The organism is Niameybacter sp., from assembly GCF_036655075.1.
Classification (GTDB): domain Bacteria; phylum Bacillota; class Clostridia; order Lachnospirales; family Cellulosilyticaceae; genus Holtiella.
This window is the reverse complement of record NZ_JAVVQU010000002.1, coordinates 90,127-147,797: the sequence shown is the minus strand read 5'-3', so window position 1 is coordinate 147,797 and position 57,671 is coordinate 90,127. Positions and strand designations below refer to the sequence as shown.

At 38.0% G+C, this 57,671-nt stretch carries 52 protein-coding genes and 1 pseudogene (1 of these 53 running past the window's edge); 48 read left to right on the top strand and 5 right to left on the bottom strand.

Going from position 1 to position 57,671, the window contains the following annotated elements; genetic code table 11:
- Together RRY75_RS01560 and RRY75_RS01555 are read left to right on the top strand one after the other, a co-directional pair.
- A protein-coding gene (locus RRY75_RS01560; RefSeq protein ID WP_332527656.1) for an MYG1 family protein crosses the window boundary here: on the top strand, positions 1-138 show its 3' portion. Its footprint begins 783 nt before the window's first position; only the last 138 of its 921 coding nucleotides appear in the window; its start codon lies off the left edge, out of view; the stop codon is at positions 136-138.
- 73 nt (positions 139-211) lie between these two features.
- A complete protein-coding gene (locus tag RRY75_RS01555; RefSeq protein WP_332527657.1) occupies positions 212-979 on the top strand; it encodes a sulfite exporter TauE/SafE family protein in 768 nt (255 codons plus the stop codon).
- A 185-nt stretch (positions 980-1,164) separates the two neighbouring features.
- Here the strand turns inward: RRY75_RS01555 and RRY75_RS01550 are convergent, their stop codons facing one another.
- Positions 1,165-1,677, bottom strand: a complete 513-nt coding sequence (locus tag RRY75_RS01550; RefSeq protein ID WP_332494379.1) for a hypothetical protein — start codon at positions 1,675-1,677, stop codon at positions 1,165-1,167.
- A gap of 414 nt (positions 1,678-2,091) precedes the next feature.
- Here RRY75_RS01550 and RRY75_RS01545 point away from each other — a divergent pair, with 414 nt between their 5' ends.
- From RRY75_RS01545 to RRY75_RS01470, 16 genes are all read left to right on the top strand, one after another.
- Positions 2,092-2,790 (top strand): S-layer homology domain-containing protein, encoded by a 699-nt coding sequence (locus RRY75_RS01545; RefSeq protein WP_332494381.1) that lies wholly within the window; start codon positions 2,092-2,094, stop codon positions 2,788-2,790.
- Positions 2,791-3,002: 212 nt separating this feature from the next.
- Positions 3,003-4,340 carry a TldD/PmbA family protein gene (locus RRY75_RS01540; protein ID WP_332527658.1) on the top strand — a complete coding sequence of 446 codons (1,338 nt, stop codon included), beginning with the start codon at positions 3,003-3,005 and terminating at the stop codon, positions 4,338-4,340.
- A gap of 12 nt (positions 4,341-4,352) precedes the next feature.
- A complete protein-coding gene (locus RRY75_RS01535; protein WP_332527659.1) occupies positions 4,353-5,570 on the top strand; it encodes a metallopeptidase TldD-related protein in 1,218 nt (405 codons plus the stop codon).
- 149 nt (positions 5,571-5,719) lie between these two features.
- Positions 5,720-8,668: an insulinase family protein gene (locus RRY75_RS01530; RefSeq protein ID WP_332715464.1), complete on the top strand. Its 2,949-nt coding sequence runs from the start codon at positions 5,720-5,722 to the stop codon at positions 8,666-8,668.
- Positions 8,669-9,168: 500 nt separating this feature from the next.
- Positions 9,169-9,522: a hypothetical protein gene (locus RRY75_RS01525; protein ID WP_332527661.1), complete on the top strand. Its 354-nt coding sequence runs from the start codon at positions 9,169-9,171 to the stop codon at positions 9,520-9,522.
- 54 nt (positions 9,523-9,576) lie between these two features.
- Complete coding sequence (ytaF, locus tag RRY75_RS01520) at positions 9,577-10,200, top strand: sporulation membrane protein YtaF (RefSeq protein WP_332490540.1); 624 nt, start codon at positions 9,577-9,579, stop codon at positions 10,198-10,200.
- A gap of 139 nt (positions 10,201-10,339) precedes the next feature.
- Positions 10,340-13,078 carry a calcium-translocating P-type ATPase, PMCA-type gene (locus RRY75_RS01515; protein ID WP_332490541.1) on the top strand — a complete coding sequence of 913 codons (2,739 nt, stop codon included), beginning with the start codon at positions 10,340-10,342 and terminating at the stop codon, positions 13,076-13,078.
- Between the two features lie 283 nt (positions 13,079-13,361).
- A complete protein-coding gene (gene mgtE, locus RRY75_RS01510) occupies positions 13,362-14,705 on the top strand; it encodes a magnesium transporter (protein WP_332527662.1) in 1,344 nt (447 codons plus the stop codon).
- Between the two features lie 34 nt (positions 14,706-14,739).
- On the top strand, positions 14,740-15,186 hold the full coding sequence (rnhA, locus tag RRY75_RS01505; RefSeq protein ID WP_332490543.1) for a ribonuclease HI: 447 nt from the start codon (positions 14,740-14,742) through the stop codon (positions 15,184-15,186).
- 236 nt (positions 15,187-15,422) lie between these two features.
- Positions 15,423-15,797 carry a hypothetical protein gene (locus RRY75_RS01500; RefSeq protein WP_332490544.1) on the top strand — a complete coding sequence of 125 codons (375 nt, stop codon included), beginning with the start codon at positions 15,423-15,425 and terminating at the stop codon, positions 15,795-15,797.
- Between the two features lie 88 nt (positions 15,798-15,885).
- On the top strand, positions 15,886-16,707 hold the full coding sequence (locus RRY75_RS01495; protein WP_332490545.1) for an Mrp/NBP35 family ATP-binding protein: 822 nt from the start codon (positions 15,886-15,888) through the stop codon (positions 16,705-16,707).
- 44 nt (positions 16,708-16,751) lie between these two features.
- A complete protein-coding gene (gene aspD, locus RRY75_RS01490; protein WP_332490546.1) occupies positions 16,752-18,368 on the top strand; it encodes an aspartate 4-decarboxylase in 1,617 nt (538 codons plus the stop codon).
- A 243-nt stretch (positions 18,369-18,611) separates the two neighbouring features.
- Positions 18,612-19,778, top strand: coding sequence for an alanyl-tRNA editing protein (locus RRY75_RS01485; protein ID WP_332527663.1), 1,167 nt, complete (start codon positions 18,612-18,614; stop codon positions 19,776-19,778).
- A 76-nt stretch (positions 19,779-19,854) separates the two neighbouring features.
- Positions 19,855-20,538: a TIGR00266 family protein gene (locus RRY75_RS01480; protein ID WP_332490548.1), complete on the top strand. Its 684-nt coding sequence runs from the start codon at positions 19,855-19,857 to the stop codon at positions 20,536-20,538.
- 89 nt (positions 20,539-20,627) lie between these two features.
- Positions 20,628-22,061: a L,D-transpeptidase gene (locus RRY75_RS01475; RefSeq protein ID WP_332528230.1), complete on the top strand. Its 1,434-nt coding sequence runs from the start codon at positions 20,628-20,630 to the stop codon at positions 22,059-22,061.
- A 55-nt stretch (positions 22,062-22,116) separates the two neighbouring features.
- Positions 22,117-23,319, top strand: coding sequence for an MFS transporter (locus tag RRY75_RS01470; protein WP_332527664.1), 1,203 nt, complete (start codon positions 22,117-22,119; stop codon positions 23,317-23,319).
- 58 nt (positions 23,320-23,377) lie between these two features.
- Here RRY75_RS01470 and RRY75_RS01465 read toward each other — a convergent pair whose 3' ends face one another.
- A complete protein-coding gene (locus RRY75_RS01465) occupies positions 23,378-25,132 on the bottom strand; it encodes an Rqc2 family fibronectin-binding protein (protein WP_332490551.1) in 1,755 nt (584 codons plus the stop codon).
- 106 nt (positions 25,133-25,238) lie between these two features.
- Here RRY75_RS01465 and RRY75_RS01460 point away from each other — a divergent pair, with 106 nt between their 5' ends.
- The 15 genes from RRY75_RS01460 to RRY75_RS01390 all read left to right on the top strand — a co-directional run bounded on the left by RRY75_RS01460 (position 25,239) and on the right by RRY75_RS01390 (position 39,366).
- On the top strand, positions 25,239-26,117 hold the full coding sequence (locus RRY75_RS01460) for a YicC/YloC family endoribonuclease (RefSeq protein ID WP_332490552.1): 879 nt from the start codon (positions 25,239-25,241) through the stop codon (positions 26,115-26,117).
- 60 nt (positions 26,118-26,177) lie between these two features.
- Entirely contained in the window at positions 26,178-26,780 is a 603-nt protein-coding gene (gmk, locus tag RRY75_RS01455) for a guanylate kinase (RefSeq protein WP_332490553.1), read from the top strand.
- 13 nt (positions 26,781-26,793) lie between these two features.
- Entirely contained in the window at positions 26,794-27,093 is a 300-nt protein-coding gene (rpoZ, locus tag RRY75_RS01450; RefSeq protein ID WP_332490554.1) for a DNA-directed RNA polymerase subunit omega, read from the top strand.
- A 48-nt stretch (positions 27,094-27,141) separates the two neighbouring features.
- Positions 27,142-29,394 (top strand): replication restart helicase PriA, encoded by a 2,253-nt coding sequence (gene priA, locus RRY75_RS01445; protein WP_332490555.1) that lies wholly within the window; start codon positions 27,142-27,144, stop codon positions 29,392-29,394.
- A 15-nt stretch (positions 29,395-29,409) separates the two neighbouring features.
- Positions 29,410-29,880 (top strand): peptide deformylase, encoded by a 471-nt coding sequence (gene def, locus RRY75_RS01440; protein ID WP_332490556.1) that lies wholly within the window; start codon positions 29,410-29,412, stop codon positions 29,878-29,880.
- A 9-nt stretch (positions 29,881-29,889) separates the two neighbouring features.
- A complete protein-coding gene (gene fmt / locus RRY75_RS01435) occupies positions 29,890-30,825 on the top strand; it encodes a methionyl-tRNA formyltransferase (protein WP_332490557.1) in 936 nt (311 codons plus the stop codon).
- Between the two features lie 16 nt (positions 30,826-30,841).
- Entirely contained in the window at positions 30,842-31,534 is a 693-nt protein-coding gene (locus RRY75_RS01430) for a zinc metallopeptidase (protein WP_332527133.1), read from the top strand.
- A gap of 67 nt (positions 31,535-31,601) precedes the next feature.
- The gene (gene rsmB, locus RRY75_RS01425; protein WP_332490559.1) at positions 31,602-32,912 is read left to right on the top strand and encodes a 16S rRNA (cytosine(967)-C(5))-methyltransferase RsmB; all 1,311 of its coding nucleotides are present in this window, start codon (positions 31,602-31,604) and stop codon (positions 32,910-32,912) included.
- 11 nt (positions 32,913-32,923) lie between these two features.
- Positions 32,924-33,961: a 23S rRNA (adenine(2503)-C(2))-methyltransferase RlmN gene (gene rlmN / locus RRY75_RS01420; RefSeq protein ID WP_332527134.1), complete on the top strand. Its 1,038-nt coding sequence runs from the start codon at positions 32,924-32,926 to the stop codon at positions 33,959-33,961.
- A 1-nt stretch (position 33,962) separates the two neighbouring features.
- On the top strand, positions 33,963-34,727 hold the full coding sequence (locus RRY75_RS01415) for a Stp1/IreP family PP2C-type Ser/Thr phosphatase (RefSeq protein WP_332490561.1): 765 nt from the start codon (positions 33,963-33,965) through the stop codon (positions 34,725-34,727).
- A complete protein-coding gene (gene pknB / locus RRY75_RS01410; RefSeq protein WP_332490562.1) occupies positions 34,721-36,847 on the top strand; it encodes a Stk1 family PASTA domain-containing Ser/Thr kinase in 2,127 nt (708 codons plus the stop codon). Before RRY75_RS01415 ends, pknB begins: the two co-directional genes overlap by 7 nt.
- A gap of 2 nt (positions 36,848-36,849) precedes the next feature.
- Positions 36,850-37,746: a ribosome small subunit-dependent GTPase A gene (rsgA, locus tag RRY75_RS01405; protein WP_332490563.1), complete on the top strand. Its 897-nt coding sequence runs from the start codon at positions 36,850-36,852 to the stop codon at positions 37,744-37,746.
- Between the two features lies 1 nt (position 37,747).
- Positions 37,748-38,404, top strand: coding sequence for a ribulose-phosphate 3-epimerase (rpe, locus tag RRY75_RS01400; RefSeq protein ID WP_332527135.1), 657 nt, complete (start codon positions 37,748-37,750; stop codon positions 38,402-38,404).
- A gap of 8 nt (positions 38,405-38,412) precedes the next feature.
- Positions 38,413-39,045, top strand: a complete 633-nt coding sequence (locus RRY75_RS01395) for a thiamine diphosphokinase (protein ID WP_332490566.1) — start codon at positions 38,413-38,415, stop codon at positions 39,043-39,045.
- 180 nt (positions 39,046-39,225) lie between these two features.
- A complete protein-coding gene (locus RRY75_RS01390; protein ID WP_332490568.1) occupies positions 39,226-39,366 on the top strand; it encodes a hypothetical protein in 141 nt (46 codons plus the stop codon).
- Positions 39,367-39,553: 187 nt separating this feature from the next.
- Here the strand turns inward: RRY75_RS01390 and rpmB are convergent, their stop codons facing one another.
- The gene (rpmB, locus tag RRY75_RS01385; protein WP_053983996.1) at positions 39,554-39,739 is read right to left on the bottom strand and encodes a 50S ribosomal protein L28; all 186 of its coding nucleotides are present in this window, start codon (positions 39,737-39,739) and stop codon (positions 39,554-39,556) included.
- A gap of 232 nt (positions 39,740-39,971) precedes the next feature.
- Between rpmB and RRY75_RS01380 the strand changes: the two genes are divergently transcribed.
- From RRY75_RS01380 to RRY75_RS01355, 6 genes are all read left to right on the top strand, one after another.
- On the top strand, positions 39,972-40,331 hold the full coding sequence (locus tag RRY75_RS01380) for an Asp23/Gls24 family envelope stress response protein (RefSeq protein WP_053983995.1): 360 nt from the start codon (positions 39,972-39,974) through the stop codon (positions 40,329-40,331).
- 32 nt (positions 40,332-40,363) lie between these two features.
- The gene (locus tag RRY75_RS01375) at positions 40,364-41,998 is read left to right on the top strand and encodes a DAK2 domain-containing protein (RefSeq protein WP_332527136.1); all 1,635 of its coding nucleotides are present in this window, start codon (positions 40,364-40,366) and stop codon (positions 41,996-41,998) included.
- A 101-nt stretch (positions 41,999-42,099) separates the two neighbouring features.
- Entirely contained in the window at positions 42,100-44,157 is a 2,058-nt protein-coding gene (gene recG / locus RRY75_RS01370; RefSeq protein ID WP_332490574.1) for an ATP-dependent DNA helicase RecG, read from the top strand.
- A 73-nt stretch (positions 44,158-44,230) separates the two neighbouring features.
- Positions 44,231-44,782 carry a 16S rRNA (guanine(966)-N(2))-methyltransferase RsmD gene (gene rsmD, locus RRY75_RS01365; protein WP_332490576.1) on the top strand — a complete coding sequence of 184 codons (552 nt, stop codon included), beginning with the start codon at positions 44,231-44,233 and terminating at the stop codon, positions 44,780-44,782.
- A 1-nt stretch (position 44,783) separates the two neighbouring features.
- Positions 44,784-45,275: a pantetheine-phosphate adenylyltransferase gene (coaD, locus tag RRY75_RS01360; RefSeq protein WP_332490578.1), complete on the top strand. Its 492-nt coding sequence runs from the start codon at positions 44,784-44,786 to the stop codon at positions 45,273-45,275.
- Positions 45,276-45,836, top strand: a complete 561-nt coding sequence (locus RRY75_RS01355; RefSeq protein ID WP_332490580.1) for a hypothetical protein — start codon at positions 45,276-45,278, stop codon at positions 45,834-45,836.
- A 44-nt stretch (positions 45,837-45,880) separates the two neighbouring features.
- Here the strand turns inward: RRY75_RS01355 and RRY75_RS01350 are convergent, their stop codons facing one another.
- Together RRY75_RS01350 and RRY75_RS01345 are read right to left on the bottom strand one after the other, a co-directional pair.
- Positions 45,881-46,963, bottom strand: a complete 1,083-nt coding sequence (locus RRY75_RS01350) for a hypothetical protein (RefSeq protein ID WP_332490581.1) — start codon at positions 46,961-46,963, stop codon at positions 45,881-45,883.
- 246 nt (positions 46,964-47,209) lie between these two features.
- Complete coding sequence (locus RRY75_RS01345) at positions 47,210-48,451, bottom strand: tRNA(Met) cytidine acetate ligase (protein ID WP_332490583.1); 1,242 nt, start codon at positions 48,449-48,451, stop codon at positions 47,210-47,212.
- Between the two features lie 180 nt (positions 48,452-48,631).
- Here RRY75_RS01345 and pta point away from each other — a divergent pair, with 180 nt between their 5' ends.
- The 9 genes and pseudogenes from pta to RRY75_RS01300 form a co-directional block, all read left to right on the top strand.
- Complete coding sequence (pta, locus tag RRY75_RS01340) at positions 48,632-49,627, top strand: phosphate acetyltransferase (protein ID WP_332490585.1); 996 nt, start codon at positions 48,632-48,634, stop codon at positions 49,625-49,627.
- Positions 49,628-49,662: 35 nt separating this feature from the next.
- On the top strand, positions 49,663-50,859 hold the full coding sequence (locus RRY75_RS01335) for an acetate kinase (protein WP_332490587.1): 1,197 nt from the start codon (positions 49,663-49,665) through the stop codon (positions 50,857-50,859).
- 65 nt (positions 50,860-50,924) lie between these two features.
- The gene (locus RRY75_RS01330; RefSeq protein WP_332490589.1) at positions 50,925-51,434 is read left to right on the top strand and encodes a YceD family protein; all 510 of its coding nucleotides are present in this window, start codon (positions 50,925-50,927) and stop codon (positions 51,432-51,434) included.
- Positions 51,435-51,453: 19 nt separating this feature from the next.
- Complete coding sequence (rpmF, locus tag RRY75_RS01325) at positions 51,454-51,630, top strand: 50S ribosomal protein L32 (RefSeq protein ID WP_053983984.1); 177 nt, start codon at positions 51,454-51,456, stop codon at positions 51,628-51,630.
- 78 nt (positions 51,631-51,708) lie between these two features.
- On the top strand, positions 51,709-52,698 hold the full coding sequence (gene plsX, locus RRY75_RS01320; protein ID WP_332490590.1) for a phosphate acyltransferase PlsX: 990 nt from the start codon (positions 51,709-51,711) through the stop codon (positions 52,696-52,698).
- 66 nt (positions 52,699-52,764) lie between these two features.
- A complete protein-coding gene (gene acpP, locus RRY75_RS01315; protein ID WP_332490592.1) occupies positions 52,765-53,001 on the top strand; it encodes an acyl carrier protein in 237 nt (78 codons plus the stop codon).
- Between the two features lie 121 nt (positions 53,002-53,122).
- The gene (rnc, locus tag RRY75_RS01310) at positions 53,123-53,842 is read left to right on the top strand and encodes a ribonuclease III (RefSeq protein ID WP_332490594.1); all 720 of its coding nucleotides are present in this window, start codon (positions 53,123-53,125) and stop codon (positions 53,840-53,842) included.
- Between the two features lie 14 nt (positions 53,843-53,856).
- The gene (smc, locus tag RRY75_RS01305; protein WP_332528359.1) at positions 53,857-57,447 is read left to right on the top strand and encodes a chromosome segregation protein SMC; all 3,591 of its coding nucleotides are present in this window, start codon (positions 53,857-53,859) and stop codon (positions 57,445-57,447) included.
- A 12-nt stretch (positions 57,448-57,459) separates the two neighbouring features.
- Positions 57,460-57,671: pseudogene (locus RRY75_RS01300) on the top strand (hypothetical protein); the annotation flags it as partial.

The following is a 57,671-nucleotide window of genomic DNA, read 5'->3' as shown; positions in this document are numbered from 1 at the left end:
GCCCTTTCAGAGTTAACAGGTATAGAGGACTGTATCTTCTGCCATCCAAATCTATTTATATGTGGAAATGAGACCGAAGAAGGTGCATTGAAGATGGCAGCACTTGCTGTGGAAGAAGCTAAAAGTCAGGGGAAGTGAGATTAAGGACGCTACTAAAAAAGTACGATAGGCAAGTAGTGAGTAACAAGATTGGATTTTAGGGGGGATTTTAATGGAATTTTTTAAAGTGTTAATGATTATATGCCCACTTGTCTTTTTGGCAGGTGTCATTGATGCCATTGTAGGTGGAGGGGGGCTTATTTCGCTCCCAGCCTATATGGCTGCAGGCTTGCCACCTCACTTGGCTACAGGGACGAATAAGTGTTCATCTACTTTTGGAACGCTGCTTTCCACAGTGAGATTTATGAAGAACAAAAAAATTCACTACATAGCAGCATTGACTTCCGCAGGGGCAGCATTAGTGGGTTCGCCATTGGGTGCTACCTTGAATATGATTTTGGATGAGCGTTATTTAAGCTATACGCTTTTAGTGCTTTTACCCATTATTGCCGTTTTTCTTATCTGTAAGAAAGACTTTGGAGACCAAGAGGGTAGGGTAGAAGAAAATAAAGTAAGAATGATTGTCCTTTCTCTCCTTTCAGGCTTTCTCATTGGGATGTATGATGGGTTCTTTGGACCTGGGACAGGAACTTTCCTTATCCTTGTGTACACAGGCGTTATTGGGTTTGACCTAGTAACCGCCTCTGGGAATGCAAAAGTGGTTAACCTGGCATCAAATGTGGCAGCCTTTGTGACTTTTGCCTTAAATGGAAAAATCTTATGGAGTATAGGGATTCCTGCTGCACTGTTTGGGATTGCGGGGAACTGGGTTGGGGCAGGACTTGCCATCAAAGGTGGGAAGAAACTTATTCGCCCTATGTTTATGGTGGTGCTATTGTTGCTTATGATTAAAATAGGGTATGATTTGTTTTTAGGTTAAGGATAGGGAAAAGTAAAAGGGGGATGTTGCATATCACATGATGCAACATCCCCCTTTTGGGTGTAGGAATAACTACTTGTTTCAATATTCATTTGCAAATCCTCCATTAACTATAAATAATCCCTATTAAACAACTATCTATTGTTTGGTTGAAAATATATTTATATTGATTAGTAAACTGGACTTTATAGTTCAATCGCTACCTTATACTCAGTGTCTATTAAAATATAGGTACAGTCATGCTCTTTGCACAATCGCAAGTTTTCAACATTTTCTTCTATCATTGATTCTACTGTACAGTATGAATCATCAAGTCGCATTTCAATAGAACTAGCATATTGTTTAACATCTGAAAAGTGGTTTTCGATATACTCTTTAGTCATAACAAGACAATAATACTTAATTTCTTTTAAATATTCATTATCGAAATCATTTTTCCAATCAAAAGGAATATAGCATCCTTCAACTACAAGGTTTTGGCGATTTTCGATTGCTGTTTTGATAATTTCTTTAACAATAGCCCAAAGATAAGGAACCAATTCCTCGTCGTCATCTGGCGTTAATTCTGTATTACCACTTCTAATAAGTCCCATTTTTAAATGGTCAATAGATAAATATGTAAATTTGTATTTTTCTAATATCTTTTGTGCCAATACAGTTTTCCCAGTGTGTGAAGCACCTGCAATTAAAATAATCATTTTATCATCCTCTTTCCAAATCCTAATTTGTAATACCTACTAATCCATTCTATTTTTTAGATTTCATTAGCATCTTTTGTAAAAGAATTTTCTATGCCTCCAAAGTTTGACTGACCGGAATACCACATAAAATATCTAGTCGATAAGTAGAGCTTTATTATAACAAAATCTCTCAACAAAGTATCAGATAATTTCAGCTTTTATGTAGGAATCTTTAATAGCATCACCAACAGGGATAAGTCTAATAAAGTAAGACAAAATATGAAGAGGGTATAGGGGTGTAGACTAATGGAAAATCAAGGGATAGTAATCTGGAAATAACTTGTAATTACTCCTAAATCATGGACATTTTGTAAAGGGGTAGGGTATACTTGCTCTATAAATGAAGATGTAAATTGAGGAGGGGATTTGAAAATGAATTTTAAATATAAAAAAATAATGGCAGCTTGTTTAGTGAGTTTATTTGCAGTTGCACAAGTACCTGTATATGCCTATGTCAATGAATGTGAAGATGAGGAAAATCTTTATGTACCACAACCCACACAACCTGAGGGCGACCGTCCACAAATTGAGTGGCCGAATTTCCCAACTTTCCCAGTGATACCAGAAATACCTTGTGAAGTTGAGCACCTTCCCTATATTGTAGGTTATGAGGATGGCACGTTTAGAGCTGAGCGTGCTGTAACCCGTGAAGAATTTGGGACAATGATTGCACGTCTTTTATTAGAAGGTAAAAGTACAGACATTCTTTCTTCTTTTGATGATATTCGCCCAAATCGTTATAGCAATGCCTATATAGGTTACTTAGAGAGTGTTGGGATTGTAACAGGTTATGAAGATGGTTCTTTTAGACCTTTTGATGCCATTACAACACAAGAAGCTACAGTGATGATTGAAAAAGTGCAAAAAATTCGTAAATCTAATTATGCAAACAGTTTTAATGCAGACCAAACGATTACCCGTGCAGAAGCGGTGACCACTTTAAATCGTGTATTTGAAAGAAATTGTAGTGATGTCAAGATTCCAAATTTATTCAGTGACTTAGAAAGCAATCACTGGGCGTATGAGGAAATTTTATTTGCAGCAGTAGAACATACTCACACTATTAAATAAGGATTCAGTAAAACATACCCTCTACCAAGCGTTCGGTAGAGGGTGTGTTTTGGGTTAAAAAGATTTTTTAGAATATGAAAGGTGGTAGACTTTAAAATGAGAGATTCATAAGTAAATAGATAAATAATGTGTAAAATTTGTATGTATTATGTACAAGTTTACAAGTTTAACTTATAATATAATATATCCAATAATTTCCAAGGGGGTCATTCATGTTTAGTTTTCCTAAGAATCTTTACACAGATGTACGTATTGAAGATGTATTTGAAGCGCAAACTCGGCTGCAAAATGATACGTTAAAAGAAAATAAGCAACGTCATTATCGGGGGGCTTTTATTCGTATTTTTGATGGGCAAAAATGGTATTATAGTGCTACGACGCAGTTAGATCAAATTGATGAAGAGATTGAACAATTAGCTAGGATGGCAACACCTCATCCGAACATTGAGGCGCATCCTATTGTGCAAAGGTTGGAAGTTCATCAAGAAAAACGGATGAATGATGAGGCAAGAACCATTAGGAAGATTACAAAGGTGGAACAAGCAGACCTACTACGTGACTATGCCCAAACGGTTAAGCAGTTTGTAGCAGTTAAAGAATATACTGTACGCTATTTAGGACGCTCAGTAGTCAAATCTTTTTATTCTAGTAAAGGGGCTAACCTTTGCTATGACAAAGAAACCAGTGGACTTATTGTAGGCTATACTTTGAATGTGGAAGGCAAACGCTTTGACAACGCGTATCAATCTTCAGGGGCTACATTTGAGGCTTTAAACCATCTTCATAAGGAAGTGGGCGAAAGTATTGAAAAAGATTGTAAGTTTATTCAAGAGGCAGTGCCTGTTGAGCCTGGGAAGTATACAGTGATTTTTGCACCTGTAGCCACAGGGGTATTTGCCCATGAAAGTTTTGGGCACAAAAGTGAAGCGGATTTGATGCTAGGCAGTGAAACCATGAAGGCGGAGTGGTGCATAGGCAAAACTGTTGGTGTAGACACTTTAAATATCATTGACCGAGGAGATTTAGAGGGGGCAGGCTATACGCCTTTTGACGATGAGGGAAATAGAGCCAGGGTCAACTATCTCATTCGAGATGGTAAGCTAGTAGGTAGGCTACATACAGCATCTACAGCAGATGTTTTAGAAGAAGGGGTAACAGGTAATGGGCGTGCTAAGGACTTTGAGTTTGAGCCTATTGTAAGAATGACGAGTACTTATATAGATAAGGGGACACTTACAAAAGCGGAACTCTTCGCAGGGGTAGAAGATGGGATTTATGTAGAGGATATTGCTCATGGATCAGGTATGAGTGTCTTTACCATTGCACCTAAGCGTGCCTATAGAATTAGAGGGGGACAAATTGCAGAGCCTTTAACAGTTGCTGTTGTGACAGGGAATGTGATGGAGACACTTTACCTCATTGATGGGATTTCAAATGAAGTGGAATACTTTAGTTTTACAAGTGGTGGGTGTGGCAAGATGGAGCAGTATCCATTACCTGTAGGGTTTGGTGGACCCTATATAAGAGTGCAAAATTTAGACGTACAATAAGGGGAGATAGATATGGTTAAAGAAATTTACACCACAATCGTGAAACAAGTTTCACTCAACATTGTGGATACTAAATTAGAGTCTGTAAGAAAGAAAAATATTCAAAAAACGGGCTATAGAGTCTATGAAGATGGGTACATAGGGGTTGCAGGAGGAATCGGTACACCTGACTTAGCAGCTTTAGAACAAGAGGCTGTGAGTAACTTAAGTTTGAAAATACCGTATGAAGAAGAAGTGAGTAAGGCACAGAAAGTCTATAGAGACCGTAGAGAAATAGAGTTTGATGAAGTGGATTTCATCCAAGAAGTGGAAGGACTTTTAAGTTACTTACGCGAGACTTACCCTAACTTTAGTTTTTCTAATAAGATTAATATGGAAGAAATGTGTGTCAAACTTGAAAATGATCAAGAAGTTTCCTTGTGTGATAGAGACTTGATGATTACAGTGATGCTCTTAGTAAGAGAGAAAAGTTCGGTCAATGTCTTTGATACAGGGGTTGTCCAAATAGACCGTGAATGGAATATAAAGAAGATTAGGGCAGAAGTGGCACGTGTTGTAGGCTCTTATACCACAGAGGTTGAGTTGCCTCATGAAGGAAAACTTCCCGTTATTTTAGACCTGCAGTTGGTAGAGCCTAAGTTAAGACAAGAGTTAAACGGAGAAAGTGTAGGTAGGGGAAGCTCACTATTTAAGGATTGTATGGGAGAACAAAAGTTCCACCCAGATTTTACTTATGGTCAAAATATGAAAGAGGGCTATATGGCGCCTTTCTTTGATGCAGAAGGGTATATGAATACAGACTATACTTACAACTTTATTGAGAATGGAAAGATTATAGCACCTTACACAGATAAGAAGACAGCACGCCTCTATGGTTTGCAACATACAGGCAGTAGCACTTGCGAGTACGATGGCACACCCACTTTAAATATTCCAGATAGCTATGTTAAACCTTCAGAACGAACATTGAAAGAGCTTTTAAATGGGGAGTTAGGCGTATTAGTCGTTATGGCTGGGGGTGGAGACTATACACCGGAGGGACACTTTGGTTATCCTGTTCAACATGCTATTTTGACAGATGGTGAGAAGATGCTTGGGCGTTTGCCGCTCATTAATATTGCAAGTAATCTCTATGAAATGTTTGGGAAAGATTATAGAGGCTGTACAAAAGATGTAGTCAAAGACAATATGAGATGTCTTGTAATGGATATGCAAGTAAGTTTAGCTTAAGGCTTGGGCTGTTCATTTAAAGCTCCTAAAGGTGAGTAAGGATCACTTTTAGGAGCTTTTGAAGAATACTTTTAAAACTTTGTCACCTAGGCTATAATGTATACAGACTAACCTTTTAAAAGGATAGTAAAGAGAAAGGATTTACCTTTATGTTATTACAACAAAATACCCTAATACATGGGTTTCAACTTATAGAAGAAGAATGGATTGAAGAAATAAGTAGTACAGCAAGAGTTTTTGAACATAGGGCGAGTGGCGCCAAGCTTGTTCAGCTAGAAAATGACGATGTGCATCAGGTGTTTACTGCATCATTTAAGACTTTGCCAGCTAACGATACAGGCGTGGCTCATATTGTGGAGCATACTGTTTGCTGTGCCTCTTTGCATTATCCTTTAAAAGATACGTTTATGGAGCTGGATAAAGGTTCTCTCAATACGAGCTTAAATGCGTGTACCTATAAAGATATGACCATGTACTATTGTGCAAGTCAAAATGAAAAAGACTTTGGGAATTTAATCGAAGTGTACTTAGATTTGATTTTCCATCCACTTATTCATGAACGTCCTTATTTGTTTAAACAAGAAGGCTGGCATTATAGCTTAGAAACGCCAGAAGAGCCAATCACTTATAGTGGGATTGTGTACAACGAGATGAACGGGGAATATATGGAGCCTTCAGCAAGACTTGAAAGCTTAATCCATCAAAACCTTTTCCCAGATACCTGTTACCGCTATGACTCAGGGGGGAATCCAGAGGCTATTGTACAGCTCACAGAAGCCGAGTTTTTAGCCTTTTATGACAAGTTTTATAAGCCACATCATGGCACTTTATTCTTATATGGTAAGGGTGATTTAGAAGCCAGACTCAAACAGTTAGATGGTGTCCTTAAAGACTTTGCAAAAACAGATGAAGTCTTTGAAATACCTTTGCAAAAACCTTTTAAAAAGATGAAAACGTGTCACGCCTACTATCCAGTGGCAAGAGGTGAAGAGGAGGAAGAGGGGACTAAGGATGAAGCCCTTTTAGCTTTAAGCTTTGTAGTCGGAGACATTCACGATGTACCCCTTCGCTTAGGCTTTGAAATGCTAGAGCATATGTTATTAAAAAGTCCAGCTTCTCCATTATATGAAGTGCTCCTTGGTCAGCATAGTATTGGGAAAAGTATTGAAGAGGGGGGCTATGACACAGGTAAGCGTCAACCGACTTTTTCTATTGTACTCAATGGAAGTCACAAGTCTCATCAGGGGACATTTAAGAAACGTGTTTTAAAAGTACTCGAACGTTTGGCAAAAGAAGGAATGGGCAAAGACTTAATCGATGCCGCTTTTAATACGATTACTTTTAGCTTAAAAGAAGGCGATACACCATGGGAAGCTAAAGGTGTGATTTTAAGCGAAGAAGTACAAATGGGCGTTTTATATGACGGACATCCTTTTAGTCATTTAAAATATGAAGAAGCGTTGGCAACCATTGAAGCAAAAATGCACCATGGTTACTTTGAGCATCTCATTCAGACATGCTTTTTAGATAATCCTCATAGTCTTTGTGCCCTTTTAGAACCGGATGAAGAGACCTACCAGTTAGAAGAGGAAAGGAAAGAAGCAATCCTTGCAGCTTATAAGGCATCCTTAAGTGAGGAGGCTTTAACCAAACTTATTCTAACCAATGAGGCACTAGAGCAGTTGCAAGAACAGCCTAATCTCCAAGAAGACTTAGAGCGTCTGCCACATCTTAGTTTAAGTGATTTGCCCAATAGACCGAAGTATCCTCAGTTTACAACGAAGCAAGAAGAGGATGTCACTTGGCAGTGGCATAACTTAAATACGCAAGAGATTGCCTATATACATCTTTTGTTTGATACAAAGTGTGTGGCACAAGAGGATTTAACTTATCTTGGATTACTTGGTAATCTCCTGACTTATGTAGGTACAAAGCACTACAGCTATCACGCCTTAGAAAATGCCATCAATCAACAAACAGGGGGACTTAACTGTAGTATTCAAGCTTATGCAGCATGTGAAAATACCCATATTTTCCATCCTTATCTTAAAGTTTCTTTGAAGGTATTGGTGAACAAGCTTCAGACTTTACCAAGTTTGTTGGAAGAAATTACTTGTCATACAGTATTTGGAGATGCAACGAAAGTCCATGAACTGATTGACTTGATGATTTATGAGATGGAACGTAGCTTTAAAAGTACGCCAGAGTATCGTTCAACGCGTACAGTGTATACCTACTGTTCTCAGGCAGCCGTTTATGAAGACTATGTTTCTGGCATGGTGTACTACGACTTCTTAAAAGATTTAAAAACTAACTTATTAGAAAAAGGTCCAGAGGCTTTTGAACAGTTGGTGAAGAAGCTAGAGGTTCTATATGCTCAAGTCATGCAAAAACAAGGACTTTTTATAAGCGTAACAGCACCAGCACATGAGCATACCCACGTGGAAGCATGCTTAAAGACTTTCTTAGAGGTGCTACCAAGTAGAAAACAGCCGGCAGCAATGTATAAGTTTACCCCAACGCTTCAAAGTGAAGCTTTTTCTATGGCTACAGGTGTACAAGCGATTACGATGGGTGGCAACTTTAAGGATTTAGGCTTTAGTTTTAACGGGAGCTTATATGTACTTAACCATATTGTAGATAGTACTTATCTGTGGGATAAAGTACGTTTACAAGGTGGGGCATACGGCGCGCAGCTGACGCTAGGCCGAGATGGCAACTTAGTCTTTTGTTCTTACTGTGACCCAGAACTTGGAGCAACATTAGATGCCTTTAGTGGAAGCACGCCTTTTGTACAAAGCTTGGAGCTGACACCAAAAGAGTTAGAACGCTGTATTATTGGAACAGTAGGAGGTTTAACTCAGCCACTGACCATGGAACAAAAAAGTGAACAGGTCCTAATCTATGGCATTACCCAAGTGACTCAGGAACTTATTGAGAAAGAGTGGGAACAAGTGCTGCACACAACGGTGGAAGAGCTTAGAAGTTTAGCGCCCCTACTTGAAGCCGTTTGCAAACAGAAGGCACTTTGTGTCATAGGCAGCCGCACTAAGATTATGGAAGAAGCTAATCGTTTCCAACATATTCGCAGTCTATAAGGTCTAGATCTAAGAAACAAAGAAGAGGGAAAGACTTAAGTAGGCGCAGGCTATCTATAAAGGAAAAGAAGCGGCAAAAGATAAGGGATTGCATAAAAGAAATAGAAGATGAGTGAGATAAAATAAGTAGTAGGATACATGAAGTTAATGAGACAAGAGATAAGACATAAAAGAGACGAAAGATACAAAACAACAGTAAAATACACAAAGATAAACAGATAAGAGGAGTTACAACAACAAGATGCCTTAAATATTAATTTAGTTACCTCTACCCATTATGTGCCTCAGATTATAGAAGCCCTTAAGCTGGCAAAATCCAAGGGGCTTCATTTACCCGTTGTCTATAATAGCAGTGGTTACGAGCAAGTAGAGACTTTAAAACTTTTAGAAGGCTATGTAGATGTTTACTTACCAGATTTTAAATATTTCAAAGATAAATATGCTAAAAAGTATTCTTTTGCCCCAGGTTATGAGACTATACCCAAGCTGCTTTAAAGGAAATGGTACGTCAAGTGGGCTCCCCACAGTTTGATGCGGATGGCATCTTGCAAAAGGGTGTCATTGTGAGGCACTTAATGCTCCCAGGACTATTGTTTGACTTCAAAAAAGTCATCGACTACTTATATACAACTTACGGGCATACCCTCTATATCAGCTTGATGAACCAGTATACCCCACTTGCTCATGTGGCAAAGTATCCCGAACTTAACCGCCCGCTTTCTCAAGTGCACTATGACTATTTGGTGGATTATGCTGTGGAATTGGGTGTGGAAAATGGTTTTATTCAAGAAGGAGAAACCAATAAGGAGAGCTTCATTCCGCCTTTTAATGAAGAAGGAGTAGAACCTTTTTAAGGGAATTTCATATAAATAGATAGGGAGAAGTAAAATAAGGTGGTTAAATAAGTTATGATCGAAGTCATTTTATTAGTTATGGCCTTATCTATAGATGCCTTTGTGGCAAGTACTGCCTATGGCGTAGATGGCATTAAAATTCCTTTGAAGTCTGCTTTTGCTTTAAGCGGGATAAGTTCTTTGATTTTACTTTTGTCTATGGCAGGGGGTGCACTTATAAGTGGATGGCTTCCACCACAAGTCACAGGTATTGTATGCTTTGTGTTGTTGCTATTACTGGGAATGTCTAGGTTTTGTGAAGGGTTAATCAAAGACGTGTTAAGTCGTCATGCCAATCATGTCCAAGGCATTACCTTTAAATGCTGGGATTACCACTTCATTTTAGACATCTATATGGATAATACGAAAGCTGACTGTGACCAGTCTAAAGTATTAAGTGTAAAGGAAGCCATTTCGTTAGGGATTGTTTTATCACTAGATGGCATTGCAGCAGGGTTTGGAAGCGGATTGGTGGAAACACCTTATATGGAGACGCTGATTGTATCCATGCTTGTGAGTATGGTAGCTATTTTACTAGGCTGTGCCCTAGGGTGTCGCCTTGCAAATCTTAAGAACTTACAAATTTCTTGGTTGAGTGGCATTACCCTTATTGTGTTGGCCTTTTTAAAATTATTTTAAACCTCAAAGTGTTGTAGCGCCTAAGTGGCGATACAGCACTTTTTTTAGTTGAGGTCAAAATTCGGTGTCATATTTAGGACAAGCTAGGCATAGAATGAAAATACCTAACACTTAAAGAAAGTAGGGAGGAGAAAATACAGTGGAAAACAAGTTTTATAGGCAACCTAAGGACAAAGTACTTAAGCAGCTCAAAGTATTAGAAGAAAGGGGACTTACCGAAAAAGAAGCCCAAAATAGGATTCAAACCTATGGGAAAAATGAATTTACCAAGCTCAAACAAAGTAGTTTGCTTCAAGAAGTGAAGGAAATTTTAAGCCAGCAACTCATTATTATTTTATTGATTGCAGCAGGTATTAGCTTACTAATTCGTGAATATCATGATGCGATTGGAATTTGTATGGCTATTTTAATAGGAAGTGCCATTGGTTTAATTACAGAAAATAAATCCAAGAAGGCAGCAGAAGCTTTAGCACAGATGACGGATGACATTCAAGTGAAGGTGATGAGAGATGACGTGAAGAAAGTCATTCATAAAAGTGAAGTTGTCATAGGGGATATTGTCTTTTTAGAAACAGGCGATATGGTGCCAGCGGATGGCCGTATTTTAAAGGCTTTAGAGTTTAAAGTGAGAGAGGACATGCTTACAGGTGAATCGGATGATGTAACTAAGCAAGATTGCATCGTAGAATCGGATTACTTAGCAGACCAAAAGAATATGCTTTTTGGAGGGACCTTGATTGCTCAAGGAACAGGTGTTATGGCAGTAACAGCTACAGGGGACTTCACTGAAATGGGCCATATTGCTAAGGAACTTGGGGAGAGGGATACAGATACCCCCCTTCAAATTAAGCTAGACAACTTAGGAAAACGTATTTCACAAGTGTCTTCAGCCATTGCAGCCATGCTCTTTGTCTATATGTTTGTACAAATTTTGCAAGAAGCACCGACTAAGATGGACTTTACAAGTGGGGAGGCATTAAGAGGGTCTCTAAAAGGCTTAGCCCTCTGCTTCCCAGAGATTAAAACAGCTTTTGTTGTATGTGTTGCGCTTATTGTTGCTGCTGTACCAGAAGGGCTGACAACAATGATTAATATTACCTTGGCCATTACCATGAAGCAGATGGCAAAAATTAATGCCCTCGTGCGTAAAAAAGAAGCGTGCGAAACCATAGGAAGTGTGAGTGTTATTTGTAGTGATAAAACGGGAACATTGACTCAAAATCGTATGCAAGTGGAGCGTGTTTACCTAGAAGGTCACTATGTGGATGCTGAGGATTTGCCACAGTATAAAGACTTTATTCATAACTGCCTTGTCAATAGTACAGCAGATGTAGAATATAGTGGACAAGAACCTAAATATATGGGAAGTGCTACAGAATGTGCCTTGCTACGTCTTTGCAAAAACTTTAACTATCAAACAGCTAGAGAAATGAGCGACTTAATCCGACAAGTCCCTTTCAACTCACAAAATAAGTATATGCTCACGATGATTCATACACCTAGCAAATATAAGGTGTACGCCAAAGGGGCACCGGAAATGATTTTAGACCAATGTGCTTATGAAAGAAGAGGCAAAGAGTTAATTCCACTGACAAGCAGACGTAAAGAAGAGATTTTAAAAGAGATGGCAATCTTGCAAAAAGAGGCTATGCGTGTACTGGCCTTTGGCTTTTTAGAAAGTGCTACGATACAAGACTTTGCACGGCGTGAAAATTGGGATAAAACCTTAATCTTTCAAGGTTTTGTAGGCATTTGTGATCCGCTTCGCGAGGGGGTGCAAGAATCCATTGAAATTGCCAAAGATGGTGGAATAGAAACGAAGATGTTGACAGGGGATAATATCCAAACGGCCATTGCTATTGGTAAGCAACTGGGTATTGTAGGTGGCCCTTGCAACTTACGTGCAGTAGAATCGAGTTATATTGATGCCTTAAGTGATGAGGAACTGTGCAAGCAAATTAAGACGATTGGGATTGTAGCTCGGTCAAAACCTACAACTAAGATGCGTATTGTCCAAGCCCTACAAGAAAACGGAGAAGTCGTAGCCGTAACAGGAGATGGCATCAACGATGCACCTGCACTGACAAAAGCAGATGTTGGGGTAGCCATGGGGATTGCAGGGACAGAGGTCAGTAAAAATGCAGCGGATATTATCTTGACAGATGATAGCTTTAGTACCATTGTTCAAGCCATTAAGTGGGGACGTGGGATTTATAACAACTTCCAAAGGTTTATTCAGTTTCAATTAACCGTTAATATTATTGCTTTTATGATGGCTATTGTCAGTCAGTTGATGGGACAGGATATGCCGTTTACGACCATTCACCTTTTATGGATTAACATTATTATGGATGGGCCACCAGCCTTAGTACTTGGTTTAGAACCTATTCGGGAAACAGTTATGAAACGTAAACCTATTGATCGTAAGGCAAGTATTATCAACCGCTTTATGATCGTGACTATTGCACTCAACAGTCTATACATAGCAGGTGTGCTGTATGCTCAAATTAAATGGAATTTATTGGGAGCTGACCCAGCACGTGTAGTTGGACATGCTAGTGAAATCCAAACAGTAACATTCAGTTTGTTTGCTTTCTTAGTGTTATTCAACGCCTTTAACTGTAGAGAGTTTGGGATCGCTAGTATTTTCCCGAACTTCTTAAAGAATAAAGTGGCGTTACAAGTGATTGCAGCTACAGGCGCAGTACAAATTCTTATTACTCAATTTGTAGGTCAATTTTTCAATGCAGTACCACTCACACAACATATGTGGGGAAAAATTCTTCTAGTTGGATGTACAGTCATTGTATTTAATGAAGTATTGAAATTGATGATGCGATTAGGGAGTAAGGTTTTTAAGGAATCTATTGACAGATAAATAAGGGTTAGGTATGATGAATAGAGAAGAGTGACATTTACAACTTGTCTACGCTTTATAGTGCTACAAGCTTATAGTGCTAAAACGTTGTGAAGTCCAGCAAGTTAAGGCTTTTTGCGTGTGGCAAAAAGTCTTTTTTTACTGTTCAAATAAAAGGAGGTGGTATGAGTGGATTCGCATAATCCAAGTAACGAACAGTCGGAACGAAGTAGTCAGCAAGACGGGGAAGCGGCCAGTCATACCCCGGTAGGAACTGGTGCCCCCTAGAGAAAGGGGACAGACGATGAAAACAAACATGAATCAAGAAGAACTTAGAAAGTTCTTACTTCACGCGCCACAAAATAAAATTATAGAGTATATTGAAAATGTCCATCCTGTAGATATCCTTGATATTTTAAGAGAAGATGCGGAAAACGGGCGAGATATTTTAAGTAGATTGCCTGAAACCTATATAGCAGATATTATAGATGAGGCAGATCCAGAAGAAAAATATAGCCTGTTGATGAGCTTTAGTGAAAATAGACAACGCAATATTATAGAAGAAATGGCTTCAGATGAGCTTACAGACCTTTTAGGCATGTTAGACGAAGATCAGGCCAATAAAATTTTAGCTAAGATGACTGAGGAAGATGCCAGAAAGGTACGTCAGCTTTTAAGCTACGATCCAAGTACAGCAGCGGGTATTATGGCCACAGAATTTGTGTGTGTTAAAGCCCATATGACGGTGAAACAAACACTAAGGTATTTACAAGATAATAAAGAAGAAATTGACCATGCCTATGACTTATATGTCATTGACGATTTAGATAAATTAAAAGGGGTTGTCACCTTAAAGGAGCTCGTAACGACCCATTTTGAAACCACTATTGGAGAGATTTTACAACCCCACGTGGAAACGATTCCTTTTGATATGGATCAAGAGGAAGTAGGCCATTTGTTTGAGAAGTATGGCTATTTAACTTTACCTGTTATTGACCGTATCGGTAGACTCTTAGGAATTGTAACGGTAGATGATGCCATGCAAATTTTGCGTGATGAAAATACAGAAGACATTCACAAACTAGGTGGGGTTGGTGAAGGAGAGAAGGTCAACGGGACCTTGAAAGAATCTGTGAAGAGCAGATTGCCTTGGCTATTTGTCAACTTACTCACAGCTATCTTTGCTTCTGCAGTTGTTGGGCTATTTGAAGGGACTATTGAGAAAGTTGTATCGCTTGCCACGTTTATGCCTATTGTAGCAGGGATGGGTGGGAATGCAGGAACCCAAACCCTGACTGTTATTGTACGTGGTCTAGCGCTTGGAGAACTGGACTTTAAGCATATTAAAAAGGCTTTGATCAAAGAATTAGGCGTAGGTCTCATTACGGGTGTATCCATAGGGTTTGTCATTGCTATTTTAGGCTACCTTTGGGAAGGCAACGTGGTCTTTGGTTTAGTGATTGGGATTGCCATGATTCTTAACATGGTTGTAGCGACTTTATCAGGGCTTATTGTACCTATTGTACTCAAAAAGCTTAAGGTAGACCCAGCCCTTGCATCTTCTGTCTTTGTAACGACGTTTACAGATGTACTTGGTTTCTTCTTCTTCTTAGGTCTTGCAACAGCCTTTATTCAATATTTAGTCTAAAAGATGAACGTATACGTCAAATGAAGAGGTGACTATGGATAAAATTATTATCTATTGTGACGGTGGTTGCCGTGGCAATGGGAAAAATAATAATGTAGGTGGGTGGGGTGTCTATTTAACCTACAAAGGTAAAACCAAAGAACTTTATGGCAGTGCAAAAGGTACTACCAATAATATTATGGAACTTACAGCTTGTATAGAGGGCTTACGCGCGCTTAAAAAGTACGATGTCCCTATAGAGGTTATGGTAGACAGTGCATATGTCTTAAATGGAATCACCAGTTGGATTTACAACTGGATGAAAAAGGGATGGGTGACGTCTAAGAAAGAGCCTGTAGAAAACAAGGCACTTTGGCAAGAACTTTATGAGGAAAAGCAAAAGTTTCAAGAAATTAAGTTTATTAAAGTAAAGGGGCATAGCGACAACTTTGGCAATAACAAAGCAGATGCCCTTTGCAACAAAGCGATGGACGAGCTTTAAAAAATAACCATATTTATACGGTTGACTTTGTTTGATAAGAAGTCGGTATAAATATGGTTATTTGTTTATCTAAAGGAGAGAAATTTTTATGAGTAGGCCCTAGGGCATAAAAAAAGAGGAATGAGAGTAAATTAAAGGGTATTTTTATGTGAAGAAGGTTTGACAAATGGACTAAAGTTAGACATAATGATGGGTAATGCATAGACATAATATCCTACATGAGGGGGCCAGGACATATGGCACAAATTGGCGTGTTTTTTTGTCAAGATGAAATATTAACCAAGCAGTACGAGACACTAGCAGGAACAAAACAAGGTGTCTTCTATAATCCGCCAGAAGGCCACGACCGTGTATGGCGTAATGAATTTGAAAAAAAGTATGAAGAAAAATATGACTTTTGGCCTAGAGGGCGGGTTGCTTACAACACCAATAGTAAACAATATGTCATCTACCATGATCCATGTTTAAAACAAATACAGTTAAATCAAGTGCGTGAGTGCTTTGGTATAGATGAAGAGGAAGTACGCTTTGTAGTGGATGAATACTATAGCTGTCATGTGTGTAGCCACAAGTGGGTTGACGATGATGAAATGCTTTACGATAGTTTTTAATCAATAAAAAAGTCCTCAAAAGGTTTGACACAGAAAAATACCAGGCCTAAAATAGATTGAGGAAATGATAAAATAAGAGGTGAATAGAATGTCAAGTTGCAGTAGTTGTCCAAGCCAAGGTTCATGTAATAAAAATGAATCAAGCTGTCAAGTACAATTAAATACACATGGTACCATTAAGAAAATTATTGGTGTAATGAGTGGTAAAGGTGGAGTTGGAAAGTCTACACTTTCTGTACTTCTTGCCAAAACACTAGCAGCCAATGGGAATAAAGTTGGGATTATGGATGCCGATATTACTGGCCCAAGTATTCCAAGACTTTTACACATTAAAGAAGCCAATGTACAAACAGAGGGTGAACTGATTTACCCAGTGGAAACAGAAGAAGGCATTCGTGTCATGTCTGTAAATCTACTGATGGAAGATGAAAATCAACCTGTTATTTGGAGAGGCCCAGTTATTGCAGGAGCCGTGAAACAGTTTTATCAAGATGTAGTATGGGGGGACTTAGACTACTTAGTGATAGATATGCCACCAGGAACCGGGGATGTTGCCCTTACAACCATGCAGTCTATACCGATGACAGGTGTTGTGATGATTTCTACACCACAAGATATGGTTTCTATGATCGTATCTAAAGCCATTAATATGACACGTAAGATGAATGTACCTGTTATTGGGGTTATTGAAAATATGAGTTACATTCTTTGCCCAGATTGTAGCAAGAAAATTAAAATGTTCAACCAAGAAGGTATGGACAAGTTCCTACAAGAAATGGATGTTGAACTTTTAGGTGAACTTCCAATGACACAAACTGTAGGTAACTTATCTGTTACACAAGCTACAGAATATGAAGAAGAAGTACAAAAAGTATTAAACAACACAGTAGAAAAAATTATTAAATTTTAAAATGAATAGCGTTTGCTTGCAGGAACACTAGGAGGAAAATTATCATGTCTTGTCCAACAAGAGGAGAAGTAGAGTCGTTATATGAGAAGATTAGCGGCTTTGAATTTAAAGAAATTTTAATTACTATTGCAAAACATTCCCAAGAAAAATTACCAATTTTAGATGCAGGAAGAGGCAATCCAAACTGGACAGCCACACTTCCAAGACAAGCCTTCTTTGCCTTTGGTCAATTTGCAGTCCTTGAGACACAACGTACTTGGAAAGAAGAAAATTTAGGTGGTATGCCTACTCTAAAAGGCATTGCAGGAAGACTCGAACGTTTTTTAAAAGCGTATCCAGAACCGAATATTGCAGGTTTTATTCGTGAGTTTGTGCACTATGGTGTAGGCAGATTAGGATTTGAAGAAGAAGCCTTTATCTATGAGTTAGCGCATGGGATTATAGGCGATCAATATCCTTTCCCAGACCGCTCACTGATTCATATTGAAAAGATTGTAAAAGCTTATTTGTTAAAAGAACTTTGTCCAGACCGTGAAATAGAAGGGGACTTCCAACTCTTTAGTGTTGAAGGTGGAGCAGCGGGGATGTGTTATCTCTTTGACTCTCTCATGCATAATCATCTTTTACATAAAGGGGACAAAATTGCGCTTATGACGCCTATTTTCACACCTTACTTAGAAATACCCGAATTACCAGACTATGAGTTTGAGACGGTTTACATTCGTGCAAGTAAAGTACAAGAAAACGGCAAAACAAGTATGCAATATACAAAAGAGGCGCTTGACCAACTTAAAGATCCAGCGGTTAAAGCAGTGTTTATTGTTAATCCCAATAATCCACTTTCTATCGCGTTAAATGATACAAGTAAATCTTACTTGATCCAATTGGTTAAAGAAGAACGCCCAGACTTGATGATTGTTACAGACGATGTGTATAGCACATTTGTTCCTCATTTTTGTTCCATTATGGCAGACTTACCTTATAATACCCTTTGTATTTATTCATTCTCCAAATACTTTGGTGTAACAGGTTGGAGACTTGGAACAGTGCTTCTTCATGAAAAGAATGTATTTGATGACCAAATTCAGAAGCTACAAGCTTGCGAGAAGGAAGAACTTGAAAAACGTTATACTTCTCTCGGGACACATGCTACAGATGTGAAATTTATTGACCGTATGGTAGCAGATAGCCGCTTGGTTGCACTCAACCATACGGCAGGGTTATCTACCCCACAACAAGTACAGATGGCTTTATTTAGTGGATTTGCATTACTAGATGAAGGCGACCGTTATAAAAAGCTAACAAGACGTATTTGTAAAAAACGAAAAGGCTTGCTTTATGAAGGTATGAAACGTGAGATGGAAAAAGATCCACATGATGCGTACTACTACACAGAAGTCAATCTCTATGAGTGGATGCAAAAAGAGTGGGGGCCTGAGGTGGCGACAGCCATGAACCGTCGTTATAAATGCGTAGATTTCCTTTATGAACTAGCGCACCAACATAATGTCATTTTATTAGCAGGAGATGGTTTTGCATCTTCTAAATGGTCTGTACGTGTTTCTTTAGCCAACTTAGAAGAAGGCGCGTACTTAAGAATTGGTCGTGCCATGTACCAAGTCCTACAACAATGGGCAAGAGAAGTAAAAAAACTTTCTTAGGCGCTAGGAAAGTTTGGATTTTATCAATTATTTGGCAAAATCATGATAATAAAAGGGTGTTCTCTTTAAGGAGGACACCCTTTTTGTTAGTATGAAAGGATGCTATACAATAAAGTGAGAGAGCTGAAAATGAGATATAACATATAGATCAAGGGGCAGCCTTGTACAGCAAGAAAAGGATGTAATACTTAAAATAGACATGGAGAAGGAATTGCATTAAAATGACTGTAATGGAGGTATAGGATGACAGAATTAATTTATTATAATAATCCAGAGGTTACAACCTTTAATGCTAGGGTCTTAGCCTGTGACGCGGTGGAGGGAATATATAAGATTTTACTTGACCAAACAGCCTTTTTCCCTGGAGGTGGTGGACAACCTGGTGACCACGGGACTTTAAATGGTTTAGAAGTATTAGGTTTTATAGAAGAAGAGGGTGCTGTTTATCATCAGCTTAGAGAGTCTTTAGAAGTCGACCAAGTTGTAGAAGGTATTGTAGCGTGGGAAAGAAGACGTGACTTGATGCAGCAGCATAGCGGTGAGCATATTGTATCAGGACTGATTCATCAGCTATATGGCTACAACAATGTAGGATTTGCACTAGGGGAAGACAAAATGACGGCGGACTTTGATGGTGTTTTAAGTGAGGGACAAGTGGCACAAATCGAGGTCCTTGCCAACGAAGCTATCTACAAAAATATCCCGATTACGGGTAAGGGCTATACACAAGCTGAAATTGAAGTTGCCAAGTACCGTTCCAAAAAGGTGTTAGAGGGAATCATTCGACTGGTGGATATACCAGGGTATGACTGCTGTGCCTGCTGTGGGGTGCATGTCCAGGCAACAGGTGCTATTGGAATGATTAAAATTATGAGTGTAGATAAGCACAGAGGCGGGACAAGATTGACGCTTTTATGTGGTGCACGTGCACGCAAAGACTATGAGATGAAGCATACACAAATCACAAGGCTAATGGGGCAACTGTCTACCAAACCAGAAGAAGTGGTTCAGGGCGTAGAACGTCTTGTGGAAGAAAAAGAAAGCTTAAAAGTACAAGTTGGACAGCTAAAAGCTAAAGTTTTTGAGACCAAACTACACCAAGAAGATGTACATCAGCCACTTTGCCTTTTAGAAGAAGGGACACCATTTGACCTAAGACTTTTTGTGAATTTATGGATGGAACGCTCTGAGGCACCATGCCTATTACTTGCCTTTGATGGGAAGGGCTATAAGTATGCATTAGGTCAGCAAGGGGGACAAGCGGGTGCCCTTGCCAAGCAGCTCCATGAGGTGTTTAACGGTAAAGGTGGTGGCAAAGACATTTACCAAGGTGCGTTAGAAGGAGATTTTGAGGCTATTCATGAGACCTTTATAAGATGGAGTGGTGCAAAATACTGTAAAAAGGTATAAGTAGGCTTGACCTTAAGTTGCAGAAGACCTTTAAAAACGGTATAATAAAGAAAATGAATGTGTTGGGGTGATGAAAATGGAATATCGTATATTTGGTGAGGATTTACCAGCTGTATCTATTAAGTTAAATGCAGGAGAAAGTATCTATACCCAATCCGGTGGGATGGCTTGGATGGATGGAGGCATTACAATGGATACTAACGTCAAAGGTGGTTTGATGAAAGGTATTGGTCGTATGTTTTCGGGCGAATCCCTATTTATGGCAACGTATACAGCTACAAAACCTGAGTCAGAAATTGTATTTGCTTCTACCTTTCCTGGAAAGATTATCCCATTAGAAGTAGATGGGGGACATAAGTATATTTGTCAAAAAAGTGCTTTTCTCTGTGGGACACCAGGTGTAGATTTAGGGATAGAATTTACAAAGCGTTTTTCAGCAGGTGCCTTTGGCGGAGAAGGTTTTATTCTTCAACGTATTAGTGGGCAAGGTATGGTCTTTTTAGAAGCAGCAGGAAGCGTTGTAAGACGGGAGCTTGCACCAGGCGAAGTGATTAAAGTGGATACTGGAAACGTAGTAGGTTTCCAAGAGGGTGTACGCTATGAAATTGAGACAGTAAAAGGATTCAAAAATATATTCTTTGGTGGGGAAGGTCTTTTCTTAACCCGTCTTACAGGACCTGGAACGGTATGGCTTCAAACGATTACCATGCAAAATTTTGCAGGACGTTTAATTCCGTTTTTACCAACAGCAGGCAATTAATAAAATTTTAAGGGCATCTGATGAGGGTGCCCTTTTTTGTATGATTAGAAAGTCAATCGGGCAATATAAAATAAAAAACGAGGAATGAGATGATGAAACGCCCTTATTTTTTTATCTTTATTTTGTGTATTGCAGGATTAAGCTGGAGTAAAATGTATGGTGGGACACTTCCTGTTAATCGATTCGATACCCAATTACCTATTGGCCTATTAAATGTAAGCGAGAAAACGCTCAAGTTGAAGGAAGAAACCTTTAGCCTCTACGAAACGTGTGAACACCTTTTTGTGCCACTCCAAACAGTGATAGACATGGGCATTGCCAAAGAAGAAGGTGATGCTTATTGGAAACTGACACGAGAAGTTGGCATAAAGACAGATAAGCCCCTAGACTGGGTAGCACCTAATCTAGAGGGAGAAATGGTTTTTAAGATGGGTGAGAAGCAAATTTTACTAGGTGATACACCCACCTATAGCATCCAAGTAGAGGGGGCAACTTTAATCCCTCTTAAGGCACTAAGTGTTTTTTTTGAGATGATACAAGTGCCTGGGGGCTATTTGGCACAAGCTAAAAGTTATGAGGCGCTCAACTATTTAGAAGTCACACCAAAAGAAATGATAAACACCTCGATGTACCCCATTTATTTTGATTATTTAGATATGTATTGGGATGGTGAAAACTTTATTGACGTATGTACTAAGAATCAGATTATAGAGCCACAGGGTATACACTCCTTGGATTTGCAACAAGAAATTGAGGGGAAGGCTGTGATTTATCTTGGGACCTACTTAGAAAGTGTACAAGACTTTAGACGACCCTCTCCAGAAGTTTATGGACAAAGACCGACAAGCTTATACCAAAGCTATGAAAAGGCTAAAAGAATTCAAAGTCTTGAAAAGATTTTTCCGAAGTTTAAAGTAATGGTTAAGATGAACTATCAGGTAGGCACATTTGAAAATGGTCAAGAGGTTCAACTGTGGCGAAGTGAGAAAGGGCAATACCATGTACTTATAGATGAAACGGGCAAAAAAGTTATCGTCCCGTTAGGGAGTGTACAGATTATAGGGGATAATGGACAAGGTTATAGGCAAGCCACACAACAGGAACTTGAAGACTACGTTAACTTAAAAGACTATGAAAGTCAAACGACGGCCTTGCTTTGGACAGATCTTTTAAGACAAAGAACTTATGCTTTTGAAGGTAAAAAAAATCAATGGAAGTGGGTGAAAACTATGAAATGTTCTACGGGCAAAGATACCAGTTTAACGCCCTCTGGAACTTTTGAAATACAATACAAAATCCCCTACTTTGGTGAGCGTAGAGGTTTTCGATGTAAAAATGCGTCTGTGATTTTTAGAGATTATATGTACCATTCCATTTTATTTGATAAGACAGGTCAATATGTTAAGTCTGGATTGTATCAGCTAGGCAGCCGAGTTTCTCATGGTTGTGTGCGTCTTTCAGAGGAAGACAGTGAATGGATTTACAAAAATGTACCGGAGAAATCTAAAGTATATATTGAATAAAGGTGAGAGTTGTTGTTACAATAGAGAAGACTACGTATAGAATTGAAGGAAAAAAATGAATGTACATGATGAAACAAAGGACAAAAAAGATTTAAAACTCAAGCAAATACGTATCTTACTCGTATTAAACTTATTTATTATGGCCACGTTCAATATGGCCCATCCTGTAACGCCTAAGTTGATTAATGAAAATGGCTTTCCAAGTTATATGTTTGGTGTGTTTTTTGCCTTGATGGCAGTAGCTAACTATATCATGTCGCCGATTTGGGGTTCTCTTTCAGACCAAAAGGGCAGAAAGCGCTTTCTTATTTTAGGTGTCATAGGATATGGACTCAGTCAGTGGGGATTTGGCTTAAGTAGTCATATCTTTCCTATTGTTATTTTTAGATTAGTAGGTGGTACGTTCTCCATTTGTTATATTACAGCAGCCCTTGCCTATTTGACAGATTTGACAGAGCCTAAAGTGCGTATGAAGTATTTATCTTACTATACAGCTACCTTATCATTAGGAACCTCTATGGGGTCACTCTTAGGTGGCGTGCTTGGGCAAAATCACTATCAGTATACTTTCCTTGCTCAAGGAGCTTTTTGTATGGTTTTAGCCATTATTCTGATTCCAACGATTCGTTATATGGCAAGTCAAAAAGAAAAGGGCAAGAAAGTAGTTGTTTATATGGAGCATTTAAAGCCACGTAAAGCGTCCATTGACTTTAAATCGGCTATAGGGATTTTGATTGTGGTCATGGCATTAATCAATATAACCACAACAGCCTATAACTCTACGATCAACTATTATATTGAATCTATACTCAATATGCCAAGTACAGTCAATGGGTTAGTACTGGCGGTGGCGGGTGTGATTGGGCTCATCATGAATGTATTTGTAGGGCCATGGTTGAGTACTAGAGTAGAAGAAGGCCGACTAATTCGCTATACCACAGGATTAACGGGTATCTTTCTTATTGCGGCAAGTACCTTTAATGCCATGGCAGGTGTACTGATTTGTTTAGTAGGTTTTGTGATGGCAAGTGCCTTGGTTATTCCTATTCAACAAAGTATGGTGTCCAAGTTGGCAGACAAGGACTATGGTACAGTCATGGGGGTTCAAGGTTCAGCTAAGGCCCTTGGGATGGTGATTGGTTCATTAGGTTCAGGATTTATCTTTGGTATTGGACCTAAGCTTCCTTTTGTCTTTGCCGGTCTAGCAGCCCTGATGGCATGCATCCTCTTAAAAGGTTTAGTGCTTAAGAAAAAGTAAATGAATAAATACTAAAAAGGCTTGTCCATCACTTAAGATAGACAAGCCTTTTTAATATTTATTTTTCAAGTTGTTTAATAAGCTTTTCATCAGGTGTTACATACACTGTCTTAAAGTTTGTATAAATCACCATGCCTGGTTTGGCATTGGGTACTTTTTTGACATTTTTACGATAGGTGTAGTCAATGGCTACGTTACTAGATTGTTTGGCTTTACTAAAGTATGCAGCAAGCATAGCCGCTTCAATTAAGGTGACATCACTTGGGGCTTCACCGGGGTTGAGTTTGATGATGACGTGAGAGCCTGGTCCATCTTTGATATGGAGCCAAAGGTCTGTTATCTTAGCAAACTTCATCGTGAGTTCATCATTTTGATAATTGTTTTTACCTACATAAATGGTTTCACCCGCGCTGGATTCAAACTGCATATAAGGCATCGCATTTTTAGGTGGTTTGCCTTTAGCTGCTTTGCGTTTTTTCAAGTAACCCATCTCTACAAGTTCTAGACGCAAACCATCAATGTCTGCTTGCGTTTGAAGGAAGTCTAGAGAAACGAGTACAGAGTGTAAGTATTCTAGTTCTTCGTTAATGTGTTCAAGTTGATCATGGGCTGCAATGAGTGTACGCTTAGCTTTGTTGTAGTGCTTGAAGTACTTTTGAGCATTTTCAATGGCACTTAAGTTGGCGTTTAGTGGAATTTCAATCATTTCATAGTTTTCACTGTAGTAGTTTGCCGTCTCAAATGTTTTGGCACCAGCTGGCACTTGGAAAGAGTAGGCTGTAAGGAGCTCACCATAGATTTTATAGATTTCTGCATCTTCACTGGTTTCAATGGCTTTTTCTTGAATAGCCTTTTTGCGTACATTACGGTCTATAAAGTTTAAAAGCAACTTTTTGATGTCTGAAGTTTTTTGAGACACAACAGAGCGAGTAGACTGGTCAAAGTAGAAGAACTCTAAAAGTTCTGATAAGCTGTTATAAGATTCACCTTTAGGAAAGGACAAGGCCAGTGGAAAACTGTAGAAGTCTACAGCGTGGTCTGTCTCATCTAAAAAGAGTGTTGGCACATAAGCACGAGCTTGGACACCATTCATAAAGTCACGCATAACATAGTAAAGCTTTTCTATGTCTTCTGGAGAAAGGAGATTGCAAAGGGTTTCATCTTGGATTCTAGCTTGAAGACAAAGTGCATGACTAATCATAGGGCTGAATCCTTGATAAGTTGTATAAAGTGCCTTAAAGAGGGGCATTTCTAAAGTGTTAAGATGTTGAATGAAACTGTCTTTTACTAAATCCTTTGGATTTTGTTTAGTTTGGTTATTTGGATAGAAGTAAGCTCTACCTGGTAAGAGTTCACGCATACTACTTTGCATGGCTGAAATATGTTTAATACTATCAATAATCGTGCCATCGGCTTTAGTCAAAATAATATTACTGTGTCTACCCATCATTTCAATGATAAGGCGTTTGTTTTCACGATCACCTAACTCATTCATGGCCTCAATGTCAATTTGAACAATACGTTCATAACCAGGTTGAGAAACATTTAAAATTTTCCCGCTAGAAAGATGCTTACGAAGGAGCATACAAAACATAGGTGGAGTGTTAGAGGTGTTTTTAACACGGGTTGTTAGATGGATACGAGGATAGTTACTTTGTGCAGTTAAAAAGAGTTTATAAGAATCTTTTTGGTTACGTACAGAGATTAAAAGCTCGTCTTTTTCAGGTTGATAAATTTTATCGATACGCCCACCAACAAGGGCCTGACTAAGTTCTGATACAATATGGGATACAACAATACCGTCTAGTGCCATAATGGGACCTCCTTTAATTAATACACGGAGTATAGCATAATTTTTTTGAAAATAAAAGTAATGTGTGCTATAATATGAAGCGATTAAAGTGTAAAGGGGTAACCGTATGATAAAAAGTATGACAGGATACGGCAGATGTGAGACTGAAGCACATAACCGAAAAGTAAATATAGAAATAAGCTGTGTCAACCATCGATATTGTGAACTTTCTATACGTATGCCAAAAGGGCTCACACCACTTGAGGAGCAGATGCGCAAAAAAGTGAAGACGTTCATCTCAAGAGGGAAAGTAGAAGTAAACCTTTTTATGACAAGTGTATCGGAAGATGATGTAGAAGTCGTGGTCAATGAAGGGGCTTGTACAGCTTATGTAGAAGCACTCAGACAAATTGGAAATAAGTTAGGTCTTGAAGATAATATTGGCTTAGCAGAGCTAATGCGTCTAAATGATGTCATTTCCATCCATAAGAAAGCATCAGACTTAGAAGATTTATGGCCAATGATTGAAGCGGCTTTAGACAGTGCGTTGCAAAGTGTGATGAGCATGCGTGAAAAAGAAGGGATGGCTTTAAAAGAAGACTTAACCCTTAAAGCATCTAGAATTTTAGAAGTTGTCAAGATGCTTGAACAAGTCAGTGACCAAGTCGTACAAGGCTATAAAGTCAAACTTGAAGATCGCATTCATAAATTACTTGAAGAGATTCCTATAGATGAAGCACGTCTTGCAACGGAACTTGCACTTTTTGCAGACCGTGCGGCAATTGACGAAGAATTGACAAGAATGAGAAGTCATGTGGATCAACTTCAAGCTATTTTAGAAGAAGAAGGTAGTGTAGGGCGTAAGTTAGATTTCTTAATGCAAGAGATGAATCGTGAAGCCAACACTATTGCTTCTAAAGCGAGTGAATATCAAATTACTTCTTGCGCGGTAGAACTAAAAACCGAAATAGAAAAAATGAGAGAACAAATTCAAAATATAGAATAGCTAGATAGAAGTGACTTAGAACATAAAGAAGAATAATATTTTGATTTTAAGGAGATAATGATGCAAAGTGAAGGACTTAAGATTATCCTTTCAGGCCCATCCGGCTCAGGTAAAGGGACAATCGTAAAAGAATTAATTAAAGAAGATTTTAGGCTGTCTATTTCAGCTACAACAAGAAAACCACGTATAGGTGAGGAAAACGAAGTTCATTATTTCTTTAAAACTGTAGAAGAATTTGAAGAAATGATTGAAAAAGACGAGCTTTTAGAGTATGCTAATTTCTGCAACAATTATTATGGGACACCCAAAAGTTTCATTGATAAAAGTGTTGAAGAAGGAAAAGACGTCATTTTGGAAATAGAAGTACAAGGTGCCATGCAAGTTAAGAGCGTATATCCAGATGCTATTTTTGTATTTATTATGCCGCCTAATTTTGAAGAGCTTAAAAGTAGGTTAATAGGACGTGCAACAGAAACAGATGATGTGATTGAAGTGCGTTTAAAACGTGCAGAAGATGAATTACAAATGTATCGCGAATATGACTATATTGTTATTAATGACCGTTTAGAAGACGCAGTAGACCACATCAAACAAATTGTGCAAGCTGAAAAACTAAAAAGTTATAGATATAAAAGTTATATTGAGAATATGCTTAAAAAATAAAGGAGGAATTACCATGCTACAACCATCATACACTCAACTTATGGAAAAATTAAATGAGGACGCTCAAGACAAAGTCGTTACAAGTCGTTACTCTATCATTATTGCAGCTGCAAGACGTGCAAGACAAATCATTGATATCGTAAATGAAGAATCAAACGTTAAAAACGGAGATAAAGAAGCAGCACCAATCGATCCTATCCGTATCAAAGAAGCAGCAGAACTAAATGAAAAACTTAAATACAAAAAATCTACTTCAATTGCAGTAGACGAACTTTATGCAGGAAAAATTAAAATTAAAGAATTAGCAGAATAAACAAGTGCTTGCACTTGTTTATTCTTTATGTAAGATAGGAGTGTAAAGATGAGTAAGTATGTACAGGTGATAATGAACTTTGCAAAAACCGAAGAAATCGATCGTTTGTTTACTTACAGTATTCCTATTCATCTTGTATCAAAAGTAGAAATTGGGCAACGGGTGAGGGTTCCTTTTGGACAAGGGAACCGGACACAAGTTGCTTTTGTTATACACTTTTTAGACGAGCTTCCACAAGAAAATTATAGGATTAAACCTATTTTAGAACTTTTTGATGAAGTGCCTCTTTTAAATGTGGAACAAGTCAATCTAGCAAGGTTTTTAGTGAACTACTATGGTTGCACATTTGCTATGGCACTTGAACTTATTTTACCACCAGGTATGGCTAAGACACCGTATAGACCGTTGCCACAAACCGAGACATATATTTGTCGCAACATCAGTCATGATGCACTTGAACAACATATTGCTAAAGAAAGTGCTAAGAAGAGCTTTGACAAGCAGCGTGCCATCTTAACACTTTTTTTAATAGAGGAGGCGATCCCTCTATCGGAACTTAAAAGAAGTCAAGAGGTGAGTGGGTCTAGCTTAAATACATTGATTAAAAAGGAAATTCTAAGGAAAGAAGAACGTTTAGTGACTTTTAAACCAAGTCCTATTCATTATCAGGCGTTTAAAACCCTTAATGATGAACAACGTGCAGCCCGTGATAAGATTTATGAGGCGATTGAAAATCCTTACTATCAAGGCTTACTTCTAGAAGGGATTACCGGAAGTGGGAAGACAGAAGTATTCTTAAGTGCGATTTGCAAAGTTTTAGAAGAAGGTGGCAGCGCCATTGTACTTATTCCAGAAATTGCGCTCACAAGACAAACCTTAATGCGTTTTCGTGAGCGCTTTGGAAATGTAGTCGCCCTTACACACAGTCGTATGGGACCTGGTGAAAGACAAAGGCTTTACCAAGAAGCTAAAGAAGGCAATATTCGTGTCATGATTGGTCCACGTAGTGCAGTGTTTATGCCTATGGAGCGGTTGCGTCTCATTGTTATTGATGAGGAACATGAAGCCACTTATAAGTCTGAGACAACACCGAAGTACCATGCGACGGATGTGGCAAGAAGAAGGATGATGGAAAGTGGTGGAAGTCTTATTTTAGCTTCAGCCACACCCAGTCTTGAAAGTTATGAACAGATGAAAAGCGGGGCGCTTGCCCTTGTACCTTTGACTAAACGAATAGGTGGTGCAACCCTTCCAGATATCCAAATTGTAGATATGCGTAGGGAGCTTCAAAATGGGAATATGCAAATCATTAGTAGTGCACTCCATGAGGCTATAGACCGCACCTTGCAAGCTGGCAACCAAGTCATGCTTCTTATGAATAGACGTGGACATTCCACTTTTGTTAACTGTAGAAACTGTGGCTATGCGGTTAAGTGTAAGCATTGTGATATTGCTATGACCTATCATAGGCAATCAGGTTACTTAGAGTGTCATTACTGTGGGCATAAGGAAGTGATTCCTACGACTTGTCCAAGTTGTGGGAGTGCACATATCCGCTTCTTTGGAAGTGGAACAGAGAAGGTAGAAGAGTATTTAGAAGCTTACTTTGCAGCTTTCGGAATAGGACGTATGGATTTTGATACCACATCAGGTAAAGAAGGACATAGCAAGATGCTTGCGGCCTTCCAAAATCACGAATTTAATGTACTTGTTGGCACCCAGATGATTGCTAAAGGTCATGACTTTCCAGATGTGACCTTAGTAGGAATTATTGCAGCAGACCAAGCACTGTATATGCAAGACTTTAGAAGTGAAGAAAGAACTTATCAACTCATTACCCAGACACTAGGACGTGCTGGACGTGGTGAAAAAAAAGGTGAAGTCATTATTCAAACTTATAGTCCTGACAATATGGTTTTAGAAAAGATTAAATACCATCAACAACAAGACTTTTATGAAGAGCAGTTGAAGATGAGAAAGTTATTAGGTTATCCACCTTATAGTCATTTGTTTAGTCTTGTAGTCTCTGGGAAAAATGAAACAGAAGTCATTCAAAAGGTGCATACGTTAAAGTATTATTATGAATACTATAATAAAAAAGGACTTTTCCGCATTGTAGGACCAGCTGCAGCCACCATTAGTAAAATTGCAGATGAATATAGATGGCAGCTTCTCCTTATGGGAGAAGAAAGAGAAAAGGTCTTAATCTATGGAAAATATTGTTTAAATAAGTTTATTAATCGAGAAAATACTGGTACAATAAAAATAAATTGGGATATAGACCCAAGAAGTATGTTTTAAATGAAGGAGGCAATTATGGCGAAGCGCACAATACGTATAGAAAGTGATCCACTTCTTAGAAAAGTATCTAAAGAGGTCGCAAAATTTGATCAATCTTTATGGGCATTATTAGATGATATGACAGAGACCATGTATCATGCAGAAGGCGTAGGTCTTGCTGCACCACAAATTGGTTTGTTAAAACGTATATTTGTAGTAGATATTGGCGAAGGCGTTATTGAGTTCATGAATCCAGAAGTCATTCAAGTAGAGGGTGAACAATTTGGTGAAGAAGGGTGTTTAAGTGTACCTAAAAAATACGGTGCAGTAAGAAGACCTAACTATGCTAAATTACGTGCTCAAGATAGAAACGGTGAATGGTTTGAAATTGAAGGTGAAGAGCTTATGGCACGTGCCATGCTTCATGAAAATGACCACTTAAATGGCAGACTCTTTGTAGACTTAGTTGAAGGCGATTTAGTAGAACTTACAGAAGAAGAGCAGTAGGAGGCAATCATGAATATTATTTTTATGGGAACACCCGATTTTAGTGTACCTACTTTACAAATGTTGATTGATGAAGGTCATAACATTTTGGCTGTTGTCACTCAACCAGATAGACCCAAAGGTCGTGGTAATAAAGTACTTATGCCACCTGTTAAAGAACTTGCATTGAAATATGATTTACCTATTTTACAACCCGAACGTGTAAAAGGGAATGAAGAATTTCTTAACCACATAAAAACTTTAAATCCAGATGTTATGGTAGTAGTAGCATATGGTCAAATCTTGCCGGAATCTGTTTTAGAAGTACCGAGTCTTGGATGTATTAACATTCATGGGTCACTCCTTCCAAAGTATAGAGGTGCAGCACCTATTCAGTGGAGCATTCTTAACGAAGAAGCTGAAACAGGTGTAACTATTATGTATATGGACAAAGGGATGGATACAGGAGATATGCTTTATAAAAAGTCAATGCCTATTGATCCAACAGATACCTATGAAACCTTACATGATAAGATGAAAGTTGTAGGAGCTGAGGCACTTAAAGCAGCCTTCCCTATGATTCAAGCGGGCGGACAAGAAAGACAAAAGCAAGACGATGACCAAGCCACTTATGCCTCTATGATCCAAAAAGCATTAGGTGAGATTCGTTGGGAAAAATCAAACCATGAAATTAATGCACAAGTTAGAGGTCTTAATCCATGGCCTGTAGCTTATACTTATTATGAAGGTCAACCTATAAAAGTATGGCAAACAAGCATGACAAATGAAAACACCCAATATGCACCAGGCACGATTATAGAAGTTGACAAGCTTGGTATGCATGTACAAACAGGGAGTGGGATTCTAATTATTGAGGAGATGCAAGCACCTAATAAAAAAAGAATGCCTGTATCAGAATATATTAAGGGAAATAGTATTGAAAAGGGCAGACTATTAGGGAACTAAGATAGGAGCTGATGGTATGCATGGAACTTCCAATTCAATGTATTGGATACTGTTTTTAGCGATTTCAATTTTGCCTATATGGGCAAGTATGAAATTGCAAAGGACATTTAATAAATATTCTAGGGTACGCTGCTTATCGGGCTATACAGGAGAAGAAGCGGCAAGAAGAATTTTGATGATTCATCACCTAGGTAATATTGGGATTAGACCTATTAAAGGGTCTATGACAGACCATTATAATCCGATGACACACGAAATTGGACTGTCACAAACGACTTATAGTTTAAATTCTATAGCCGCAGTAAGTGTAGCTGCGCATGAAGTGGGGCACGTTTTACAAGAAGCTAATCAATATGGTTTTTTGAATTTACGTCAAAAGATGATACCTATTACATCTTTTGCAAACAATCTTTCTTTGCCAATCGTATTCCTAGGTGCGATCACTCCTTTTACGGGTTTACTCTGGGTAGGTATTATTTTATTTAGCTTTACAACTTTGTTTAGCTTTGTAACATTACCTGTAGAATTCAATGCATCGAAACGTGCCTTAGCAGCACTTTCTACGAGTGGTATTTTATCAGAAGAAGAATTAGATGGTGCAAAAGAAGTGCTTCAAGCTGCAGCACTCACCTATGTAGCAGGTGCAGCAACCTCATTGATGATGCTTATAAGATTATTGCTCATCTATGGTGGAAACGATAGAGATTAAAGAAGACGCTTTCTAAGCGTCTTTTATACTATGAAGAATAGCGTAGATAACGAAACGAGGATACAACATGAAAACCAAACCAATAAGAGAAGTGATTGCTCAAATTCTAACGGATATTGAGAAAGACGAAACTTATTTACAACTTGCCTTGAAAAAAGAACTCGACCAGTTAGAAGGAAAAGATAAAAGTTTTGCCAATGAGGTTATTTATGGAACCATTAAGTGGCGTTTACGTCTTGATTATGTCATTAATCAATTTTCAAGAACTCCTGTTAAAAAGATGAAGCCACTTGTACGTAGCATTATGCGTATGAGTGTCTATCAATTACTCTTTTTAGATAAAGTGCCAGCTTCTGCGGTCATTAATGAAGCGGTTAAAATTATGCATAAACGTAAGATGAGTAATTTAGCAGGATTTGTCAATGGCACCCTTAGAAATATTGAGCGCCAAAAAGAGCACATCACTTATCCAAACCTCAGTGTGTATTATTCTATTCCTGAGTGGATTATAGACAGATGGTGTGAAGCTTATGGCGAAGAGACAACTAAGCGCATTTGTGAAAGTTTATCAACCCGTGCCAGAATTTGTATTCGTACCAATACATTGAAAATTACAAAAGAAGCACTTAAACTAGAACTTGAAAAAGAAGGTATGGAAATTTTAGAAGAAGGCTTTGTGCCAGAAAGCTTTTACATTAAAACAGCGATAGGGATTCACCACAGTCTATCTTATAAAGCAGGCCTTTGGACGGTACAAGATGAAAGTGCTATGCTTGTTGGGCATGTTTTAGCCGCACAGCCAGGTGAGCGTGTTCTAGATATGTGTAGTGCACCAGGCGGTAAGACAACTCATATTGCTGCACTTATGGAAAATAAGGGACAGGTTATAGGATGTGATATACACACTCATAAAATTGAACTTATTGAGAAAAATGCCACAAGACTGGGCGCAACTATTATTGAAGGTACACTTCAAGATGGTATGGTAGAGCGTAGCGAGTGGGTAGGTCAGTTTGACAAAGTCCTACTCGATGCACCATGTTCTGGACTTGGGATTATGAAACGTAAGCCAGATATTCGTTATACCAAAGATCACACAGCTATACTTGAAATTAATGAAATTCAAAAAGGACTTATGAAAAATGCAGTCACTTACTTAAAAGAAGACGGTATACTCGTTTACAGTACATGTACTTTAACAAGAGAAGAAAATCAAGATATGGTAAGCTTTGCCGAAAGTTTAGGACTTAAGTTAGATGCCATACCTTTTAACTTCCCAGAGTGTTTAAAATCTCACATTCGTGACCATGCTTATATTGAGATTTTACCGTATCTTCAAGATACAGATGGCTTTTTCATTGCAAGATTTAAAAAGTAAGGAGCAATAACATGAACGATATTATTAGCATGAATTTAACAGAACTCGAAGCGCTCATGCAGGAACTCAAACAAGGAAAGTTTAGAGCAAAGCAACTTTTTGATTGGCTTCACAATAAAATGGTGTGGAACTATGATGAAATGAGCAATTTACCAAGTGGTTTAAGGGATATATTGAAAGAAAAATATCCTTTAACGTCAATTAAAACACTAGAAAAATACGAATCTAAGATGGATGGTACAATAAAGTACTTGTTTGAATTGTCTGATTATCATATAATAGAAAGTGTTTTAATGCGTTATAAACATGGGAATTCTATTTGTATTTCTTCACAGGTAGGATGTCGAATGGGCTGTAAGTTCTGCGCCTCGACAATAGATGGTCTTGTGAGAAACTTAAAAGTTTCAGAGATGCTTGGGCAAATTTACAAAGTGCAATTAGACACAGGAGAACGTATCTCAAATATTGTCGTAATGGGAAGTGGTGAACCCTTAGAGTATATGGATATCACAATAAAGTTTGTAGAACTCATTAATCATGAACTTGGACAAAATATTGGACAACGCCATATTACCGTTTCAACATGTGGCCTTGTACCTAAGATTTATGAACTTGCAGATAAAGGGTTCCAAATTACACTAGCGATTTCATTACATGCGACAACAGATGAGAAGCGACAAGCAGTCATGCCTGTTGCGAAGAAATATAGTATTGAAGAAATTTTAGAAGCATGTAGACATTATATTCATCAAACAGGGCGTCGTATTACCTTTGAATACTCACTTATTGAAGGAGAAAATGATAGTGTCGAAGATGCCATGAGACTGGCAAAACTTTTAAAAGGGATGCTTGCTCATGTTAATTTAATTCCTGTCAATCCAATAGAAGAACGCCAGTTTAAGGCAGCTACCAATACAAGTATTGAAGACTTTGCTAGCGTATTAAAATCAAATCACATAGAGACAACTGTACGCCGTACACTTGGACAAGATATTGATGCAGCATGCGGACAGTTAAGGCGAAGGTATCTACAAAAAAGAGGTGAATAGCATGATTGCTGTTGGAAAAGTAAATATTGGCAAAAGACGTAGTAAAAATGAAGACAGTGTATTTGTTTCTAATGAACCAGTTGGTCCACTGCCTAATCTTTACATCGTTGCCGATGGTATGGGGGGGCACAGAGCAGGTGCAATAGCAAGTAAACTTGCCATTGATGCGTTTTGTGAATATATAGAGTCATATAGCAATGCGAATCTGCAAGTAGAAGAGAATCTGATTTTACTTTTAAAACGTGGGATCATCCATGCCAACCATGTCATTTATGGTAAAGGTATTGAAAATGCTGAATATACAGGTATGGGAACGACCATTACACTGTGTACAGTTATTGGTGAACATGCCTATATTGCTCATGTAGGTGATACAAGGCTTTATTGTATGAATACGAATCAGATTAAGCAGGTCACGGTTGACCATTCTCTGGTTCAAGAAATGCTAGAACAAGGCATGATTACCCATCAGGATGCACAAGAGCACCCTCAAAGGCATGTGATTACACGTGCCGTTGGTACATATGAACAAGTTAAGGTGGATACTCTTAAACAACCGTTAAATGGAGTAGAGTATATATTGCTTTGTTCAGATGGCTTAACAGCAATGCTTGGTGAACAAGAAATACACACACTTATTTATGCTTCTAAACCTAACTTAGAAAGCATAATCGACACATTAATTGTAAAAGCCAATGATGCGGGTGGTACAGATAACATTGCGGTTATCATTGTAAAAAAAGGTGAGGTGAGTACACTATGTTAGAGCCTGGAACACTACTGGGTGAACGCTATGAAATCATAGAAAAAATAGGTGCAGGTGGCATGTCTATTGTTTACAAAGCTAAATGTAATAGACTACAACGTTTTGTTGCCATAAAAGTGTTACGTGAAGAATTTGTAAAAGATGATGACTTTGTCAAGAAATTTAGATCGGAAGCTTTTTCAGCAGGAAGTTTGTCACATCCTAATATCGTAGGTATTTATGATGTAGGACAAGAAGAAGATCTGCACTACATTGTTATGGAATATGTAGAAGGACAAACTTTAAAAGAGTATATTGAGCAAAATGGCCCTTTACCTTCAGCAACTGTATTGGAATTTGGTGGACAAATTGTATCTGCCATTCGTCATGCGCACAGTAAGCAGATTATTCATAGAGACATTAAGCCTCAAAATATACTTATTACACCAGAACATGTTTTAAAAGTAGCAGACTTTGGTATTGCAAAAGCTGTGGATTCTTCTACTATTGTTTCAACAGGCAATGCTATAGGTTCTGTTCATTACTTCTCTCCAGAACAAGCTAAAGGCAAGTATGTTAACGAGACAAGCGACTTGTATTCTTGTGGGATTGTAATGTTTGAAATGGCGACAAACAGCTTGCCATTCCAAGCCGATTCTCATGTTTCAATTGCCCTTAAACACATCAATGAAGAAATTCCAAAGCCAAGCTTATTTAACGCGGAGATTTGGCCAGGACTTGAAGCAATCATTTTGAAAGCAACTAAAAAGCAACAAGATGAACGCTATCAAAATGCAGACAGTATGCTAGAAGATATCCATAGAGTCAAACTAGACCCTCATGCGATCATTGAAACAAAAGTTGTAGATGATGAAATTGACCAAACCATACTGCTTACAGATATTCAAACACAGTTTATTAGACAAAATGAAAAGGTGCCAGGTCGCTTAGATACAAATCAAGTGCCTAATGTAAAGATGACAAGTCCTGGGGATCTTTATCAAGCTTATGAAGATGAAGAGGAAGAAGAAGATGAAGAAGTGCCTACAGGCTATAAGGTGCTTGCAGGTATTGGGGGGGTACTGGCTACGTTAGTACTGGCAGGTATTGTCGCGACCATTATTTTCTTTGTACTACCCTCCTTCTCCAAACCAGAGTACGAATTAGTTCCAGAGATGGTAGGTAAAACCATTGAGGAAGCAACGCGTTTACTTGAAGGAAAAGATTTAAAAATTGAAAAAGTTGGTGAAAAACAAAGTGATCGCTTTGAAGCAGGGCTTATTATTGAACAAACACCTGCAAAAGAAAAGCTGGCTGAGCCAGGTACGACCATACAAGTTGTTGTTGCTTCGAGTGAAGAGCCGGTTGCCGAGGTTAATGTACCTCATGTTATTGGCTTAAGGCTAGCAGACGCGCAACGTGAACTGGAAAAATATAAACTTGAGTTTATCCGTGAGTATAAATACGATGATGGATCCGAACTTAATGAAGTTCTTGAACAGTCTATAGAAGCTGGTGAACGTGTGGCAGAGGGAAGTGTTTTAACACTTGTTGTCAGCAAAGGACCTAAAGAAGTTCTTGCTAAAGTACCAGATCTTAAAAATATGACACAAGAAGAAGCAAAGCGTGCATTAAATAATGTAGGGCTTAGATTGGGTCAAAGCAATACAGTAGCCAATGATACAGTGGAAAAAGGCAGGGTACTTGAACAAAGTATTCGTGCAGCAACGGAGATTGCAGAAGGTGAAATTGTGGATATTACGGTAAGTGAGGGACCCATACAAGAGCCAGAGACACCAGAGGTACCACAGCCAGAAGATACCAATCCACCAGCCTTAGAAGAGCCAGAGGCACCTCTTCCAGAAGAGACTCCAGGTGGAGAAACAGTAGAGCCTGAGCAAAATCTTACAACGATTACCAAGGTCATTAATGCGCCAGATCAAACCAAAGATGAATACCATGTTGTTCTTCTATTAGAGGATGAACTAGGGGCTAGAACTGTGTTTGATACCATCGTGAAAAAAGAGCAATTTCCACTTCCCGTCCAAATTACTGGAAAAGGAAAAGGTGTACTTACCACTTTCTTTGATGGCAGTGAAGAGTATAAAGATAACATAAATTTTAATGAGGTGACACAATAAATATGATGCAAGGAACAATCATTAAAGGGATTGCAGGATTTTACTATGTAAGAGTAAAAGATGAAGTTTTTGAATGTAGGGCACGAGGTAAGTTTAGAAATGAAGGGCTTACACCACTTATTGGAGACGCGGTAGGTATTGAGGTAGATGAAGATAATCAAGACAATCATTATGCCTATAGACAAGGACATGTGGTAGATATTTTGCCAAGAGAAAATAAGTTAATTAGGCCACCAGTAGCAAATGTAGACCAAGGGCTTATCGTGTTTGCAGTAACTTATCCAGAGATTCACTTAGATTTATTAGACCGCTTTTTGATTATGATGGAATGTGAGGGGATTAAGCCTTTCATTATTCTTAACAAAATAGACGGTACAAAACCTGAAACTTACGAGTGGATTGTAGATGGGTACAAAAAAAGTGGTTATGATGTCCTTTGTGTTTCGGCCAAACAAAACATTGGACTAGATGCACTTAGACAGGCACTAAAAGATAAAATTTCTTTCTTTGCAGGGCCATCGGGTGTGGGTAAATCCACGTTGCTTAATGCTATCGAGCCCCATTTGAAACTTCAAACTGGAGATGTAAGTGAAAAAATTAAACGTGGTAAACATACAACAAGACATGTTGAACTGCTTCCATTTAGTGAAGGGGGATATGTTCTAGATACCCCTGGATTTACTTCATTACAATTTGAAGAGATTCATGAAGAAGATTTAAAACTCTATTTTCCAGAGTTTAAAAAGTATGAAGGACAGTGCAAGTTCAGTGGCTGCAGCCATATCCATGAACCTAAATGCGCTGTTAAAGAAGCTTTAGAAAAAGAAGAACTTTTTAGACCCCGATATGACAACTATGTCACTTACTATAATCAATTAAAAGAAACGAGGAAATGGTAACATGAATGCTTTAGCTCCTTCAATTTTATCAGCAGATTTTGCAGCTTTAGGTGAGGCTGTAAGACTAGTAGAACGTGCAGGTGCACCGTATATCCATGTGGATGTAATGGATGGTCACTTTGTGCCGAATATTACAATTGGAGCGCCAGTTGCGGCGGCTTTAAGAAAACATATTCAAGGTGTGATGGATGTTCATCTTATGATTGAAAATCCAGATGCTTATTTAGAAGCTTTTAAAGCAGCAGGTGCAGATATTTTAACTGTGCACTATGAATCTACAAGACATATTCATCGTACATTGCAAGCAATTCGTAAGCTTGGGATGAAGAGTGGACTAGCACTTAACCCAAGTACACCAGTGAGTGTGTTAGAATGTTTGATCGACGAAGTGGATATGGTGCTTATTATGTCTGTCAATCCAGGATTTGGTGGGCAAAGCTTTATTCCATATGCACTAGAGAAAGTCAAACAAGTTAAAGCTTTAGCCGATCAGCAAGGACGTGACCTACTCATCCAAGTGGATGGCGGTGTAGGTCTTCAAAATGTACAAGAAGTGGTAGCAGCAGGGGCTAACGTTGTTGTAGCAGGTTCAGCTGTTTTTGGTGCACAAGATGTAACTGAAACTGTAGCAGAGTTTATGAAATTAATGAATGCGTAGGTTATAAAATGAACGTTTTGATTTTGACCAATGGAGACTATGGAGATTATGCATTTTGTCACAGTCTTAAGACGTATGATTATATTTTGTGTGCGGATAATGGCATGAAACATGCAAAAGTATTAGGTATATGCCCAGATGAGATTTTGGGAGACTTTGATAGCTGTAGTCAAGAAGATCTTGAGTTCTTTAGACAGAAAGATGTAAGAGTGACACAGGCACCTTGTGAAAAAGATGAAACGGATACAGAACTAGCACTTGATACAGCTATAGCTATGGGGGCTACGTATATTGACTTATGGGGAGGGATAGGTAGTCGCCTAGACCATTCCCTTGCCAACATTCATCTCCTTTATAAGGCGCTTATGCAAGGGGTACAAGTAACCGTATATAGCCATCAACATCAGCTTCAGCTCATGCAAGATGACATTTGGTTGCATGGGAGGCCAGGGGATTTAGTGAGTCTCATTCCTTTTACACCAACTGTAAAAGGAATAACAACAATGCACTTGGCCTATGCCTTGAATAAAGGTGAGTTTCAAATCGGCAAACCTTATGGCGTTAGTAACTATATGACTAACGAATGGGCACATATACAGATTGAAGAAGGTGTGCTCCTTGTCATGCAGGTGGCGGAATAAGTCAAGCTGTGTAGCAAATAGGTTCAATAAGCATAAAATAGTATAAGTCTAAGTCGAATAGAATAAGCCTAGTGAATCATAAAAATAAAGTGTGCGAAAATAACGCACACTTTATTTTTGTTTGGAATAATATGGATTATACAACGATAAAGATGATGCACAAGAAAGCAGGTCATAAATATGAAAAAACGTGTATTAGGTCTTGTCTGCTTTTGTGTGGGATCTGGAATGGTTCTTGTAATTGTAGTACCTGCACTTGGGTGGATTCTGACAACTGCTGCGATTTTTATTTTAATAGGATATATTTTAACATGTGGATAAGGGGAGGTGCCTTATGAAAATTTACGTCATCAAATTACCAAAATGGCTAGGCAAAATTGTAGGTAAAGTTTATAAAGGCGGAAAAGTATAAAAAAAGGGGCGTATCCCTACGGATACACCCTTTTTTCATAGAAAGAAAAATTCCATAATTCATAACATGAACTATGGAATCTATTAAACTTTGATACTACGCACGAGCAACTAAGTTTGAACGTAAGCAACGTGTACATACGTTAGCAGTTCTTACAACACCGTTAGCGTTGATTTTAACTTTCTTCACGTTTGCTTTCCACATTTTATTTGATCTTCTATGAGAGTGGCTAACTTTGATACCAAAGTGTACATCTTTTGAGCAAATTTCACATTTTGCCACTGTAAACACCTCCTTAAAATAATATCCGTGACATAACAAATGATATTGTATCAGATAATAAAGTAGATTTCAAGAGTGTTGTACTATTTATTTGTTTAAAACATAAAATAGTTGGAAAAGCTAACGTCTAAATACTTTATTTATACATTAAACAATGTTATAATATGAAGCAAAAGCATGATAAACATAAAAATTAAGGTATAAACAAGAAAATAAATAAGGAGGTATAAGAATGGGCGGAAAATTTTCTAACGAATATGGAACAATTACAATGAGTGAAGAGGTTATTGCACAAATTAGTGGAATAACAGCTACAGAATGTTATGGTATTGTTGGTATGGCAGCAAGAAATGTTAAAGATGGTATTGTGCAACTCCTAAAAGGTGAAAGTCTTACAAAAGGTATTGCTGTACAAGTTTGTGAAGATGATGGTGTGAACATTGAGTTCCACATCATTGTCGAATATGGAACTAAAATTTCTGCAGTTACAGAAAACCTTATGAGTACTGTTAAATATAAAGTAAAAGATATGCTTGGTTTAGAAGTAAGACAAATCAAAGTTTACGTTGAAGGTGTACGCGTAGACAATTAAATTTGAAGGTATTTTTGAGGAGGCACATGAAAGTGAAAATAGAAACAATCGATGCAAAGCTCCTACAAAGCATGTTTGTAGCGGGAGCTAAGCTCTTAGATGAAAAGAAAAATTTTGTAAATGAGTTAAACGTATTCCCTGTTCCCGATGGTGATACAGGTACAAATATGTCATTAACAATGCTTGCAGCAGCTAAAGAAGTTGAAAAAGTGGATCCAATAAGTATTGTGGACGTGGGCAATGCAGCGGCATCTGGTTCACTACGTGGTGCACGTGGAAACTCTGGGGTTATTTTATCTCAGCTTATCCGTGGCTTTGCAAAAGCATTAACAAACGAGCCAATTGATACATTAACTTTAGCGAATGCTTTCCAAGCGGGTGTAGATACAGCTTACAAAGCAGTTATGAAACCTAAAGAAGGTACAATTCTTACAGTAGCACGTGAAGTAGCTACAAAAGCTATGCAACTCAGTATGGAAATTACAGACATGGAAGAGTTTGCAAGAAAAGTATTAGAACATGGTTATGACGTACTCAATCAAACACCAGATATGCTTCCTGTTCTTAAAGAAGCAGGTGTGGTAGATGCAGGTGGACAAGGTCTTCTTTGCATATTAGAAGGTGCGGCTATGGTCATTACTGGAGATATTCAAATCAATATTAAAAAACCAGTAGCTACGCCTAATGGAGGGGCTTTTAAAGCACTTAAAAACTTTAATACAGAAGATATTACTTTTGGTTACTGTACAGAGTTTATTGTTAGTCGTGACCCAAAAGCTAAGTATAATGAAACAGCTGTAAGAGAGTATTTAGAGACAATCGGAGATAGCCTTGTAGCGGTATCTGATGAGACTTTTATTAAAATTCACGTACACACAGATAATCCAGGGCTTGCGCTTCAAAAAGGGCTTGAGTTTGGTGCTTTAACAAGTATTAAAATTGAAAATATGCGTGAGCAACATTCTTCAATTTTAGGCGATGAAGGTCAAGTAGAGGATAAGGGACCACGTAAAGCCTTAGCCTTTGTTTCAATTGTAGCAGGTGAAGGTCTTGCTGAAATTATGAAAAGTTTAGGTGTAGATGAAGTCATTGAAGGTGGTCAAACAATGAATCCAAGTACGGAAGACATTAGTGAAGCCATCATGCGTGCACACGCAGAAGAAGTCATCATCTTACCTAATAACAAAAATATTATTTTAGCTGCAGAACAAGCTGCAAGTATTGAAACAGCATGTAACGTACACGTTATCCCTTCAAAAACAATTCCACAAGGTATTACGGCTATGGTGAGCTACGATGAAAGTAGTGAGATAAGCAGTGTAGTAGAAGCAATGAATGAGGCAATTTCAACAGTTGAAACAGCTCAAATTACTATTGCAGTAAGAGATACAACCATTGAAGGACAAGAGATTAAAGAAGGTGAATACTTAGGTATTTTAGAAGGCAATATTGTGGTACACAATGGGGACCTTCAAGCAACGTTCACTGAACTACTTGCCAAAATGAATGAAGAAGCAGAAATCATTACTATTTACTACGGTGAAGAAATTACCGAAGCACAAGCACAAGACTATGTAGCTATTGCTGAAAATAGTTTCCAAGATGCAGATGTAGAAGTACATTCAGGGGGTCAACCTGTTTATTACTTCATGATTTCAGCAGAATAATTTGAACTTAAAGGGGCTGTCGCAAAACAAACGTAAGTTTTTTTGTGATGGCTCTTTTTCATATATGTCACGTTCTTGACATAAAAGAAAGGAGTGAAAAAATGTTTCTGACAGATTCTATTATGGATTTAAAAGGGGTAGGCGAACAAACTATAAAAAAATTCAACAAAATTGGCATAGAGTTAATAGAAGACTTAGTCGAACACTATCCCAGAGAGTATGAAGACCGTAGACAGATTACTAAAATTGCTGAAATGGTGATGGAAGAAGATAATAATATTGTTGTGACAGTTGCCTCAAAGCCAGAGATTATGAAAAAGGGTTACAAAATTATTGTAAAGTTCCGAGTAAAGGATGATACGGGAAGTATTTATGTCGTATTTTATGGACAACCTTATATGAAAAATAACTTTGTTATGGGAGAGACTTACAACTTCTATGGGAAAGTTAAAAGGCAGTATAATCGTATCGAGATGGAAAGTCCAGAGTATGAGAAAGTTGAAGTGGGTGGTGGAAAGACGGCAAAGATTACACCTATTTACCCGACAACCCAAAAGCTTTCTCAAAAAGTAATTAGACAGCTTATTGAACAGGCACTGAGTCTGGTACTTCCCGAAATACAAGACCCGTTTCCTGAAACCTTTAGAGCACAGTATGATTTGAAGAGTAAGACCTTTGCTCTTACGAATATCCATTTCCCAAGTCAAGATGAAGACTTTTTTGAAGCAAGAAAGCGTTTAGTGTTTGAGGAATTATTTTTCTTGCAGTTAAGCCTTTTTGTGCTTAAGTCGGATTTCTTAGCCAGAACAAAAGGATGTAGTAAGCCTTTGCCAGAGAGTTTTAAAGACTTTTTAGCAGCGTTACCATTTGAATTTACAGGTGCACAAAAGCGTGTCATGAATGAAATTGCAAAAGATTTAAAGAGTGCTTATGCAGGAAATCGCTTAGTACAAGGAGATGTAGGGTCTGGTAAGACAGTTATTGCAGCAGCAAGTCTTTTTATTGCCATTAAAAATGGTTATCAAGGTGCGCTCATGGCACCTACAGAAGTACTTGCTAAGCAACATTTTGAGTTTTTAGAAGAAGTATTCCAGAACTTTGATGTGAAAGTAGCACTATTGACAGGTTCTACAACAGCTAAAGAAAAACGTGAGCTTTTAGCAGGCCTTAAAGAGAATCAAATTGATTTAATTGTAGGAACACATGCATTAATCGAGGATAATGTGGAAATACCAAGACTTGGTTTAGTGATTACAGATGAGCAACACCGTTTTGGTGTAAGACAGCGCCTTAAACTTTCTGAAAAAGGTGAGACGCCAGATGTCATTGTTATGACAGCTACACCGATTCCAAGAACATTAGCACTTATTTTATATGGTGATATGGATATTTCTATTATAGATGAGTTACCACCTGGACGTCAGCCTATTAAAACGAATGCAGTCGATTCTTCTTATCATGCACGTATTTATCAATTTATAGATCGCCATATTAGAGAGGGACGTCAATGTTATATCATTTGTCCGATGGTGGAAGAAAATGAAAAACAATCAGAACTTAAAAGTGTTACGGAATATGCAGTCTATTTAAAAGAACAAGTTTTTCCACATTTCGAAGTGGGGATTTTGCACGGGAAGATGAAACCTAAAGAAAAGAATCAAGTTATGGAGGCCTTTGCTAAAGGAGACATTCATGTTTTAGTGTCTACAACTGTTGTTGAAGTAGGTGTGAACGTGCCTAATGCAACGGTAATGATGATTGAAAATGCAGAACGCTTTGGCCTTGCACAGCTTCATCAGCTAAGAGGGCGTGTAGGGCGTGGTAAGCATCAATCTTACTGTGTACTAGTAAGTGATTCGAAAAATAAAGTAACAAAAAAGCGTCTTAAGATTATGGAAGAAAGCACAGATGGCTTTGTCATTGCAGATACAGATTTGAAGTTGCGAGGACCTGGAGATTTCTTTGGGACCAAGCAACATGGTTTGCCAGAAATGAAAATTGCCAACCTGTATACAGATGCAAAAGTTTTGAAGGTAGCCCAACAAGCAGCAGCTGATTTGTTAAAGCAAGACCCAGATTTAAGTCAGCCAAGACATCAAGCACTGAAAGTGAAACTCATGCACTATACAGAGGGCGAAAAGATGCATAAAGCTTTATAGTTCATTAAGAGATGACAAGATTTAGGATATAAGGTATAATACGCCTTGAAGTTTAATGTGAAGGAGACAAAATGTGCGCGTAATTAGTGGAAAAAGCAGAGGAACGAAATTAGAAGCACCTGAAGGTATGAATACACGTCCTACAGTAGATCGCATTAAGGAAACGCTTTTTAACATGATTAGCTTTGATATACCAGGCTGTACATTTCTTGATTTATTTAGTGGAAGTGGTGCAATCGGTATCGAGGCATTGAGTCGTGGTGCCAAACAAGCGGTTTTAGTCGAGCATTATGCAGATGCTTTGAAGTGTATTTCCAAAAATTTAGAAAAAACAAGATTGCAAGATGATGCAATTGTGTATAATATAGATATATATACAGCATTACAAAGAATACATCAAAAAAATCAGAGATTTGACATTATCTTTATGGACCCACCTTATGCATTAGATGGTATTGAACGTGTCATGCAATGTATTCAAACGTATGACTTGTTAAATGAAAAAGGGTATGTCATCTTAGAAAGAGGGACAACCCCAGCACCACTTCAATTTGAAAATTTTGAGTTAATCAAAGAAAAAACGTATAAAACAACCACTTTAAGCTTTTTTGAAAGGATACAGTAGCGTGAAAATAGGAGTTTACCCAGGGAGTTTTGACCCTATAACTAAAGGACATATGGATATTATTGAAAGGGGAGCGAAACTAGTTGATCTGCTCTTTGTATCTGTTTTAACCAATCCGCATAAGGGAGAAGGGATGTTTACAACCACTGAACGTATGGAAATGATTGAAAAAAGTATTTCTCATATTCCGAATGTAAAAGTAGACACTTTTTCAGGATTATTAGTAGATTATGCTAAAGCTAAAGATGCAGATGTTATCATTCGTGGATTACGTGCTGTAACAGATTTTGAGTATGAGATGCAAATGGCACAAATTAATAAAAGTTTGTTGCCAAGTGTTGAAACTTTATTTTTAGTAACTAATGCCCAATATTCATTTTTAAGTTCTAGTTCTGTTCGTGAACTTGTAAGATTTAATGGGCGTTTTCAAGACCTTGTTCCAGAGTATGTAGCAGGGACGCTAGAGAGAAAATTCCCAAAGGAGGAAAAGTAAGTGGAATATACGAAAGAAGCAGAAATTATGTCTTTGCTGAATCAAATGGAGGATTTATTAGAAGAAGCTAAATCGAGTTTTATGAGTAGTAAAGTATCTATTGATCGTGATGAGTTTTTAGAGTGCATCAAAGATATGCGTTTGAGACTACCTAATGAGATTCAACAATCAGTATGGATTGTTGAAGAACGTAATAAAATTTTAGCTGAAGCACAAGGGGAGGCACAACTCATTGTTCAAGAGGCCCAAGAAACATTAGCCAAGATGATTGAGCAACATGAAATAACAAAATATGCAGAAGAACGTGCCCAAATGATTTTAGAAAATGCACGTAAAGATGCCCGAGATATTCGTATTGGCTCAATAGAATATGCCAATGAGACAGTAAAAGTTGCGGAGCAGCAACTTAAAGGTACATTAGAATCTATCCATAAAGAAACACAAAACTTCGAGGCCTATATTACCAATGAACTACGCATTCTTTATGATCACAGGCAAGAATTAAAAGATATGATTCATCCAGCACCTATTCAAATTCAAGAAAATAGAGAAGAAGAATAAAAAAGTGACTGTTACGCATAGGGCGTAACAGTCACTTTTTTGTTTTAAGCATTACACTTAGAGAGATTTCTGTAGAAGAGAATGATAGCAACCATGGCTATACCAAGAAGAATAGGCCATAAGAAAGAATAAGTAAAAGGAAGTAGATTGAAAAAATAGTTCCATATAGGAAGTAAGACAAAGGTAAGTAAGAAGGCTAGTAGAGATTGTAGGCTTTTAGCTAAGATATAAGGCTTAATGGATAAGCCAGAGCCCTGCAGAACATACTGGGTTTGAAAGAGAACACAAATACCACCAAAGGCTACTAGAGCTGATAGAAAGGCAAGGAGTGTGGGACCCTTTGGAAGTGCGCTAGTAAGTGCTGCACTGCCACTTGAAAATTCAAATAGACTTAAAAGAAAAGTATGTATATGGATAGGATCTATATGTAAGAGTGTTCCGAGGAATTGAGTCAACTTCGTGTATAAGGGTGCACAAGCAAGCAATTTCATAAGCATAGAAAAGAAAATAATGTAGCCACCAACATACACAATGGTATCCATACCATTTTGAATACTTGCAGTAAAGGCTTGAGAAAAGTTCATTTTAGAAGGCGTAGCCATCTGCTTGGTGGATTTAGGTGCTAAGGTGACAGGGTAGAAGCGACTTAAAAGAAGCATGATGAAAGCAGAAGTGATGTGGACAAGTAGGAGAAAGTACCCCAGCTCTGTTTGTCCGAGCATGAGGGTGCCAATGGTGCCAATGATGAAGAGAGGACCACAGTTTGAAGCAAAACAAAGGGCCTTTTGAGCTTCCTCAAAAGTTATTTCTCCTGATTCTAGTAAGTTTTTAATCAATTTAGCCCCCATAGGATAGCCACTAATGAGGCCAAGTACAAAGATAAGAAAAGCACTACCTGAAAGATGCAATAGATGCTTGGTGATAGGGGTTAAAAATGCACTGCATTTAAACACAATACCTAAGAAACACAGTAAGTTGATAAGAATAATAAAGGGAAGTAGAGAGGGTAAAACTTTTTGAAACCATAGTAAAAGCCCAGAGGTCGCACCTTCTATACATACCCCAGGTTCCATAAGCATCACTAGAATGAGAAAAAGAATGAGACAGGCGGTGAGTATTTTGCGCATCATATGCATCTCCTTTTTGATAATCATAGCCTGTACAGGCTCTTTTTATTCTATGAGAAGGTAGGCTGAAAAATAACATTTTTAGAGGACAAGGCTATATCTTTCTAGGAGATAAGTAAGTGTTATGCACTTCAAAGAATAAAAGAACACTCAAGCTAAACTTTGCATAAGCTTGAGTGTTCTTCTTGGTAGCGTATAATCGCATGCTTTATTTTTGTAGATCTTTATAGATTTTATAATAGGCACTTAGCGACGTATAGGGTGATACGTAAAGTCTTTATTTAAAATCGATGTATCGTGAGTAAGCAGACCATAGAGCTTGCTGGCACGTAACTCGTATTTAAAGAGTTTCTCTCCTAGTGGAGTAAGTTTTGCTTGGTCTTTTCCTACGTTGAGCAAGAGGGGGACTTTGGCTTTTTGACTAAGTTCAGAAAGCAAGTGGGTAGAGGTCTTATTACAGCCTAGGACATGAATATAAGGAATCCATCCTATTTCTTGTATTTGTTCTAAATCTTTTTGCTTAACATCTAGGAGAATACGTAGGATAGCACGTTGGACTGTAGCACGCGTATAGGTTTTTGAGGTTACTTGCTCTACAATTTGAGAAAGTGGCATAAGTGTCTGACTTGCATGATACAGAGAGCGACATAAGTTATTTGGAATGTCCCATACCGCATATAAACTTTCCAGGTTGGACATAATTATTTTATAGTGGAACAACTGGGTATAGTCATCTAGAGAGAAAGCCTTTGGTGTGGCTTGTGTAAAGCGTCTAAAGGCCTCTAGTGGCATAGCTTGTTCAGCTTGCAAGCCGTTCCCTTGGGCTAAGTGATGGCGAATGGCTGTAGCAGAGGCGATAGAACCTTTAAGTGTTAGATCGTGGTAGCCGGCTACTTGTCTTTGGATAGGAAAAGGCTCAATGGTTGTATTGAAACGTTGTAAGGCTTTTAAATATTCAATACTTAAAATATTATTAGGTTGAGCAAGGAATACTTCTAACTGTGCACTACTTTTTATATCTTTAGTATACGATGTGAAGTAATCCTTTATACCCAGTAGCCTTGCACGTGGGTAGCTTTCACCTTCTTGCAAATAAGTTTGGATACGAGAAGAAACAAAAGGAGGCTCTTCTACAAATAAGGAAGCCAGTTGTTTCATAAAGGTTAAATCAGGTGTTTCACTACCAAATGATAGGATATCTACAATTCCTGAAAGATGTAAGGTGTTAATGGCAGCTTCCGAAAAGCGTTCCGCACTAGCTGTTGCATACACGGTAGGAAGTTCAAGGACTAAGTCTACACCACAAGCAAGTGCCATTTCAGCACGCGTATATTTATCTAAAACGCAGGGTAGGCCTCTTTGAGAAAAATGACCGCTCATAACCACTACGATTGCACATTCTGGATACTTTGTACGTATTTGTTCGATTTGATGAAAATGTCCGTTGTGAAAAGGGTTATATTCTACAACAATGCCAATAATTTGCATAAAAACCTCCGGAATCATGAATTAAGTATGCTCTATTTTAGCTTAAAGTATAGTCAGATTAAAGACTAAACTTACAAGAAAGACGAATTTTTTCAAATTCACTCTTGTATACACGAGATACATTTTATATAATATGAAAAGAGGAATGGATAAAAGGAAAAATTTGAAAGGGGTTTTATAATGTCTTTTTTAGATTCAATTAAAGTACGTGCTAAAAGCGACAAGAAAACAATTGTTTTACCAGAAACAGGAGATATGCGTACGCTTAATGCGGCACATGTTATCTTAAAAGAAGAAATTGCAAATCTTATTCTTATCGGAAACAAAGATGAAATTTTAGATAAAGCAAATGGTTTAGATTTAGATAAAGCTCAAATTGTAGATCCTCAAACTTTTGAAGAGCTAGATACTTATGTTGAGAAATTAGTAGAACTTCGTGGTGCTAAAGGTATGACAACTGAAAAAGCCAACGAACTTCTTAACAAAGATTCCTTATTCTTAGGTGTAATGATGGTTAAAATGGGTAAAGCAGATGGTATGGTTGCTGGTGCAGTCAACTCAACAGCTAATGTCCTTAGACCATGTCTTCAAATTTTAAAAACAGCTCCAAATACAAAACTTGTATCAGCCTTCTTCATTATGGATGTTCCAAATTGCGATTTAGGCTCAAATGGTATTTTTGTATTCTCTGACTGTGGACTTAACCAAAATCCAAATGCAGAAGAACTTGCAGCTATTGCAGATAGTTCAGCAAAAAGCTTTTCACAATTAGTAGGTGAAGAACCTATTGTTGCAATGCTTTCACACTCTACATATGGCAGTGCAAAACATGCTGATGTAGATAAAGTAGTAGAAGCAACACGTATTGCAAAAGCGGAATATCCAGAGCTTACAGTAGATGGCGAGCTTCAATTAGATGCTGCAATCGTACCAGAAGTAGGTAGTGCAAAAGCGCCAGAAAGTAAAGTGGCTGGACGTGCAAATGTCCTTGTATTCCCAGATTTAGATGCAGGTAATATCGGTTACAAACTTGTACAACGTCTTGCAAAAGCAGAAGCATATGGCCCAATTACACAAGGTATTGCTAAACCTGTAAATGATTTATCAAGAGGTTGTAGTGCAGACGACATCGTTGGTGTTGTAGCAGTTACAGCTGTACAAGCTCAAAATAACTAAGTAACAAATTTATTTAATTTTAAGGAGAGAGTTCAATGAACGTTTTAGTCGTAAACTGTGGTAGTTCATCACTTAAGTATCAAGTATTAAATATGGAAAACGAAAGTGTTTTAGCAATCGGGATCTGTGAAAGAATCGGTATTGATGGTTCATTCATCAAACATACAACAGAAGGTCAAGATACTGTTAAACTTGCTTGTGAATTCCATACTCACAAAGAAGCACTAGAAAAAATGATCGAGATGATTACAGCAGGCCCAACGGCATGTGTATCTTCAATTGATGAAATTAATGCAGTAGGTCACCGTATTGTACATGGTGGAGAAAAATTCACTGATTCTGTAGTTATTACAGACGAAGTTGTTGCAGCAATCGAAGCATGTAGTGATCTTGCACCACTTCATAACCCAGCAAACTTAACAGGTATTCGTGCATGTGAAGAACTTATGCCAGGCGTACCAATGGTAGCTGTATTTGATACTGCTTTCCACCAAACAATGCCAAAAGAAGCTTTTATGTATGCTATTCCACAAGAATACTACAGAAAACATGGTGTGCGTAAATACGGTTTCCATGGTACATCACACAAATATGTATCACAAAAAGCAGCTGAGATGCTTGGCAAACCAGTTGAAGAAACTAAAATCATTGTATGTCATTTAGGTAATGGTGCAAGTGTATGTGCTGTTAAAAATGGCGAATCTGTTGAAACATCAATGGGATTCACACCACTTGCAGGTCTTGTAATGGGTACACGTTCAGGGGATATCGATCCAGCTATCATTCCATTCTTAATGGAAAAAGAAGGCATGAGCGCTAAAGAAGTTGATGCAATGCTTAACAAACAATCAGGTGTACTTGCATTATCTGAAATGGGTAGTGACTTTAGAGAAATCGAAGATGGTGTTGTAGCAGGTGATGAAGCGTCTCGTTTCACAATGGATGCATTCCAACATCGTTTAGTATCATACATTGGTGCATATGCTGCACTTATGAATGGTGTAGATGCAATCTGTTTCGCAGGTGGTTTAGGCGAAAACAATGCAATCATGAGAGAAGAAGTAGCAAATATGCTTACATGGTTAGGTGTTGAAATCGATGTTGAGAAAAACAAATGCCGTGGCGTAGAAAGAGATTTATCAGCAGAAAATGCAAAAGTTCGTATGTTATTAGTACCAACAAACGAAGAGCTTGTGATTGCAAGAGATGCTAAAAGATTACTTCATAAATAATGCATTGACAAAATATCCTAAGCTATGTATAATTACAGAAGTGTTACCTAGTGGAGTGAAAACGAATGATAATAAATATCCAGACACTTACAAAACAAGACACACTAGAGTTTGATGAAGAGGTTCAAATCTCTCTAACAAATCTACGTTTGTTAAGCAAGGTGACAGATTACAAAGCAAGAGTATATGGGACCATCGAGAAAAGACAAGAGCTTTTCGCTGTAACAGGCTATGTCGATGTCACACTAGAAATGATTTGTGATCGTTGCATGCGTACGTTTGAATATCCTCTTCATGCCATACTTGATGACCAATTTTCTAACAGTGAGCAATTGCTTTTAGAGGATGAGGATATTAAACGTGTGACAAGATCTAGTATTGACCTGTCAGATTCCATTTTAGAAAGTATAGCAATGGCTATGCCAATGAAAGCTGTCTGCAAAGACAATTGCAAAGGCATGTGCCTCAAATGCGGTGCCAACTTAAATGTAGATACATGTACATGTGAAAAGGCTGACATTGACCCAAGACTAGAGGCGCTAAAAGATATTTTTTGTCTTAATAGCAAAGAATAGCAACTGAGGAGGTGTTAACATGGCAGTACCAAAAAGAAAGACGAGTAAAGCAAGAAGAAACCAACGTAAAGCAAATTGGAAACTTTCTCCACTTAACTTAGTAAAATGTTCTAAATGTGGTGAACTTATGATGCCACACCGTGTTTGTAAAGCATGTGGTTCTTACGCTAATCGCGTTGTAGTTAAAGTAGATTAATCCTATGCAATAAGGCAGCTATATGCTGTCTTTTTGCATATTTAGTTAATTTGTAGTAAAAGATAAAGGATGATGAAAATGCCAAAGATAGCAGTAGATATTATGGGCGGAGATTATGCCCCAGATGAAGTGCTTCAAGGCTGTATCCTCGCTTCAAAGGAAGTTAAGAGTACACTTGTACTTGTAGGTAATGAAGCAAGGATTCGTGAGAAGCTTAAGGACATTACATACGATTCAAGTAAAATTGAAATTGTGGATGCCCAAGACTGTATTACAATGGAAGACCATCCTGTTAGTGCTATTCGCTCGAAAAAAGACTCATCCATGGTGGTTGGCTTAAAACTGATTAAAGATAAAAAAGTAGATGGCTTTGTATCTGCTGGAAACTCTGGTGCATTGCTTGCTGGGGGAACTTTAATTGTAGGACGCATACGAGGTGTGGAACGTCCTGCACTAGCACCTATTATCCCAACTAAAGCAGGCAATACACTTCTTATTGATTGTGGTGCAAATATGGATGCTAAACCTTCTTATCTGACTCAATTTGCACGTATGGGCACCGTATACATGCAAGAGTGTATGAGCGTTAAAAATCCTAAAGTAGGTTTGATTAATGTAGGTACAGAAGAAGAAAAAGGCAATAGCTTAACAAAAGAAGCTTATCAGCTCCTTAAAGAAGATGAAAAGATAAACTTCATCGGCAACATTGAAGCAAGAGAAATTTCAACTGGAGAAGCAGATGTTTTAGTTTGTGATGCCTTTATTGGAAATGTAGTTTTAAAGTTTATGGAAGGATTCGGTATGTGGGTATTTTCTATGCTCAAAGCAGAGTTCAAACGTAACTGGATTACTAAGCTGGCGGCAGTCTTGATGATGAAGGGAATTAAAAACATTAAACAAAAGTTTGATTATGCTTCTAAAGGTGGCGCACCACTTTTAGGTGTCAATGGACTTGTTGTGAAAACCCATGGGAACTCTAAGAGAGAGCAAATTTGTGCGACGATCTTACAGACTGAAGCGTTTATTGAAAACCAATTAGTGGAAAAAATAGCTTCAAAATTTAGTTAAATAATATTGACTACAAAACATGTATATAATATTATCAAAGTATAAATTTTCATAAGAGGTGTTAGTATGGTATTTGAGAAAGTCAGAGAAATTATTAGTGAACAGCTTAATATTTCAGAAGGAGATGTAACATTAGAAACATCTTTTAGGGATGACCTCAATGCAGATTCTCTGGATATTTTTCAAATTATAATGGCTTTAGAAGAAGAATTTGATATGGAAATCTCCAACGAGGATGCAGAAGATATTGCAACGGTAGGGGATGTTGTAGAATTCATTAAACAAGCAAATGGATTAGATTAGTAAATGGCCTCGCTTTGCGGGGCTTTTCGCATATCTTAAGTAGGATGTTGAATAGGTAAACACTTTAATTATTCAACAATCTATTTAAAGTGTGCAATCACTTAAATTAGGAGCGATTAATATGCACAAAAAGTTAGGAAATATCATGAGTCAAAAGCAACTCTTAGAACTTGAGGCACGTATGGGCTATAAGTTCAAGGTTTTAGAACATTTAAAAAATGCGGTTACCCATAGATCTTTTGCCAATGAGCACCGCAATTTACAAATGAAAGATAATGAGCGCCTAGAATTTTTGGGAGATGCCATTTTAGATCTTATTATTAGTAAGTACTTATTTGATAAGTATCCGGTTATGCCAGAAGGTGATTTGTCAAAAATACGTGCGAGTATTGTATGTGAAGGATCACTAGCAAGAAGTGCACGTATTATGGAGTTAGGTGAGTATATCCTGCTTGGCAAAGGTGAAGAGATGACAGGAGGACGTACACGTAACTCCATTCTAGCAGATGCTTTTGAAGCCATTACAGGGGCTATTTTTGTAGATGGTCAGTTTGAAGATGTTGTAGAGTTTTTAACCTCTACATTAATTAAAAATGTAGACCATTTATCTGTCGATGCACTCTATACGGATTTCAAAACGATTTTACAAGAAAATATTCAAAAGGAAAGTACACAACCTCTGCACTATGAAGTAGTAGATGAGAAGGGTCCAGATCATGATAAAGATTTTTATGTAGCTGTTTATCATGGAGAAATATGCCTAGGAAAAGGCATTGGTAAAAGTAAAAAAGAAGCGGAGCAACATGCCGCTCAAACAGCATTAAAAGCATTGGAAAAATAATGATGAGGTGATATATGTATCTAGCGAAAATAGAGATACATGGATTTAAGTCTTTCGGTGATGCTGTTAAGCTGAACATTCCACAAGGCATAACAGCCGTTATTGGACCGAATGGAAGTGGTAAAAGTAACGTTGCAGATGCTATTAGATGGGTTCTTGGTGAGCAAAGTGCAAAAACACTTCGTGGAACTAAGATGGAAGACATTATTTTTGCAGGAACTGAGAAACGAAAATCTTTAGGTTATGCAGAAGTATCCATGTTTATTAAAAATGATGACCATGTTTTATCTATTGAGTATGATGAAGTCGTCATTAAAAGACGTGTTTATCGCTCAGGTGAGAGTGAATACTTTATCAACGGGTCTCCATGTAGATTAAAAGACATTCAAGAGCTTTTTATGGATACAGGGATTGGTAAAGAAGGATACTCTATTATTGGACAAGGTCAAATCGATAAGATTTTAAGTTCTAAACCAGAAGACCGACGTAGCTTGTTTGAAGAGGCAGCTGGGATTTATAAATATAAAGTACGCCGTCTAGAAGCAGAAAGAAAGCTAGACAAAGAAAGGGAGAACTTACTCCGTATCCACGATATTATGAGTGAGATTGAATCCCGTCTAGAACCTCTAGAAAAAGAAGCGGAAAAGACAAAGGCGTATTGGAAACTCAAAGATGAATTGAAGGAGATTGACATCAATCTCTATATTGAAGAAGTGGAGCGTATTAAACAAGATACGACGAGACTTAATGAAAACTTAGAGGGCATTACCCAAGAGTTAGTAGCGACAAACAGACAAAAAGATGAGATTGGTGAAAAGCAAGCAGCAAGCAAAGCAAAGCGTGAAGCGCTTTTTAGAGAACTTGAAAAGCTTTTAAATCATATTAGTGACTTAGAAAAAGAGCAACAACATCAACGATCAGGGATTCAAATTAGCCAAGAGCGTATTAGTAGTATTCATCAACTGATGGAACAAATCGACAAAGATACGAAGAAGCAACAAGACTATAAAGAAATGATGCAAAATGAGTATCAAGTCTTAAAGGTTAAGGGCACAGCATTAGAACTGGAAGAGGTAACTAAACGGGAGCGATTAATCAAAAGAGAAAAAGAATTTGAAGAAGAGCAAAAAGACTTAGAACAAAAAGAAAAAAACTTAGAAAGTTCTAAAGCAGAAGTATTTGACAAGGTCCACCAAATCGACCTGTTAAGATCTGAGATTGATAAACAAAGTTCTATTGAGGAACAGATGGATTATCGTTATACGCAGCTTACAGAAGCCATTCAGAGCTTAAATAGTGAGATTACCCACCAAGAAGTCAGTGTACAAGTTGGGCGTAAGAAGGAAAAGGAAACAAAAGAAGCCTTAGAAGCAGCTAAAACAACTTTTAATGCTTTAGAAGTGCAAAGAAAGACTATACAAGAAACGCTTACAGAACTTGAGCGTAATTGGCATACCAATGCCCAAAAGAAAGAACAAGCTAAGCGCCAAATAGGTTGGTTAGAGCAAGTTAAAAATGACTTTGAAGGCTATTACCAAAGCGTTAAGCAAGTACTGACCTTGAAAAAGCAAGATGAGAGCAAATGGAAAGGCATCTTAGGAATTACAGCAGATTTAATCCAAGTACCTAAGGCCTATGAAATTGCTATTGTGACAGCACTAGGTGGGGCTATGCAAAATGTGGTCACCCAGACTGAGCGAGATGCTAAGGCGATGATTCAGCTTATGAAACAACGTAATATTAGTAAAGTAACGTTCTTACCATTAGATACCATTCAAACTTTTGGGGCTGTACAAGATATAGAAGCCCTACGTCAAGAACCAGGTTTCTTAGGTCTTGGGAGTGAAGTAGTTACATTTGAGGCATTGTATAAGCCTATCGTGGCTAACTTACTTGGGCGCATCCTCATTGTAGATGATATGAACAATGCTTCAGCTATTGCTCGTAAGTACAAATACCGCTATAAAATTGTAACCATAGACGGAGAAGTCTTCCACGCAGGTGGGTCTTTAAGTGGTGGGGCAAGCAAAAATAATAAAAATAATATTTTTGCGCGTACAAGGGAGCTTAAAGAGTTGCAAGAGCTGTACGTACAACTGGAGCAAGAGACACATACTCTAAGTGATAGACTTAAGGAAAAAGAGGCACAAAGAGAGACATTACGCATCGAGTGGGAAGCCACTTATAAAAAATGTGAAAGTCTTAAAGAAACAGAGACCGCTATTATCTTAGATATTGATAAAGGAGAAAATAGCCTCAAGTTGACTAAGCAGTCTCAACTTCAATTAGTAGAAGAAAAACTTGCAATAGAAGAAGCTAAAGAAGTAGCATCTAAAGGCAAAGATGAAGTTTATGAGAAGATTCGAGCACTAGAAGAAACCATTGTCATGGATCAAGAAAGCTTAAAGGCTCTTGAACAAGAGTTAGAAGCTTTGAAAAATCAACGTGAAAGCTTGAGAAATGCTTTGACAGAGGAAAAGATAGCCCTCTCTACACTTGTGCAAAATCGCAAACATATTGAAGAACAACTGAAAACTTTAGAGCACAACCTAAATAATACAGATGAACAACATTTAAGTATTGTAGAACGTAAAGACTCTCTCATAAAAGATGAGAAAAAGATTCATGAAGTCATAGAAGAAGCACAGGTGAAAATCCAAAAGTTAGGTGAAGCCATTGAAGCCTCTAAACAAGGAAAAGTAGATTTAGAGCAAGGGCGTATTAAACTTGAGGAGACACTTGCAAGCTATGATCAAGCGTTAGAAAAGGTTTCAGAACGTATAGCTAACTTAAAAGAAGAGAATTATAGGCTTACAACGAAGAAAGAAATGGTTGATCTTGAAGAGAAGAAACAAAGTGATACTATGTGGGATCAATATGAACTGACCTATTCAGCTTGTCTGCCTTTTAAAAAGGATATGGGACCACTTGTTGAGATGAAGAAACAAAGTGACAGGTTACGTGCACAGATTAAGGTGATTGGACATGTCAATGTCAATGCTGTTGTGGAGTTTGATGAAACTAAGACACGCTTTGAGTTCTTATCTGAACAAAGACAAGATATTGAAAAAGCAGAAGCAGGCTTGATGGAACTCATTGACCAGCTCACAGCTAAAATGCATGAAATTTTCAGAGAGCAGTTTAGCGTTATTGCAGAAAACTTTAGTTATGTTTTCCAAGAACTTTTTGGAGGAGGAATGGCCTTCTTACAGTTGGTAGATGAAGAAAATATTTTAGAGTCTGGGATTGAGATTATTGCAAAACCACCAGGTAAAAAGCTTCAAAACATGACATTACTTTCAGGGGGTGAAAGAACGCTAACCGCCATTGCATTGCTCTTTGGGATTTTAAAACTTAAACCATCTCCATTTTGTGTACTTGATGAGATTGAGGCAGCTTTAGATGATGCCAACGTATTACGTTTTGCAGAGTATTTAGGAAGTCTCTCAAAAGATACACAATTTATTGTTATTACACATAGAAAAGGTACAATGGAACGAGCTGATACGCTATATGGTGTCACGATGCAAGAGCGTGGGGTTTCAACTGTCCTTTCAATTAAACTTGAAGAGGCAACAAAATATTTAGATAAGAAGACAAGTTAAGGAGGACTAAGCGTGTCATTTTTCAAAAAGTTTTTCAAAAGAAAAGAAGAGAGTCAGGCAACTGAGGTAGCACCAATACAAGCAAGTCAAATACAGGAAGAAGCAAGAATAGCAGAAGAAACTAAACAAGCAGAAGCTGCAAGAGCAACAGAGGAAGCTAAACAAGCGGAAGCCGCAAGAATAGTAGAAGAAGCTAAACAAGCAGAAGCTGCAAGAGTAGCAGA

Bases quoted from the DNA above. Each gene is read 5' to 3' on its own strand.
- ytaF (WP_332490540.1), top strand. From the start codon at position 9,577: ATGATCGAAGTCATTTTATTAGTTATGGCCTTATCTATAGATGCCTTT.
- smc (WP_332528359.1), top strand. From the start codon at position 53,857: ATGTATCTAGCGAAAATAGAGATACATGGATTTAAGTCTTTCGGTGAT.
- RRY75_RS01495 (WP_332490545.1), top strand. From the start codon at position 15,886: ATGTCAAGTTGCAGTAGTTGTCCAAGCCAAGGTTCATGTAATAAAAAT.
- RRY75_RS01460 (WP_332490552.1), top strand. From the start codon at position 25,239: ATGATAAAAAGTATGACAGGATACGGCAGATGTGAGACTGAAGCACAT.
- fmt (WP_332490557.1), top strand. From the start codon at position 29,890: ATGAATATTATTTTTATGGGAACACCCGATTTTAGTGTACCTACTTTA.
- RRY75_RS01550 (WP_332494379.1), bottom strand. From the start codon at position 1,677: ATGATTATTTTAATTGCAGGTGCTTCACACACTGGGAAAACTGTATTG.
- recG (WP_332490574.1), top strand. From the start codon at position 42,100: ATGTTTCTGACAGATTCTATTATGGATTTAAAAGGGGTAGGCGAACAA.
- mgtE (WP_332527662.1), top strand. From the start codon at position 13,362: ATGAAAACAAACATGAATCAAGAAGAACTTAGAAAGTTCTTACTTCAC.
- pknB (WP_332490562.1), top strand. From the start codon at position 34,721: ATGTTAGAGCCTGGAACACTACTGGGTGAACGCTATGAAATCATAGAA.
- rnc (WP_332490594.1), top strand. From the start codon at position 53,123: ATGCACAAAAAGTTAGGAAATATCATGAGTCAAAAGCAACTCTTAGAA.
- rlmN (WP_332527134.1), top strand. From the start codon at position 32,924: ATGAACGATATTATTAGCATGAATTTAACAGAACTCGAAGCGCTCATG.
- RRY75_RS01390 (WP_332490568.1), top strand. From the start codon at position 39,226: ATGAAAAAACGTGTATTAGGTCTTGTCTGCTTTTGTGTGGGATCTGGA.
- RRY75_RS01525 (WP_332527661.1), top strand. From the start codon at position 9,169: ATGGTACGTCAAGTGGGCTCCCCACAGTTTGATGCGGATGGCATCTTG.
- rpmF (WP_053983984.1), top strand. From the start codon at position 51,454: ATGGCAGTACCAAAAAGAAAGACGAGTAAAGCAAGAAGAAACCAACGT.
- gmk (WP_332490553.1), top strand. From the start codon at position 26,178: ATGCAAAGTGAAGGACTTAAGATTATCCTTTCAGGCCCATCCGGCTCA.
- plsX (WP_332490590.1), top strand. From the start codon at position 51,709: ATGCCAAAGATAGCAGTAGATATTATGGGCGGAGATTATGCCCCAGAT.
- RRY75_RS01540 (WP_332527658.1), top strand. From the start codon at position 3,003: ATGTTTAGTTTTCCTAAGAATCTTTACACAGATGTACGTATTGAAGAT.
- RRY75_RS01545 (WP_332494381.1), top strand. From the start codon at position 2,092: ATGAATTTTAAATATAAAAAAATAATGGCAGCTTGTTTAGTGAGTTTA.
- priA (WP_332490555.1), top strand. From the start codon at position 27,142: ATGAGTAAGTATGTACAGGTGATAATGAACTTTGCAAAAACCGAAGAA.
- RRY75_RS01555 (WP_332527657.1), top strand. From the start codon at position 212: ATGGAATTTTTTAAAGTGTTAATGATTATATGCCCACTTGTCTTTTTG.
- RRY75_RS01500 (WP_332490544.1), top strand. From the start codon at position 15,423: ATGGCACAAATTGGCGTGTTTTTTTGTCAAGATGAAATATTAACCAAG.
- pta (WP_332490585.1), top strand. From the start codon at position 48,632: ATGTCTTTTTTAGATTCAATTAAAGTACGTGCTAAAAGCGACAAGAAA.
- RRY75_RS01465 (WP_332490551.1), bottom strand. From the start codon at position 25,132: ATGGCACTAGACGGTATTGTTGTATCCCATATTGTATCAGAACTTAGT.
- aspD (WP_332490546.1), top strand. From the start codon at position 16,752: ATGTCTTGTCCAACAAGAGGAGAAGTAGAGTCGTTATATGAGAAGATT.
- rpoZ (WP_332490554.1), top strand. From the start codon at position 26,794: ATGCTACAACCATCATACACTCAACTTATGGAAAAATTAAATGAGGAC.
- RRY75_RS01380 (WP_053983995.1), top strand. From the start codon at position 39,972: ATGGGCGGAAAATTTTCTAACGAATATGGAACAATTACAATGAGTGAA.
- RRY75_RS01470 (WP_332527664.1), top strand. From the start codon at position 22,117: ATGAATGTACATGATGAAACAAAGGACAAAAAAGATTTAAAACTCAAG.
- RRY75_RS01335 (WP_332490587.1), top strand. From the start codon at position 49,663: ATGAACGTTTTAGTCGTAAACTGTGGTAGTTCATCACTTAAGTATCAA.
- RRY75_RS01530 (WP_332715464.1), top strand. From the start codon at position 5,720: ATGTTATTACAACAAAATACCCTAATACATGGGTTTCAACTTATAGAA.
- RRY75_RS01485 (WP_332527663.1), top strand. From the start codon at position 18,612: ATGACAGAATTAATTTATTATAATAATCCAGAGGTTACAACCTTTAAT.
- RRY75_RS01345 (WP_332490583.1), bottom strand. From the start codon at position 48,451: ATGCAAATTATTGGCATTGTTGTAGAATATAACCCTTTTCACAACGGA.
- RRY75_RS01415 (WP_332490561.1), top strand. From the start codon at position 33,963: ATGATTGCTGTTGGAAAAGTAAATATTGGCAAAAGACGTAGTAAAAAT.
- acpP (WP_332490592.1), top strand. From the start codon at position 52,765: ATGGTATTTGAGAAAGTCAGAGAAATTATTAGTGAACAGCTTAATATT.
- RRY75_RS01330 (WP_332490589.1), top strand. From the start codon at position 50,925: ATGATAATAAATATCCAGACACTTACAAAACAAGACACACTAGAGTTT.
- rpe (WP_332527135.1), top strand. From the start codon at position 37,748: ATGAATGCTTTAGCTCCTTCAATTTTATCAGCAGATTTTGCAGCTTTA.
- rnhA (WP_332490543.1), top strand. From the start codon at position 14,740: ATGGATAAAATTATTATCTATTGTGACGGTGGTTGCCGTGGCAATGGG.
- rsgA (WP_332490563.1), top strand. From the start codon at position 36,850: ATGATGCAAGGAACAATCATTAAAGGGATTGCAGGATTTTACTATGTA.
- RRY75_RS01430 (WP_332527133.1), top strand. From the start codon at position 30,842: ATGCATGGAACTTCCAATTCAATGTATTGGATACTGTTTTTAGCGATT.
- RRY75_RS01475 (WP_332528230.1), top strand. From the start codon at position 20,628: ATGATGAAACGCCCTTATTTTTTTATCTTTATTTTGTGTATTGCAGGA.
- RRY75_RS01395 (WP_332490566.1), top strand. From the start codon at position 38,413: ATGAACGTTTTGATTTTGACCAATGGAGACTATGGAGATTATGCATTT.
- def (WP_332490556.1), top strand. From the start codon at position 29,410: ATGGCGAAGCGCACAATACGTATAGAAAGTGATCCACTTCTTAGAAAA.
- RRY75_RS01535 (WP_332527659.1), top strand. From the start codon at position 4,353: ATGGTTAAAGAAATTTACACCACAATCGTGAAACAAGTTTCACTCAAC.
- RRY75_RS01480 (WP_332490548.1), top strand. From the start codon at position 19,855: ATGGAATATCGTATATTTGGTGAGGATTTACCAGCTGTATCTATTAAG.
- rsmB (WP_332490559.1), top strand. From the start codon at position 31,602: ATGAAAACCAAACCAATAAGAGAAGTGATTGCTCAAATTCTAACGGAT.
- RRY75_RS01350 (WP_332490581.1), bottom strand. From the start codon at position 46,963: ATGCGCAAAATACTCACCGCCTGTCTCATTCTTTTTCTCATTCTAGTG.